The 57,671-nt window shown below is 61.6% G+C and carries 51 protein-coding genes (1 of these 51 running past the window's edge); 34 read left to right on the top strand and 17 right to left on the bottom strand.

What is annotated here, in order from left to right:
• Together EQG66_RS08585 and lgt are read right to left on the bottom strand one after the other, a co-directional pair.
• Positions 1 to 750, bottom strand: partial view of a class I SAM-dependent methyltransferase gene (locus tag EQG66_RS08585; protein ID WP_245987970.1) — the 5' portion only. Its footprint begins 342 nt before the window's first position; only the first 750 of its 1,092 coding nucleotides appear in the window; its start codon is at positions 748 to 750; its stop codon lies off the left edge, out of view.
• Positions 743 to 1,612: a prolipoprotein diacylglyceryl transferase gene (gene lgt / locus EQG66_RS08580; protein WP_129404184.1), complete on the bottom strand. Its 870-nt coding sequence runs from the start codon at positions 1,610 to 1,612 to the stop codon at positions 743 to 745. Before lgt ends, EQG66_RS08585 begins: the two co-directional genes overlap by 8 nt.
• Between lgt and EQG66_RS08575 the strand changes: the two genes are divergently transcribed.
• The 14 genes from EQG66_RS08575 to EQG66_RS08510 all read left to right on the top strand — a co-directional run bounded on the left by EQG66_RS08575 (position 1,611) and on the right by EQG66_RS08510 (position 15,831).
• Complete coding sequence (locus EQG66_RS08575) at positions 1,611 to 2,195, top strand: MarR family winged helix-turn-helix transcriptional regulator (protein WP_245987968.1); 585 nt, start codon at positions 1,611 to 1,613, stop codon at positions 2,193 to 2,195. The two genes, lgt and EQG66_RS08575, sit on opposite strands and share 2 nt — an antisense overlap.
• Positions 2,196 to 2,232: 37 nt before the next feature.
• On the top strand, positions 2,233 to 3,279 hold the full coding sequence (locus EQG66_RS08570; RefSeq protein WP_245987967.1) for an HlyD family secretion protein: 1,047 nt from the start codon (positions 2,233 to 2,235) through the stop codon (positions 3,277 to 3,279).
• Positions 3,266 to 4,855, top strand: coding sequence for a DHA2 family efflux MFS transporter permease subunit (locus EQG66_RS08565; RefSeq protein ID WP_129404182.1), 1,590 nt, complete (start codon positions 3,266 to 3,268; stop codon positions 4,853 to 4,855). Before EQG66_RS08570 ends, EQG66_RS08565 begins: the two co-directional genes overlap by 14 nt.
• 134 nt (positions 4,856 to 4,989) lie before the next feature.
• Positions 4,990 to 6,798, top strand: a complete 1,809-nt coding sequence (locus tag EQG66_RS15570; RefSeq protein WP_129404181.1) for a methyl-accepting chemotaxis protein — start codon at positions 4,990 to 4,992, stop codon at positions 6,796 to 6,798.
• A gap of 168 nt (positions 6,799 to 6,966) precedes the next feature.
• A complete protein-coding gene (locus EQG66_RS08555; RefSeq protein ID WP_129404180.1) occupies positions 6,967 to 8,376 on the top strand; it encodes a methyl-accepting chemotaxis protein in 1,410 nt (469 codons plus the stop codon).
• Between the two features lie 31 nt (positions 8,377 to 8,407).
• Positions 8,408 to 8,689, top strand: a complete 282-nt coding sequence (locus EQG66_RS08550) for an STAS domain-containing protein (protein WP_164975635.1) — start codon at positions 8,408 to 8,410, stop codon at positions 8,687 to 8,689.
• Complete coding sequence (locus EQG66_RS08545) at positions 8,679 to 11,054, top strand: chemotaxis protein CheA (protein WP_129404178.1); 2,376 nt, start codon at positions 8,679 to 8,681, stop codon at positions 11,052 to 11,054. Before EQG66_RS08550 ends, EQG66_RS08545 begins: the two co-directional genes overlap by 11 nt.
• Positions 11,051 to 11,923 (top strand): CheR family methyltransferase, encoded by an 873-nt coding sequence (locus tag EQG66_RS08540; RefSeq protein ID WP_129404177.1) that lies wholly within the window; start codon positions 11,051 to 11,053, stop codon positions 11,921 to 11,923. Before EQG66_RS08545 ends, EQG66_RS08540 begins: the two co-directional genes overlap by 4 nt.
• On the top strand, positions 11,920 to 12,975 hold the full coding sequence (locus EQG66_RS08535; RefSeq protein WP_129404176.1) for a protein-glutamate methylesterase/protein-glutamine glutaminase: 1,056 nt from the start codon (positions 11,920 to 11,922) through the stop codon (positions 12,973 to 12,975). The genes EQG66_RS08540 and EQG66_RS08535 overlap by 4 nt, the downstream gene beginning before the upstream one ends.
• Positions 12,976 to 12,978: 3 nt before the next feature.
• On the top strand, positions 12,979 to 13,530 hold the full coding sequence (locus tag EQG66_RS08530) for a chemotaxis protein CheD (protein ID WP_245987965.1): 552 nt from the start codon (positions 12,979 to 12,981) through the stop codon (positions 13,528 to 13,530).
• A gap of 19 nt (positions 13,531 to 13,549) precedes the next feature.
• A complete protein-coding gene (locus EQG66_RS08525; RefSeq protein WP_129404175.1) occupies positions 13,550 to 13,927 on the top strand; it encodes a response regulator in 378 nt (125 codons plus the stop codon).
• A gap of 29 nt (positions 13,928 to 13,956) precedes the next feature.
• The gene (locus tag EQG66_RS08520; protein WP_129404174.1) at positions 13,957 to 14,397 is read left to right on the top strand and encodes a chemotaxis protein CheW; all 441 of its coding nucleotides are present in this window, start codon (positions 13,957 to 13,959) and stop codon (positions 14,395 to 14,397) included.
• 65 nt (positions 14,398 to 14,462) lie between these two features.
• Positions 14,463 to 15,542: a chemotaxis-specific protein-glutamate methyltransferase CheB gene (cheB, locus tag EQG66_RS08515; protein WP_129404173.1), complete on the top strand. Its 1,080-nt coding sequence runs from the start codon at positions 14,463 to 14,465 to the stop codon at positions 15,540 to 15,542.
• A complete protein-coding gene (locus EQG66_RS08510; RefSeq protein WP_129404172.1) occupies positions 15,532 to 15,831 on the top strand; it encodes a hypothetical protein in 300 nt (99 codons plus the stop codon). Before cheB ends, EQG66_RS08510 begins: the two co-directional genes overlap by 11 nt.
• 58 nt (positions 15,832 to 15,889) lie before the next feature.
• Here EQG66_RS08510 and map read toward each other — a convergent pair whose 3' ends face one another.
• A complete protein-coding gene (gene map, locus EQG66_RS08505; protein ID WP_129404171.1) occupies positions 15,890 to 16,717 on the bottom strand; it encodes a type I methionyl aminopeptidase in 828 nt (275 codons plus the stop codon).
• 93 nt (positions 16,718 to 16,810) lie between these two features.
• Between map and EQG66_RS08500 the strand changes: the two genes are divergently transcribed.
• Positions 16,811 to 17,299 (top strand): GFA family protein, encoded by a 489-nt coding sequence (locus EQG66_RS08500; RefSeq protein ID WP_245987964.1) that lies wholly within the window; start codon positions 16,811 to 16,813, stop codon positions 17,297 to 17,299.
• Complete coding sequence (locus EQG66_RS08495) at positions 17,296 to 18,051, top strand: competence/damage-inducible protein A (protein WP_129404170.1); 756 nt, start codon at positions 17,296 to 17,298, stop codon at positions 18,049 to 18,051. Before EQG66_RS08500 ends, EQG66_RS08495 begins: the two co-directional genes overlap by 4 nt.
• A 44-nt stretch (positions 18,052 to 18,095) precedes the next feature.
• Here EQG66_RS08495 and EQG66_RS08490 read toward each other — a convergent pair whose 3' ends face one another.
• The 6 genes from EQG66_RS08490 to EQG66_RS08465 all read right to left on the bottom strand — a co-directional run bounded on the left by EQG66_RS08490 (position 18,096) and on the right by EQG66_RS08465 (position 23,599).
• A complete protein-coding gene (locus EQG66_RS08490) occupies positions 18,096 to 19,238 on the bottom strand; it encodes an XRE family transcriptional regulator (RefSeq protein ID WP_129404169.1) in 1,143 nt (380 codons plus the stop codon).
• Positions 19,239 to 19,435: 197 nt separating this feature from the next.
• The gene (locus tag EQG66_RS08485) at positions 19,436 to 20,425 is read right to left on the bottom strand and encodes a sigma-70 family RNA polymerase sigma factor (RefSeq protein ID WP_181951794.1); all 990 of its coding nucleotides are present in this window, start codon (positions 20,423 to 20,425) and stop codon (positions 19,436 to 19,438) included.
• Between the two features lie 104 nt (positions 20,426 to 20,529).
• Positions 20,530 to 21,405 carry a peptidoglycan-binding protein gene (locus EQG66_RS08480; protein ID WP_129404168.1) on the bottom strand — a complete coding sequence of 292 codons (876 nt, stop codon included), beginning with the start codon at positions 21,403 to 21,405 and terminating at the stop codon, positions 20,530 to 20,532.
• Positions 21,395 to 21,862 (bottom strand): hypothetical protein, encoded by a 468-nt coding sequence (locus EQG66_RS08475; RefSeq protein ID WP_129404167.1) that lies wholly within the window; start codon positions 21,860 to 21,862, stop codon positions 21,395 to 21,397. Before EQG66_RS08475 ends, EQG66_RS08480 begins: the two co-directional genes overlap by 11 nt.
• Positions 21,846 to 23,195 (bottom strand): flagellar protein export ATPase FliI, encoded by a 1,350-nt coding sequence (fliI, locus tag EQG66_RS08470; RefSeq protein ID WP_129404166.1) that lies wholly within the window; start codon positions 23,193 to 23,195, stop codon positions 21,846 to 21,848. Before fliI ends, EQG66_RS08475 begins: the two co-directional genes overlap by 17 nt.
• A complete protein-coding gene (locus EQG66_RS08465) occupies positions 23,195 to 23,599 on the bottom strand; it encodes a flagellar biosynthesis repressor FlbT (RefSeq protein ID WP_129404165.1) in 405 nt (134 codons plus the stop codon). The genes fliI and EQG66_RS08465 overlap by 1 nt, the downstream gene beginning before the upstream one ends.
• A gap of 172 nt (positions 23,600 to 23,771) precedes the next feature.
• Between EQG66_RS08465 and EQG66_RS08460 the strand changes: the two genes are divergently transcribed.
• The 3 genes from EQG66_RS08460 to EQG66_RS08450 are packed head-to-tail and all read left to right on the top strand — an operon-like array spanning position 23,772 to position 28,088.
• Positions 23,772 to 25,073 (top strand): flagellar hook protein FlgE, encoded by a 1,302-nt coding sequence (locus EQG66_RS08460; protein WP_129404164.1) that lies wholly within the window; start codon positions 23,772 to 23,774, stop codon positions 25,071 to 25,073.
• Positions 25,074 to 25,086: 13 nt separating this feature from the next.
• The gene (locus EQG66_RS08455) at positions 25,087 to 27,186 is read left to right on the top strand and encodes a flagellar hook-associated protein FlgK (RefSeq protein WP_129404163.1); all 2,100 of its coding nucleotides are present in this window, start codon (positions 25,087 to 25,089) and stop codon (positions 27,184 to 27,186) included.
• Positions 27,183 to 28,088, top strand: coding sequence for a flagellin N-terminal helical domain-containing protein (locus EQG66_RS08450; protein ID WP_129404162.1), 906 nt, complete (start codon positions 27,183 to 27,185; stop codon positions 28,086 to 28,088). Before EQG66_RS08455 ends, EQG66_RS08450 begins: the two co-directional genes overlap by 4 nt.
• Here EQG66_RS08450 and EQG66_RS08445 read toward each other — a convergent pair.
• On the bottom strand, positions 28,079 to 29,899 hold the full coding sequence (locus tag EQG66_RS08445) for a hypothetical protein (RefSeq protein ID WP_129404161.1): 1,821 nt from the start codon (positions 29,897 to 29,899) through the stop codon (positions 28,079 to 28,081). The two genes, EQG66_RS08450 and EQG66_RS08445, sit on opposite strands and share 10 nt — an antisense overlap.
• Positions 29,896 to 30,159 carry a hypothetical protein gene (locus EQG66_RS08440; protein ID WP_129404160.1) on the bottom strand — a complete coding sequence of 88 codons (264 nt, stop codon included), beginning with the start codon at positions 30,157 to 30,159 and terminating at the stop codon, positions 29,896 to 29,898. Before EQG66_RS08440 ends, EQG66_RS08445 begins: the two co-directional genes overlap by 4 nt.
• A gap of 54 nt (positions 30,160 to 30,213) precedes the next feature.
• Here EQG66_RS08440 and EQG66_RS08435 point away from each other — a divergent pair, with 54 nt between their 5' ends.
• The 4 genes from EQG66_RS08435 to EQG66_RS08420 all read left to right on the top strand — a co-directional run bounded on the left by EQG66_RS08435 (position 30,214) and on the right by EQG66_RS08420 (position 40,304).
• On the top strand, positions 30,214 to 30,654 hold the full coding sequence (locus EQG66_RS08435) for a hypothetical protein (RefSeq protein ID WP_245987962.1): 441 nt from the start codon (positions 30,214 to 30,216) through the stop codon (positions 30,652 to 30,654).
• Positions 30,655 to 30,940: 286 nt separating this feature from the next.
• Entirely contained in the window at positions 30,941 to 35,098 is a 4,158-nt protein-coding gene (rpoB, locus tag EQG66_RS08430; protein ID WP_129404159.1) for a DNA-directed RNA polymerase subunit beta, read from the top strand.
• Positions 35,099 to 35,175: 77 nt separating this feature from the next.
• On the top strand, positions 35,176 to 39,426 hold the full coding sequence (gene rpoC, locus EQG66_RS08425; RefSeq protein WP_129404158.1) for a DNA-directed RNA polymerase subunit beta': 4,251 nt from the start codon (positions 35,176 to 35,178) through the stop codon (positions 39,424 to 39,426).
• Positions 39,427 to 39,503: 77 nt separating this feature from the next.
• Positions 39,504 to 40,304, top strand: coding sequence for an MOSC domain-containing protein (locus EQG66_RS08420; RefSeq protein WP_129404157.1), 801 nt, complete (start codon positions 39,504 to 39,506; stop codon positions 40,302 to 40,304).
• On the opposite strand, the gene aroC is transcribed toward EQG66_RS08420, so the two are convergent.
• Genes aroC through EQG66_RS08400 form a run of 4 tightly spaced genes read right to left on the bottom strand, consistent with a single transcriptional unit; the run spans position 40,305 to position 44,063 of the window.
• Positions 40,305 to 41,375, bottom strand: a complete 1,071-nt coding sequence (gene aroC / locus EQG66_RS08415; protein ID WP_129404156.1) for a chorismate synthase — start codon at positions 41,373 to 41,375, stop codon at positions 40,305 to 40,307.
• Positions 41,372 to 42,178: an enoyl-ACP reductase FabI gene (gene fabI / locus EQG66_RS08410; protein WP_129404155.1), complete on the bottom strand. Its 807-nt coding sequence runs from the start codon at positions 42,176 to 42,178 to the stop codon at positions 41,372 to 41,374. The genes aroC and fabI overlap by 4 nt, the downstream gene beginning before the upstream one ends.
• A complete protein-coding gene (locus tag EQG66_RS08405; RefSeq protein WP_129404154.1) occupies positions 42,175 to 43,065 on the bottom strand; it encodes a YihY/virulence factor BrkB family protein in 891 nt (296 codons plus the stop codon). Before EQG66_RS08405 ends, fabI begins: the two co-directional genes overlap by 4 nt.
• A gap of 17 nt (positions 43,066 to 43,082) precedes the next feature.
• Positions 43,083 to 44,063, bottom strand: a complete 981-nt coding sequence (locus EQG66_RS08400; RefSeq protein ID WP_129404153.1) for a DnaJ C-terminal domain-containing protein — start codon at positions 44,061 to 44,063, stop codon at positions 43,083 to 43,085.
• A gap of 135 nt (positions 44,064 to 44,198) precedes the next feature.
• On the opposite strand from EQG66_RS08400, the gene pdxH reads away from it, so the two are divergent.
• Together pdxH and EQG66_RS08390 are read left to right on the top strand one after the other, a co-directional pair.
• Positions 44,199 to 44,780 carry a pyridoxamine 5'-phosphate oxidase gene (gene pdxH / locus EQG66_RS08395; RefSeq protein ID WP_425470232.1) on the top strand — a complete coding sequence of 194 codons (582 nt, stop codon included), beginning with the start codon at positions 44,199 to 44,201 and terminating at the stop codon, positions 44,778 to 44,780.
• Positions 44,777 to 45,757: a cation diffusion facilitator family transporter gene (locus EQG66_RS08390; protein ID WP_245987960.1), complete on the top strand. Its 981-nt coding sequence runs from the start codon at positions 44,777 to 44,779 to the stop codon at positions 45,755 to 45,757. The genes pdxH and EQG66_RS08390 overlap by 4 nt, the downstream gene beginning before the upstream one ends.
• 14 nt (positions 45,758 to 45,771) lie before the next feature.
• Here the strand turns inward: EQG66_RS08390 and EQG66_RS08385 are convergent, their stop codons facing one another.
• The gene (locus EQG66_RS08385; protein WP_129404152.1) at positions 45,772 to 46,911 is read right to left on the bottom strand and encodes a serine hydrolase domain-containing protein; all 1,140 of its coding nucleotides are present in this window, start codon (positions 46,909 to 46,911) and stop codon (positions 45,772 to 45,774) included.
• Between the two features lie 50 nt (positions 46,912 to 46,961).
• Between EQG66_RS08385 and EQG66_RS08380 the strand changes: the two genes are divergently transcribed.
• On the top strand, positions 46,962 to 47,291 hold the full coding sequence (locus EQG66_RS08380) for a hypothetical protein (protein ID WP_129404151.1): 330 nt from the start codon (positions 46,962 to 46,964) through the stop codon (positions 47,289 to 47,291).
• Here EQG66_RS08380 and mnmA read toward each other — a convergent pair.
• On the bottom strand, positions 47,254 to 48,399 hold the full coding sequence (mnmA, locus tag EQG66_RS08375) for a tRNA 2-thiouridine(34) synthase MnmA (protein ID WP_129404150.1): 1,146 nt from the start codon (positions 48,397 to 48,399) through the stop codon (positions 47,254 to 47,256). The genes EQG66_RS08380 and mnmA overlap by 38 nt on opposite strands.
• 137 nt (positions 48,400 to 48,536) lie before the next feature.
• On the opposite strand from mnmA, the gene EQG66_RS08370 reads away from it, so the two are divergent.
• The 8 genes from EQG66_RS08370 to EQG66_RS08335 all read left to right on the top strand — a co-directional run bounded on the left by EQG66_RS08370 (position 48,537) and on the right by EQG66_RS08335 (position 57,583).
• Positions 48,537 to 48,818: a hypothetical protein gene (locus EQG66_RS08370; protein WP_129404149.1), complete on the top strand. Its 282-nt coding sequence runs from the start codon at positions 48,537 to 48,539 to the stop codon at positions 48,816 to 48,818.
• A 103-nt stretch (positions 48,819 to 48,921) separates the two neighbouring features.
• Complete coding sequence (sciP, locus tag EQG66_RS08365) at positions 48,922 to 49,221, top strand: CtrA inhibitor SciP (RefSeq protein ID WP_129404148.1); 300 nt, start codon at positions 48,922 to 48,924, stop codon at positions 49,219 to 49,221.
• A gap of 220 nt (positions 49,222 to 49,441) precedes the next feature.
• On the top strand, positions 49,442 to 49,696 hold the full coding sequence (locus tag EQG66_RS08360) for a GlsB/YeaQ/YmgE family stress response membrane protein (RefSeq protein WP_129404147.1): 255 nt from the start codon (positions 49,442 to 49,444) through the stop codon (positions 49,694 to 49,696).
• Between the two features lie 264 nt (positions 49,697 to 49,960).
• A complete protein-coding gene (locus EQG66_RS08355; RefSeq protein WP_129404146.1) occupies positions 49,961 to 51,151 on the top strand; it encodes an efflux RND transporter periplasmic adaptor subunit in 1,191 nt (396 codons plus the stop codon).
• Positions 51,148 to 54,243, top strand: coding sequence for an efflux RND transporter permease subunit (locus EQG66_RS08350; protein ID WP_129404145.1), 3,096 nt, complete (start codon positions 51,148 to 51,150; stop codon positions 54,241 to 54,243). Before EQG66_RS08355 ends, EQG66_RS08350 begins: the two co-directional genes overlap by 4 nt.
• Position 54,244: 1 nt before the next feature.
• Positions 54,245 to 55,501, top strand: a complete 1,257-nt coding sequence (locus tag EQG66_RS08345) for a DUF445 domain-containing protein (RefSeq protein ID WP_245987958.1) — start codon at positions 54,245 to 54,247, stop codon at positions 55,499 to 55,501.
• A gap of 42 nt (positions 55,502 to 55,543) precedes the next feature.
• On the top strand, positions 55,544 to 56,686 hold the full coding sequence (locus EQG66_RS08340; RefSeq protein ID WP_129404144.1) for an ATP phosphoribosyltransferase regulatory subunit: 1,143 nt from the start codon (positions 55,544 to 55,546) through the stop codon (positions 56,684 to 56,686).
• Positions 56,687 to 57,055: 369 nt separating this feature from the next.
• A complete protein-coding gene (locus EQG66_RS08335) occupies positions 57,056 to 57,583 on the top strand; it encodes an FAD-dependent monooxygenase (RefSeq protein ID WP_129404143.1) in 528 nt (175 codons plus the stop codon).
• Positions 57,584 to 57,671: the final 88 nt, after the last annotated feature.

Raw genomic sequence — 57,671 nt, 5'->3', positions numbered from 1 at the left:
CGGGCCTTCATAGCCATAGTCTATCACGATCATCGCCCCGCCCTGCCTAGCGATCCTCCGGGCGAGCGTAAGCATGATCGTCGCGCCGACAGGGCAGATCTCGTGAACCGCGCCTTCAGCCGCATCACGCAGCGCTTCGGGCACGCGCGCATCGACCCGTCGCTCGCCGATCACGGGGGCCAGCGCCCTGCCCTCTACGCCCAGCCCGACCATCAGCTCGCGCCAGCTTCCGTCCGCCGCCTTCACCGCCTGCGCGATAGGCAGCGCATCGAAAAACTCGTTGGCGACAATGAGCAGCGGCGCATCACCCGGCAGACTCTCAACATCGTCATGAAATTTGGCATGCGCCACAGCCACACTCTGGTGGGCGCGCAACACAGGGCTGGTCTCGACCAGATGCGCCCTGGGGGCGACGCGCGCCTGCTCCATCGCGCGTAAAGCATCCTTGGCGAGCGTGCCGCGCCCCGGCCCCAGCTCGACATAATACGGCGCGCCGACCCGGCCGATGCGGTGCCAGATGTCCGCAAGACACAGGCCGATCAGCTCGCCGAACATCTGGCTGATCTCCGGCGCTGTGATGAAATCCCCGTCCGCGCCCAGCGGGTTACGTGTAGCGTAATAATGGCTGTTGGCCTGCGCCATATAGTTCGCCAGCGAGATCGGACCGCCAGCATGGATGCTCCGCACCAGCCGCTCGGCAAAGCCCAGCTCCTTGCGACCGAAGGACTTGGTTGTGGTAAGTTCAGGCAATGCTGGCCGTGCCCGCCGTCGCCTCCACGCGCATGCGCCGCTGCTTGGCCGTGGCGATCAGATAGACCCCGCCTACAATCATCGGCAGGGTGAGGATCTGGCCCATGTGAATATGGGTATAGAGGAAGCTACCCTCGAATTGCGCATCCGCTTCACGCAAATATTCCACGCCAAAACGGAACACGCCATAGCCGAGCAGAAACAGCCCCACGAGCTTGCCCGGCTCATAGCGCGCCTTGGTTTTCCAGAAGGCGAACCAGAGGATGATGAACAGCACAACGCCTTCCAGTGCCGCCTCGTAAAGCTGGCTGGGATGGCGCGGAATGTCGCCGCCAGTGGGAAAGATGATGGCCCACGGTACATCGGTGGTCTTGCCCCAAAGCTCTCCGTTCACGAAATTGGCGAGGCGGCCGAACAACAGGCCGAAGGGCACGCAACAGGCGACATAGTCATGCACCCGCAGCCAGTTCAACCCTTCCTTGCGCGCCATCAAGATGATCGCGACAGTCACGCCGATCATGCCCCCATGGAATGACATGCCGCCATTCCAGAGCTTCAGCACATCCAGCGGATTGGCCCAAATTTCGGGGTCGTAGAATATCACATAAGCGAGCCGCCCGCCCAGAATAATGCCCAGCGTCGCATAGAAGATCATGTCGTCCGCATGGCGGCGGGCCATCGGCGCGCCGGGCTGAACCAGCAGCTTCAGCAGATACCAGTAGCCGATGAGAATGCCGGACAGATAGGCAAGGCTGTACCATTTCAGCGTGAAAAAACCGAGGTCGAGCGCTATCGGGCTAAGGCCCAGATCCTCGAAACGAAGGGGCATATTTGCGGCGAGCGCGAGGGCTTGGATCGTCATGGCCCTCCCTTATCGCACTGCCGCCGCCATGGAAAGGCCGATACGCCGTCCCTGTTCCGTGCTAAATTTTCCGCCGCGCCGCAAATTAACGTTTGATTATAATAAGTATAGTTATTATATGCGCTGCATGGAATCGAATATTGCCTTCCTCTGCTCGGATATCGGGCGCCTGTTTCGCAAGCGTTTTGGCGAACTTGCGCGCCAGAGCGGACCCACTGGCGCGCAATGGCGCGCGCTGTTGGTTGTGCAACGCTACCCCGGCATTAATCAGGGCATGCTGGCGGAGCATCTTGATGTAGAGCCAATCACCGCTTGCCGCATGGTTGACCGGCTGGAGCAGGCCAAGCTGATCGAGCGGCGACGCGACCCAAATGATAGGCGGGCATGGGCGCTGTTTCTGACAGAAGCTGCCGTACCTACGGTATCGGAGCTAAAAGCTACTGGCGCCAGACTACTTGACTGGGTCACTTCCGATTTAACGGAACAGGAAGTGGAAACACTCAGTCGCTGCCTCTCAAAAATTCGCGACAAGATCGTCACGGCCGAGGAAAACGGCTCGCAGCAGGAGTCTCACAATGGCTGAGGCCAATCCCGTCGTTAAACAGCAGAGGAGAGCGCTCATGGCGCACACGCCTACCGCTGCGGCCGATAAGTCGGCAGTGGCAATCGGCAACAAAAGCATGATCCGCCTTTTGCTGATGATTTCTGTGCCATTCATTCTTATCGTCTTCGGACTAGGCTATTGGCTGATGACGCGCGGCACTATCAGCACGGACAACGCCTATGTGCATCAGGATATCGTTTCGGTGAGCGCGGATGTGTCGGGCCGCATTGTCGCAGTGGCTGTGCACGAGAACCAGCAGGTCAAGGCAGGCGACCTGTTGTTCCGGGTTGACCCGGAACCATATCGCGTTGCGTTAGCGCAGGCAGATGCCCAGATCGCGGCGGCGCAGGTCAATGTCGGCGAGCTTTCCACCATATATCAAGGCACAGGAGTCGATATCGCCAAAGCCGAAGCGGATATCAGCTTTGCACAGAAAGATTATGATCGTCAGCGCGAACTGGCTGCCAGCGGGTTCACCACAAAAGCTCGGCTAGATGCAGCCCGCCATGCGCTGGATATGGCCGAGGCAAGCCTGCGCACCGCGCGCGCTGACGCTGCCGAAGCGCGCAGCGCACTCGCGACCGGCAGGCAGGTTCCCGGTGTCAACCCACGGCTCGCCGAGGCGCGCGCACAACGCGCCAAGGCGCTATTAGACCTTCAGCGCACAGAAGTCCGCGCCCCGGCTTCCGGAAAGATAAGCAATGTTGATCGTCTTCAGGTGGGCCAGATGCTCGTCACGGGCCTGCCGGCGGTGAGCATTGTCGCCAATGACCGCAGTTGGGTGGAAGCGAACTTCAAGGAAACGCAGCTGGACAAGCTGAAGCCCGGCCAGAAAGCGCAGATCACATTCGATGCTTATAGCAACGTCAAGCTGAAAGGCCATGTCGCCAGTATCGGCGGCGGCACCGGTTCAGAGTTTTCTGTGCTTCCTGCCCAGAATGCCAATGGCAATTGGGTGAAAGTGACCCAGCGCATACCCGTACGCATAGCGATAGACGAACCCTCGCCCCGCCCACTCATCACTGGACTGACCAGCGAAGTTACAGTCTATGTCGACGACTGACGGCGCAGTAGCGGCGGGCCCGGCAAGCAACGGCCCGCCACCTGCCGCGCTGCCCGGCACTGGCATCGCCATGCGCCACTCCGGCTGGCTCAAGGCCGCTGCAATGCTGGCAACACTGGTTCAGGTGCTGGACATGACCATCGCCAATGTCGCCCTGCCACATATGCAGGCTGCGTTGGGCGCCAATCAGGACAGCGTGAGCTGGGTATTGACCAGCTATATTGTCGCCTCCGCGATTGCTATTCCCGCCACGGGTTGGCTGTCAGACCGTTTGGGTCGTCGCATGCTTTATTTGATATCGATTGCAGGCTTTACCCTGACATCAGCTTTGTGCGGCCTTGCAGCCAACCTCGATTCCCTAGTTCTCTTCCGTGTATTGCAGGGGTTATCAGGCGCGTTTCTCTCACCGCTGGGCCAGACGGTGATGCTGGACAGTAGCCCACCCGAAAAGCGCGGGCAAGCGATGGCGATTTACGGCATGGGAGTAATGATCGGGCCAATATTGGGGCCGGTTCTTGGTGGCTTTCTTACGGAACACATGAACTGGCGCTGGGTGTTCTTCGTAAACATTCCGCTCGGTTTTTTCGCATTTTTGGGTCTTTTCCTCTTTTTACCAGATGTAAAGCGCCCCCCTCGCCCGCTTGATGTTCTGGGTTTGGTACTGCTCAGTACAGGTCTGGCCTCACTGCAACTGATCCTCGACCGCGGACAGCATGTCGACTGGTTCAACAGTGCCGAAATCTGGCTGGAAACCGGGATAGCCATTTCGGCTCTATGGATGTTCGTGGTCCACACCCTTACCGGTCGCAACCCTCTTTACCCGCTCGCTATGCTGCGCGATCGCAACCTTCTGATCGGCGCTTTGCTGATGGCCATGGTCGGGCTTGTGCTGACAGCGGCCATGTCTCTGCTGCCTATGATGCTGCAAGGACTTATGAATTATCCTGTGCTGGACGCAGGCATCATGATGGCGGTGCGCGGTATCGGGGTATTCATCACGATGGCGGTCATTGGCCGGTTGATAACCATTGTGAATATCAAGATATGCATCCTCACCGGCTTCGCAATCATTTGCTTGACGTTCTGGATGACCACTGGCTGGAGTCTGGAGGTCGGCAGGACTGACATGGCACTGAATGGCCTGATCCAGGGGCTGGGTATCGGCATGCTATTCGTGCCCATTTCCCTGGTGACGTTTTCCAGTCTTCCGCCCGAATTCAGGACGGACGCTGCGGGCATACTCAACCTCGCCAGATCGGTCGGCTCATCGGCTGGCATCTCGCTTGTGATCACAATGCTGGCACGCAATAGCGCTACCAGCCATGAGGATATTGTGGCCCATCTTACGCCCTACAGCCTTTACGTTGACCCTAGTATGTTCTCACTCCCCGGAGATGCGATCACTACAGCGCTGACTGTTCTGAACGCAGAGGTGACTCGACAGGCCCTCATGGTGTCCTTTCTCGACGACTTTTATCTGATGATGATACTGACCATCCTCGTCATGCCGCTTGTCCTGCTCATCAGGCCATCCCGCAACAAACCACCCTCACAGGAAGCAATATTGATGGAGTGAGTGCCCAATCAGAGCCTCCGGCATTTCCTACGTAAAATCTCAACGAACATATTTTACACGGCATTTACCAGTTATTGACCTCGCTCCGCTAATAACCTCAGCGTTGAAAATATAATGCTGTGGGGCAAATACAAATGACCATAAGGCAATATGCACGCCGCGGAACGAGCGTGCTGATCGGGCTAGTTGCGCTCGCGATCTTCATTTCAGGCATAGCGATCCGTGAAATCGGATTTGGCGGCCCGCTCTTCCGGGCCAATCAGCTCCAGAGCGATCTGGTGGCGGACATCTTGCCACCGCCGCAATATATCATCGAACCCTTCATGGAAACCACGATCATTATCGAGGATCAAACGCTTGATGGCCATGCAGATACGCTCGTCAACCTGCGCAAAGCCTATGAAGAGCGTAAGGCCTTCTGGCGGACAGCCGCGATCTCAGATACGCTGAAAGCACAACTGGAAGTCACGCACAAAAGCGCTGATGCTTTCTGGGTGGATGTCGATAGCCTGGTGGCGGCTGCGCAGGCCGGGGATTGGGCTGGCGCCAAGCAGATTCATGACACTCGTCTTACCCCCGATTTTCTGGCCCATCGCTCAGAAATAAACAAGCTCGTTACTATGACAGCCGCCGAAAAGCAGGCGATGGACAAACATAGCGCGCTATTGGTCTACCTTTCTGCAGGCGGGCTGCTGATTGCTGCGGGAATGATCGTCGGCTCACTGATGTTTGCCGCACGGCAAATCAACCGCCGGGTCATAGATCCAGTCAACAATACCGCAGAAGAGATGCGTGCAATGGCTGCGGGCAATTATGATATCGCCATATCCGGCGAGGGCCGTACCGATGAAATCGGCGATATGGCTCAGGCGATGCAGGTGTTCCGTACAGCTGGTATCGCCAAGGCCGAAGCGGAGGAAAAACAGCGCCACGTCGTTGCCGAAGTGGGCGCAGGCCTGGAGCAGCTTGCCGCTGGCAACATGACCCACCGCATCGAACAGCCCTTCGCGCCCGAATATGAGGCGCTGAGGCAGAGCTTCAACCGCACGATTGCAGATCTGGGCGGTATATTGTCTCAGGTCACCACGTCGGCCACCAATGTCGACACAGGCGCGACCCAAATTCGCGCGGCAGCGGATGACCTTTCACAACGCACGGAGCATCAGGCCGCCTCGCTGGAGGAAACGGCAGCGGCGATGAACACCGTCACTGCGATGACACTGGAATCTGCCAAGGCCCGTACAGGGGTCCGCGATGCAATCGACGAGGCACATCGCGAGGCGCAAAGTGGCGGCGATGTGGTCCATAATGCCGTCAAGGCAATGGGAGAGATTGAAAGCTCCGCTCACCAGATCAGCCATATCATCACTGTAATCGATGGCATCGCATTCCAGACTAATCTTCTGGCGCTCAATGCTGGTGTGGAAGCAGCACGGGCAGGAGACGCAGGAAAGGGCTTTGCCGTTGTTGCCAACGAAGTCCGCGCACTCGCGCAGCGCTCCGCCGAGGCCGCGCGCGACATCAAGAATCTGATCACCACCAGCACTCAGCAGGTGGAACAAGGCGTCAGTCTGGTCGGCCAGACCGGGGAGATGCTGGGTCGTATTGTCGGCAAGGTCAGCGAGGTCAGCGACCTTATCACCACCATGGCGAATTCCACCGACACACAGGCGCAGAATATGACGCAAGTGAACAGCACGGTGAACGAAATGGACCAGATGACGCAGCAGAACGCCGCGATGGTGGAAGAAACCACCGCCGCCGCGCGCAGCCTCGCCACCGAGGCGCAAGGGCTGCGTCAGCTCGTTTCACGCTTTCAACTGGATGGTCGACAGGCACCCTCTGGCGATGCCTTCGCACCAGCACGCGCCGCTCCCGCGCCGCGCGCCGTCGCAGGCAATCTCGCCCTGTCGGTAGACACCGACGACTGGAGTCAGTTCTGACGAGGGCAGGCATTGCCATCCCTTGTTTGCCGCAGCACCACTTTATCTGATGGCCGCCGCGCGCCGGATACGCTCCGTTAACCAATTTCTTATAGCAGTATCAGTGTGATTACAGGGGCCGATGACGCAAGGGGTTTGCGTCGTAGAGAGTCCGGGGAGAATGAAAACATGTTCGACTGGTTTAAAAGACAAGCGCCGATCCGGGTCAAATTCAAGGCGCTCCTGATCATCCACACCCTTTGGGGCATCTGCGGCGTGGGGGCCACGGTTCTTGCCGGCATGGGAATGACAAGCGCGGGCTATGCGCTCGCAGCAGTCGCTCTTTCAGGTGCGATCGCCAGTGTTATCATATCGGGCAAGCTTATCTGCGACCCCTATGTCGATACCGTGGTGCGGATGGAAGGCCTCGCCGCTGGCGATCTGGAAAGCCATATCGCTTACTCCGATCACGCCGATTGCGTGGGCCGCATGGTAGCCGCTATGGGCACATTCCGTGACAATGCGCGTGTAGTTGCCCAGAGTTCTGCGCAGTCAGCTGAAGTCGTCGAAATACTCGGCAATGGCCTTTCGCGGTTGGCCGATGGCGATCTTGCCTATCGCATCACCACGCACGTGCCCAAGGAATATGAGCGCCTGCGCAAGGACTTTAACCGTGCGATGGAAAGCATGGGCGAAGCCATGTCCTCAGTAACGCAAACATCGCGTGCCATTGAAGCGGGCGCAAACGAGATCCGCTCCGCCACCAACGATCTTTCCCAGCGCACCGAACAGCAGGCTGCATCGCTCGCCGAGTCGGCAACGGCGATGAACGAAATCACCGGCATGGTGAAGGAAACCGCGCACAGCGCCTCTCAGGTAACATCCGCGATCAGCGATGCCCACCGCGAAGCCAGCGAAGGCGGCAAGGTTGTAGACAAGGCAGTGACAGCCATGGGCGCGATCGAGAAAAGCTCTCAGGAAATCAGCCAGATCATCACTGTGATCGACGGCATCGCCTTTCAGACCAACCTGCTCGCTCTCAATGCAGGCGTGGAAGCAGCACGGGCCGGCGATGCAGGCAAGGGTTTCGCCGTTGTCGCCAACGAAGTCCGCGCGCTGGCGCAGCGCTCTGCCGAGGCCGCGCGCGACATCAAGGATCTCATCACCACCAGCGCTCAGCAGGTTGGCGAAGGCGTCAACCTTGTCGGCGAGGCAGGCACCATGCTGGGCCGCATCGTTACGCGGGTTGGAGAGATCAGCGCGCTTATCTCCTCGATCTCTGAATCGACCGAAACCCAGGCAGCGGGCCTCCAGCAGGTCAACTCCTCGGTCAACGATATGGATAAGATGACCCAACAGAACGCCGCGATGGTGGAGGAATCGACCGCCGCTGCGCGCAGCCTCGCCACCGAGGCGGAAGACCTCAACCAGCTCATTGCCCGCTTCAAGCTGGCCGGTGGAGCTGGGTCTTCAATGGGTGCTTCGTCATCTGTCAACAGACCGCGTTCGTCAGGCAACACTTCCGCCCCGCGCCCTGTTGCGCGTGTCAGCGGTAATCTCGCCCTCTCGGCGGATGCGGACGATTGGTCGGAATTCTGATCCGACGCAACAGGGATAGATGAGCACGAGCATGATTATACTTCCTGCAGTGATAGATCGCACCACGGCCAGCGCACTGATCTCGCATCTCGATCAGGCGTTAAAACCTGGCAGCGAGGCAATTATAGTGGAAGGTCGGGATGTAACCCGCATTGGCCAATCCGGCCTGCAACTCATGCTCAGCGCACAACAGACAGCCGTGGCGCGCGGCATTTCCATGACGGTCCATGCCTCGCCGGCTATGTTCGGCGCAGCTCAGATCGCAGGGCTGACCAGCGCATTCAACTGGATGGGACACAGCGATGACCAATGACGAAATCCAGAATATCTTCTTCCTCGAATGCGAGGAAGCGCTGGGTCAGGCCGAAGAAGGCCTGCTCGCCTGCCGCTCCGGCACGGCAGATGCCGACACCGTAAATGGCATTTTCCGCGCGGTTCACTCGATCAAGGGCGGCGCGGGCGCGTTCAGCTTCACGTTGCTTCAGGCGTTCACCCACAAGTTCGAGACGGTTCTGTCCTATGTCCGCGATGGCGAGCTGGGACTGAGCGAAGGGCTAAACACCCTGATGCTGCGCGCCTTCGACATATTGGCCGATCATGTCGCCGCCGTGCGTGGCGAAGGTAACTTCCCGGACGATGCCGCAATCAGCGCAGAGCTGGAAGTCGTTGCGACCAAGGCCGCCGCAGGCGGGCCAGTTTTCGACGAACCTGCACCTGCACCCGTTGCCGCCGAAGCGCCGGTTGCCGCCAGCGTTGAAGAACCCTCCATAGCCGAGCCGGAAGCTGACGCATCCGCGCCCACAGACGATCTCGACCTCGATTTCGATCTGGATGGCCTGATGGGCGATCTTGCCGTCGATGATGCACAAGCCGCCGCGATGGAAGCCGCTGCCGCCGAAGTAGAACGGTCCATGGAAGCAGAAGAGACGGCCCGTGCCGCCAAGGCCGAAGCGCGCGATGCCATGCCTTCAGCCCCCGCCAATGGTGGGCATCATGGCTGGCAGGTATTTGTGCGCTTTATGGATGGCGCGCTCGCCAATGGCAGCGAGCCGCTACTTATGCTGCGCGAGCTGGAGGAAATGGGCGCTATCTGCATCGCGACAGATGCCAGTGCTATACCCGCACTCGATGCGCTCGATGTCGAAAAAGCATACCTCTCGTGGACTTTCTTTGCCCCCGCACATGTCAGCAAGGATGCGATAGAGGAAGTCTTTGATTTTATTGGCGATGAGTGCGAGCTGACAGTGGATTCGCTCTCCGCACCCATTGCTCGTGACGGCGTGGAAATAGCCATGCCCAAGATCGCGCCTGTCAAAATCAAGGAAGAGCCAAAGGCTGTCGAACAGCCCAAGTCAGAGCCGGCCGCCACCGCTGAGGCACCTAAATCCGCGCCAGCACCCTCCTCAACTCCCGCAGTCGCGGCCGCAACCGCGCCTGTCGTCATGGATACACCTGTAGCCCCCGCCACCCCGGCGGCCGCGCGCACGGCAGGATCGGTAGGCCAGACGGTCCGCGTTGACCTCGCCAAGCTCGACAAGCTGATCGACACCGTGGGCGAACTGGTGATCGCGCAGGCGATGATGGCCCAGCGCCTCGCCAGTCACGGCCTTAACTCGATCGACGAGATGGGCATGCTCGACCTTTTGACGCGTGACATCCAGGAAAGCACGATGTCGATCCGCGCCCAGCCGATCGGTTCGGTTTTCTCTCGCGTGCCGCGCATCGTGCGCGAGCTGGAGGCAGACACCGGCAAGCGTGTGCAGCTCACCATGAGCGGCGAAGCGACCGAGCTGGACAAGACCGTGGTGGAGCGCCTCGGCGAGCCGCTGACCCACCTCATCCGCAACGCGGTCGATCATGGCATTGAAAAGCCTGAGGTCCGCCTCGTCAACGGCAAGCCCGCCGAGGGCAAGCTGCACCTCTCCGCCGAGCAGCGCTCCGGCCGCATCGTCATCTCGCTGTCAGACGACGGAGCGGGCATCAACCGCGAAGTGGTGTTGAAGAAGGCGATAGATAAGGGTCTCGTCGCTCCCGGCACACAGCTTTCGAACGAGGAAATCGACCATCTCATCTTTGCGCCCGGCTTTTCGACCGCAGCAACGGTGTCCAATATCTCCGGCCGCGGCGTCGGCATGGATGTGGTCCGCCAGAATGTGAAAGATCTGGGTGGACGCATCACCATCGAATCTCACCCCGGCAAGGGCTGCACCTTCACCCTCGCCCTTCCGCTTACGCTTGCCATCGCCGATGGCATGATCGTGACTGTGGGCGATCAGACCGTCGTGATCCCGCTGACGCATGTGCTGGAAAGCCTGCGACCGGAGCAGGCCGATGTGCAGCATATCGGAAAGGATCTGATGGTGCTGAACAACCGCGGAAAGTTCCTGCCCATCGTGCGGCTCGACCATGCGGTTGGTGCGCTCGGTGCGGCGGAAACTGCTCAGGATGCCGTGCTGATCGTCGTCGACACTGAAAGCCATGGCCAAGCCGTGCTGATGGTCGACAGCATCGTCGATCAGCGCCAGTTCGTCATCAAGAGCCTAGAGGCGCATTATCAGCCTGTGACAGGCGTCGCTGGCGCCACTATCCTCGGCGATGGCAAGGTGGCTCTGATCCTTGACGTAGACTCGCTAGTGGCGGATAATTTTGCCAATCATGGTGCGGCTCTCGCGGCATGAACCAGCTCGCTCAGGATAGTTTTACGCCTTTTCCGGGGATTAGCGCGCAGGTCTATTCGCGCGCTGACTTCGAGGCAGTGCGCGATATTGTTTATGACATTGCGGGTATCGTTTTGCCTGCGGGCAAGGCCACTCTGGTGTATTCCCGGCTCGCGCCACTGGTGCGTGACAGCGGGCAGCAGACGTTTTCCCGCTTCATAGAGTTTATCAAGAAGGACGATACCGCGCGGCGCAAGACAATCAACGCGCTGACGACCAACCACACCTTTTTCTACCGCGAGAGCCATCATTTCGAGCATCTTGCAAGCCACGTGCGGCCATTGCTGCTCGACAAGATCCGCTCGCGCCAGCCGGTGCGCATCTGGTCTGCCGGCTGCTCGACCGGCGAAGAGCTATACTCGCTGACAATGACACTATTCGGGCCAGACAAGGCGGCCGCGCGCCCCTTTCTGGATGGCAATCTCGCGATATTGGCGACCGATCTTGCTGATCATGCGGTGGCGGGCGCGAAAGCGGCGACCTATCCGTTCGAGGCGCTGAAAGATGTGCCCCCTGCTCTCACCAACACATGGGTAAAGCGTGAAGGCGATCTGGCGAAGATTGCGCCGGAGCTGTGCGCAAAGATTCACGTCAAGCGCCTGAACCTGCTCGGCGAATGGCCAATGAACAAGCAGTTTGACGTTATCTTCTGCCGCAATGTGATGATTTATTTCGATCAACCCACCAAGGACAGGCTCGTCGCGCGCTTTGCCGATCAGCTCCTTCCCGGTGGGCATCTTTACATCGGCCACAGCGAGAGGGTGGCCGGCCCTGCACAAGTTGTTCTGACCCTGGTGGGCAGCACGATCTATCGAAAGGACAGAATGTGAACACACGGGTTCTGATAGTTGACGATTCGGCGACAATGCGCGCGATCCTGTCTCGCCTGCTGGGCAGCGAGCCGGATATCGAAGTGATCGGCGCCGCCAAGGACGCGATGGAAGCGCGCGGCATGATCCGCGAGTTAAACCCAGACGTCGTGACGCTGGACATCGAAATGCCCGGCATGAACGGGCTCGATTTTCTCGAAAAGATCATGCAACTGCGCCCGATGCCCGTCGTTGTGGTTTCTGGCATCACCCGCAAGGGCGCCGACACCACGATCCGCGCACTGGAGCTGGGTGCAGTCGATTGCTACGCCAAGCCCGATGGCTCGGTGAACGCGCTGCTGGAGAATGACGGCGGCACGCTCGCCGAAATGGTCCGCGAGGCTGCGCGTGTGCGCTTTGTCCGGGTGGCAAGCAAACCGTCCGCGCCGGTCAGCCCGGTGGCTCAACAGACAATCGTCGCATCGCGCTCTGCTAGCGCCATCACCAAGCTCATTGCCATCGGCGCATCAACCGGTGGCGTGGAAGCGCTACACCACCTGTTGCCCGCCTTCCCGAAGAGCTGCCCCCCCACTATCATCGTCCAGCACATCAGCGCCGCGTTTGCACCTGCGATGGCAGAGCGCCTCGATAAGCAGTGCAACGCAACGGTGAAGCTGATAGAGTCGGGGGAAGTTCTTAAACCCGGTCATATCTACATCGCGCCTGGCAACGATAAGCACGCCGTCATCGGCGGTGGGACAGACACGATCATCGTTAAGATGATAGAAGGCGACAAGGTCTCCGGACACCGCCCAAGCATCGACGCGATGTTTGAATCTGTTGCACAGAAGCTTGGCCCGGCGGCGATCGGCATATTGCTGACCGGCATGGGTCAGGATGGCGCGCGGGGCCTGCTCGCCATGCGCCGCGCAGGTGGACGCACCATTGCGCAGGATGAAGCGACCAGCACCGTCTATGGCATGCCGCGTGCCGCGGCAGACCTAGGCGCTGCAGAAAATATCTTGCCGCTGCCCCGCATTGCGGAGCGCGCCCTATCGGCAGCAGGATTGTAATCCGTGCAGCACAACCCGGAACTGTCCATCGGCAGCCCGGCCCGCATCACCGTGATGCAAGGGCAAGTCTATGTCGGCAGCGGTGCGCCAGAGATACTGACAACCGTGCTGGGAAGCTGCATCGCCTGCTGTTTATACGACCCTATCGCGCGGGTAGGCGGGATGAACCATTTCCTGCTGGCAGAACCAACGCCGGGCAGCGGGACCGTCGCCGATCAGAACTACGGAATTTTTCTGATGGAGCTTCTTATTAACCAGATGATGACACGTGGCGGTGTAAAGTCCCGAATGAAGGCTCATATTTATGGCGGAGGCAACATGCACGCGGGGATGACCCGAATAGGAGATGCGAACGCGCGTTTTGCGCTGAGCTTCCTTGCGGATGAAGGCATTCCCGTTGCGCGTCAGGATGTTGGCGGCGATTCGGCCCGGCGGGTCGATTTCGATCCAATCCTGGGGCGAACCCGCTGCCGCCATGTTGAGAAATATACGGCACCGGCGCCGAAACCGATTACGCAGCCGACTATGAGCGGCGGCGAGCTAGAACTGTTTTAGGTAAGAAGAGGCCTATTCTATGTCTGATACAATTCGTGTTCTGACCGTGGACGACAGCGCAAGTATGCGCGCCCTGTTACGTTCCGCACTTTCCTCGCGCGGCTATCAAGTCTCGCAGGCGGAAGACGGTGTCGCGGCGCTCGAATGGCTGGCCGACAACGGCAGCGATATCGACGTGATCGTGACAGACATCAACATGCCGCGCATGGACGGCTTTGGCCTGATCGAGGCGCTGCGCGGGCAATCGCGCTTTCGCGACTGCCCGATCCTTGTGCTGTCCACCGAAAGCTCTGACGAAAAGAAATCCCGCGCCCGTTCTGCCGGTGCGACCGGATGGATCGTCAAGCCGTTCGATGCGGACAAGCTGGATACGGCGCTACGCCGGGTTACGCACTGATAGTGGGATCAGGGGGACTGGAGGAAAATATGGCACGTCAGCTCATCACATTTCACCTAGGCACACAGAGCTTTGGCCTGGACATCATGGCTATCCGCGAGATCCGCGCATGGTCGCCCACAACGCGCCTGCCGCATGTTCCGCATTATGTTGCGGGCGTCGTCAACCTGCGTGGCACAGTCCTGCCAGTCATCGATCTGGCGGCGCGACTGGGCTGGGAACCGACTTCGCCGACCGACCGCCACGTCATCATCGTGGCGCAGATCGGCGGGCAGCTGCGTGGCCTCATCGTCGATGCGGTCAGCGACATCGTGACGGCGCAGGATGAAGACATCCAGCCGGCCCCGGCCACCAGCACCGATGCCGTAGTCCCCTATCTCGAAGGGTTGGTGGCGCTGGAAGACCGCATGGTAATGGTACTCGATCTGCCTGGACTGACGACCGATGTCGATCTGCCCGAAGCGGCCTGAGCGGTGCACATCCCATAAAAACTGAATTGTATCTAAGGAATATAAAGTGGGGAAGGTAAGGGCAAATGGCTGCAATTAAGGTTCTGGTCGTCGATGACTCGATCACGATGCGCGCCCTGTTTTCGAACGCGCTGGAGCGCTCGGACGACCTCGTTGTTGTCGGTGCTGCCGCCAACGCCGATGAGGCGCGCGACATGATTGAGGCCATGAGGCCCGACGTAGTCACACTCGACATCGAAATGCCCGGCATGAACGGCATTGATTTCCTGCATGAGATCATGACGACAAAGCCGATGCCCATCGTCATGCTTTCGACGCTGACACAAAAGGGCGCGGAAGTCACCTTGAAGGCACTGGAGCTAGGCGCGGTGGATTGCTTCCCTAAGCCCACCAAAGCAACGCCAGACGAGTTTGCCAAGATTTCCGGCAAGCTTTGTAAGCTGGTGGCAACCGCCGCCAAGAGCAAGGTCAAGAAATACGACCCCGAAGCGGCGGCCGCTGCAGCTGCCAAGGCGGCAGAAGAGCAAACCATGCTCAATGCCACAAAGCCATATAAGTGGAATGGATCGATAGTTGCGCTGTGTGCCTCAACCGGCGGCGGCCCAGCAGTGATCGAGCTGCTATCCGGATGGCCTGTTAACTGCCCTCCAACGATTGTGCTGCAGCAGCTTGAGGAAGGCTTGGCCACCCCCTTTGCCGCCCGTCTCAACGAATCGATCGCACCGGAAGTGAAGCTGGCCGAGGACGGCATGATGCTCCAGCCGGGGCATGTCTATGTGCTGTCCGCGCCGGACAAGCACGGCCTTGTCGACCGCTGGCCCGGCGGCGCGATCCGCCTCGTCGCGCGCGATCCTGTGAACGGCATGCGTCCCTCGGCAGACCTTCTGCTCACCACGGTGGCCAAGGCCGCACGGGACAAGGCGGTAGGCGTCATCCTGTCGGGTGCGGGAACGGACGGCGCCGCTGGCATGGGCGCTGTCAAGCAGCTTGGTGGCCTGACCCTGTGTCAGGACAAGGATAGCGCAATGGTTTTCGAGGCATCCGCTGCGGCTATCGCCAAGGGCGTGGTTGAGGCGCAACTCTCGATCCCTGATCTGGCCAAGGTCATTCTCGCCCGGTGTGAGGAGCGGGAACTTGCAGCCTGAGATATCTTCCCCTTCCACCCCCAGCATCGCCGTCCCTATCATCGCCCCTCATAGCCTGAGAGGCAAGATAGCGGACGAGCTGGACCAGCTCCGCGAGGATCTGGAGGAAATCGGCGTGCAGCTATGCCTCGATGAAGAGGTGATGTTGCGTTGTATGTCGTACCTTCAGCGCCTTGATGAAATGGGCCAGCGCAGCAACTGGCTGGCCGCCATCGTGCGCGCGGAGGACCCCACAGAGGTGATCCCTGACATCACACTTCAGGCACTGGCCGATCGGCTTAGAACCTGAGCTGAGCAGAGCAGAACTGAGTAAGAAGGCGGGGTATAAAGCTCCGCCTTTTTTATGCCTAGCCATAAGGCGGGCAGTGTAGCCCCTTGGGACTAGCCGTGAATATCTCGCAGCCCGTCTCAGTGATGCCGATGCTGTGTTCAAACTGGGCGGAGAGCGTACGGTCCCGCGTGACCGCCGTCCAGCCATCCTCCATCATGCGGACGCCAGGCTTACCGATGTTGATCATCGGCTCGATCGTGAAGAACATGCCGGGCTTGAGCTCCGGCCCGCTCCCCGGCGTGCCGACATGCACCACTTCCGGGCTGTCGTGAAACACCCGTCCCAGCCCATGCCCACAGAAATCGCGCACCACGCCATAGCGGTGCTTTTCGGCGTGTTTTTGGATCGCATGACCGATATCGCCCAGATGATTGCCCGGCTTCGCCTGCTCTATGCCCAGCATCAGGCACTCATAGGTCACTTCCACCAGCCGCCTGGCTTTGATCGGTGCTTCACCGGCAATATACATGCGGCTGCTGTCGCCATGCCAGCCATCGACCAGCGGCGTCACGTCGATATTGACGATATCGCCTTCCAGCAACTTACGGTCGCCGGGTATGCCGTGGCAGATCACATTGTTGATCGAAGTGCAGCAGCTATGCTGATAGCCGCGATAACCCATCGTCGCGGGTACGCCGCCGCCATCAATCGACATGCGGCGAACGACGTCGTCCAGCTCTCCTGTCGTCACGCCGGGGACGACATGAGGCACCAGCGCGTCGAGTATCTCTGCCGCCAGCCGCCCCGCCCTGCGCATGCCGGCAAAGCCACTTTCGTCGTAAAGCTTGATCGCGGTTGAGCGGGTGGGCGGGCTATCCGCCGTCATTGTCATATAATCCATCATGATTTCCATATAGACAGTTTACATCGCAAAGACGAGAGGGCTTGATCGGCCCGGCTGTTCGGCGCAAGGTCTTGGAGCTACAGGAGCCACTTTATGACCGAAATGATCAGGGAAGGCGGATGCGCTTGTGGCCTGACGCGCTTTCGTGTGTCGGGCGACCCGATCTTCGTCAACCATTGCCACTGCAAACAATGCCAGCGGCAAACGGGTAGCACATCAGCCGTGAACATGTTTTACGAGACCGAGCGACTGTCGCTGCGCTCTGGCGAGACAAGCCGCCATGTGGTAAAAGCAGGGAGCGGGGGCGATCATGTGATCGTGCGCTGCGCGGAGTGCGGCACGGCGCTATGGAGCCATTACCCGCGCCTCGGCGAACTTGGCGCGGGCGTGAGAGTCGGCACGCTGGATGATCCCTCCGGTATCAGGCCAGACGCAGTAGTGTTCGCCTCGGAACGGATGGCGTGGGTCGGCCTGCCCGACGACGTTCCCGCTTTCGAGGCTTACTACAACCCAGCCGACCTGCTGCCGCCCGAACGGTTTGTCCGGCTGAAGGCGCTGGCGGAAAAGGCCCGCCCGGCATGAAGTCACGCATCTGGACCGCCGCACTTCTGGTCATCGGCGATGAAATCCTATCCGGCCGCACACAGGACAAAAATGTCTCACAGGTTGCAAGCTGGCTCAATGTGCAAGGCATCCGCCTGCGCGAGGTACGGGTAGTGGCGGATGTAGAGGACGACATTATCGCCGCTGCAAACGCATTGCGCGAACGGTATGATTATCTGTTCACAACAGGCGGCATCGGCCCGACTCATGACGACATCACGGTCGATGCGCTGGCGAAGGCGCTGGGCGTGTCCGTCGTCATCCACCCGGAGGCGCGCGCCAAACTCGAACACTATTACGAGACGCGCGGCGGCATGAACGAAGGACGGCTGCGCATGGCCCGCGTACCGGAGGGAGCAAGCCTCATTCCCAACCATTATTCGGGTGCGCCGGGCATTCGTGTCGGCAATGTCTTCATCATGGCCGGTGTGCCGCATATAACCGCAGGGATGCTCGATGCGCTGACCGGTACGCTGGAAGGTGGCGATCCAGTGCTTTCCACTCAAGTCGGCTGCTGGGTTGCGGAGAGCGAGATCGCCACTCTGCTGCTCACCACAGAGCGGGCGCATGAAGGTAGCCAGATCGGCAGCTATCCTTTCTTCCGCGAAGGCCGCATTGGGTGCAACTTCGTGATCCGTTCCACCAGCCAGAGCGTGCTCGACGCATGCGCGGCAGAGCTGGCGGCAGGGCTGAATGCAGGCGGCTGGCCCGCTATCATGGGCGGGATATAGGGTCTGTAGGGATTCAGCCGATATGGTCTGAATCCCTACAGACCCTAGGAGAACAACACCGCCGTGACGGTGGCAAGCTCAACGGTCGGCACGGTATCAAGCGGTATCTCCTTGGCAGGATTACTGCTGTGTCCGATCAGCCTGCCTTGCTTGTCACTCGAAAGAGCGAGCACCCTGAGCCCCTCGCCCTCGCGCAGCACAGCCAACCCGCCCGTCATAGGCACACGTGCCGGGTCGACAATCAGCACAGCATTACCCGGTATCGCCGCACCGAGGGATGCGCGGCACATCCGCAGCGCATAGGCGTCCTTCCCGGACCCCAGAGGGGCTGCGACATATTGCGGATTGGGAAACAGCTCGATCAGGCCATCGCCCAGCGGCACTCCCATCACCTGAAGCAGCTCACCAGACGAACCTGCTCCCTCGCGCCGAACGGAAGAAGAAAGAGGCGTCTGCCCCCCTATTGGCCGTGCATCTTTCTTTATTCGTGCCATCTCGACGCGCAGGGCGACAATCCGTTCACGGGTCCGCGCCTCGCGCTCTGCCGCGCCGGGGATGCGCTCCAGCCATTCCGCCAGTGCCCCCATAGCAAACTCGCCCCACAGCAGCGCGATCAGCCCTGCCCGATCCGGCACCCCGAACAGCACGCATAAGCCGCTGATCGTTTCTGTATTCCACCGATGAAAAGGCTTCACCGCATTCTCGATCCGCGACACGATGACAGAGGGCAGCCGATACTCCTCCTGCAGCCGCGCAAGCGTGAGCGCGGGTTGCCCGGCGCGCAGCCGCCGCAACGCCGCCCCCAGCAGCATTGCCAGTTCTTCTGCCTCGCGCGCCATTACGCGGTCATCCCCCCGCGCACCTGCCCACGCTGTCATCGAAAAGCCCGGAGCCTCCACATCGACCAGCAGATCTGCCGGATCATTGAGGCCCAGCACCTCGGCAACACACAGCATCTCTTCGGCGCGGGCAAACACCTCTCCCCGCTCGATCTTCGACAGGCGGATGTATGGCAACCGGGGCACGAGGGCTGAGAGAGCAAGTTGGGAAGAAATGCCCGCCTCCAGCCTCCGTTCGCGCACCGCATTAGGGAATATAATGGTCCGATACGGGTCTATGGCAATGCTGCTTCTGTCTGGCGCCTCTGCCCGGCCTTGCGCCGATGAACTGCGTATCGCCTGTTTCATACTCGTTCCGCTGGACATGCCTTCTTATTTTCCTGACCCGGTAACTGATGCAGGGCGCGCCCCGCAATCATGCCCCTATCATGTCCGCTTTGTAAGAAATATAATGGGCCAAGAAATTGCATCCTAAATGGAGCAAAAAAAGCGTCCCTCCAGGCAAGGAGGGACGCCGAGGCTGTTGGGGGTGCAGAAAAGAGGCGTTAGTGGCGGACAGCGCTTGCAAGAGCTAGCGCCGGGACAGGCGGAGAATCCAGCGGCTCCAGCTCAGGCTCAGTAACGCGAACTGGCGCTGAGTGGCCCAGTTCATGGCTGGCGCGCGGCAGCATAGTCGGCGTCTCCTCCTCACCATGCATCGCGAAGCGGGTGTTCCCGGCGGCAAGCTCGCTCATCAGGCGCGCGGCGCGGCGGGTGATCTGGCGGATTCGCTCGCGCGTCAGGCCCAGCTCTGTGTCCTCCCTGATATCCTCACCTTGACCGAACAAGTGGCGGCGCACGATGTCACAATCCCGCGCGATACGCTCGTCCAGCTTGCGCAGTTCCTCCGGGTCGATCCTTGCGGTGCGGCTCTGGACATAGACCGGCAGCGCGCTTGATCGTTCGCGCCGGGTGGCGAGTGGGCGGGCTGCCGCAGTCTTGCGCTTTAACTGCGCGATGCCGACACTGCGCAGGTGGCGCACATATTCGTCCATCAGCGCGGCGCAGGTCTGTTCCGCCAGATGATCGGCCGCGGCCGCCTCGGTGCGTTCCTCGGCATATTCATCCTCGATCATGCTCTCCAGCGGCATGTCCTCGCCGTCCGCCCCGCGCTCCATCGCATGCAGCGAGATGGTGGTGGCCTCCACCTTCTTTGCGGAGGGGCGCTGGTCATCCATCAGGCGAAAGCGCAGCCCTTGCAGCTCGCCACGCAGCTGCCAGTTCACAAAGGTGGTGAACATCGCCTTGTCGGGATCATAGGCCTCGATGGCGCGGTGAACACCGATGGCACACACCTGCTCGGCATCGTCCCAATGGGCGGTAAGGCCATATTGCTTGATAAAGTGGCGGATGCGCGGCGCGATGATACGCAGCACAGTGGCAAACGCGCGGTCGGCCATGATTCGCTGGCGCGCGGTCTGGCGCTCGCCCTCGGCCGGGCGGTTTGCGATCACTTCGGCGACGGCGGCCTCAAGAAGTTCGGTAGCTTTCGACATTGGTTATCCCCTGAGCAATGCGACGCAGCACTGACTTGCTGCCTGGGGACACAATGGGACACAGGGCTTCTACTTATCCTGAAATGTCCTATAAGTAGGATTACCTATCCTATATGTTTTTCGACATAGCCAAGCAGCCAGCCGCGATGCGCACGGGCGGCGTCTCCCGCCTGAGCAACGCGATGCGCCGCCTTTTCCGTGCCGATCTGGGCCGCAAGCAGCGCATGAGCGCGCACAGACGACAACTCTCCCTTATAGAAGCGAAGAGCGTCTCCCGGCCCCAGATGATGGCCGATATAGGCGGCGCGGGCGACATCTGCCGCTCCCTCTCCCACCGCCACGCCCGCCCGGCGCAACTGGGAGACGTTGGCGCGGGCATAATCCGCCACGCTCTCGATCGCAGCCTGCGGTGTGTAACGCAGAGCCAGTAGCGCGCTCTTCGCGCCCGGCGCGATATGTCCCGCCGCATCGATCAGCCCATGGCCCCGCGCATAGCGGTTAAGCCAGGTCCCGTCCTGCCGCGCCAGCCCCAGCCATGTGCCAGAGAGGAACTGCCCCAGCCCGGCCGCGCTGGATCGGGGATTGCGGGAATGCGGGTTCCAGGCGCCGTCTGGCCCTCGCCCCGCCTCCGCACCGATGATGGCGGAGAGCGTTGCGGCAGGGATGCCGGTGCGTGCGGATGCAGCGTCGAGCATCCCGCCATAGCGCGCGTTGGCAGGGGCAAGCGCTGCCGGGATGGCTATGGTGGGAGCCGATGTCGCAATCGTGGTATCGTGCCGCACTGGCCGTGCGCCCACAGCCTGCTGCAACAGCGCCTCCAGCCCATCTGAGCGGGGTGCATATGCCAAAGAAGATGCTCCAGCCCCTTCCGCCTCGCCCAGCGCCGCGCGCCACAGCCTGCCATCCAGCTCCGTCCGGGCAACAGAGAGCAGCGCTCGCGCCCGTTCTCCTGGCGAGAGCGCCGCAAGCTCAGGCCGCATCCGCCTGCTCTTGAGCTCCTATGGAGCGGGTCAACCGCTCCCGGCGTTTCGACTTCAGCAGACGCCGCGCTGTGTCGTAGTCGTCGGCCTCCGCTTGCGCCTTGCGTTCCGCTTCAGCTCGCGCCTTATCGAGATAGGCGCTGGCCGTCTTCTCCGCCGCGCGCAACTTGCCATAGGCGGTCAGCGCCTGCTCGCGCAGCTGGTTCAACCCCGTCTCGGCATCAACCCGCTGCTGGGCAATCTGCTCTGCCTGTGCCTTTCTCGCGCGCACCCAGCCATCGGTGCGCAATGTGGCATCCAGCTCGGCCAGCCGGCACTCTTCCCGCACGTGCTGCGCCAGCTTTGCGGCCTCGTGTACCAGTCCAGATACCCGCACCATCTCCTGCCGCAGCGCGTCGCGCAGCCTTTCGACGTCGCGCTTGCCGATGCGTACCACGGGGTCATAAGGCGTTTTCATGCGCTTCTCCTTGCGGTTCCAGTATCTCCGCCAGTTTGGCGAAAGCGGCTTGAGCATCGCCCGGCTCATCCTTGCCTTGCCGCAGCATCTCCTCGATGCGCGGGCCGAGCGCGATGGCGCGATCGACTTGCGGATTGCTGCCCGCCTGATAGGCGCCCAGCCGCACGATCTCCTCCATGTCGCCATGCAGTGAGAGCAGCGCCCGCGCCTGCGTGCGCAAGGCATTTTGCGCCGGAGAGAGGCAGTGCGGCAGCGTGCGCGACACCGATTTCAGCAAATCCACCGCCGGATAGCGCCCCTGCTCGGCGATATGGCGAGAGAGGATGACATGCCCGTCCAATATGCCGCGCACCGCATCGGCCACCGGCTCGTCATGGTCTCCGCCGTCTACCAGCACCGTAAACAGCCCGGTGATCGAGCCTTCCCCCTCCCGCCCCGGCCCGGCGCGCTCCAGCAGGCGGGGCAGCTCGGCAAAGACCGAGGGCGTATATCCGCGCGAGGCCGGCGGTTCGCCATTTGCCAACCCGATCTCCCGCTGCGCCATCGCAAAGCGCGTCACCGAATCCATCAGGCACAGCACATGCAGCCCGGCATCGCGGAAATATTCCGCCACCGCGAGCGTGGTCCACGCCGCCTGCCGCCGCATCAGCGCGGGGGCATCCGAAGTCGCCACCACCAGCACCGATCGGGCGAGGCCTTCCGGCCCCAGATCATCCTCGATAAACTCCTGCACCTCGCGACCGCGTTCGCCGACGAGGCCGATCACCGCGACATCGCATGCAGTCCAGCGCGCCAGCATCGAGAGCAACACCGATTTACCGACGCCCGACCCGGCGAAGAGGCCGAGCCTCTGCCCCACACACAAGGGCGCGAACAGATCGAGCGCGCGAACGCCGGTTTCGACCCTCGCCCCGACCCGCGCCCTTGCGGCGGCGGGCGGAGGCTCGGCCCGCATCGGCCTTGCCGCGCCGCCCATCGGCAGCGGCCCCTTGCCGTCCACCGGCCGACCCAGCCCATCGACCATACGCCCCAGCCACGCGCGCGACGGGCGGATCGTCTCCTGCCCCGCGCATAAATGCGCCCGCGCACCTACCGCCAGCCCGCGTGGCTCGCAAAAGGGCAGACAATGGGCGACATCGCGGTCCAGCCCCGTAATTTCGGCATCGAGCAGATCACCGTCCGCCTCGATGCGGATATGCGCGCCGATGCTGGCATGACGCAGCAGCCCTTCGACCTCGATCAGCGAACCATGCGCTGCCGCCACCCGGCCATAGACGCTCGTCGGAGGCAGCTGCGCGATGATGCGCGCGGCATCGGCCAGCGAGGCGCGCATCAGTGCTTCACGCTGTCCGCCGCCAGTCCCAGCAGTGCGGCTTCATGCTCGATCAATGTGCGACAGTGCGCCAGCGCGCGGTAATACTGCCCGTTCGCGGCGTCGCAGGCCAAAGCCGCGCACGCAGCCTTGGCGTGCGGGCTTTCGAGTGCGCACAGCAGGTCATCGAGCAGGGCAACAAGGTCGTGCTGATGGTGCTGCCTGCGTGCAGGATCGAGATAGGCCATCATGCAGGAGAAATAGAGGCGGCGGGCGGGAGTATCGGCCTCCTCCGGCCGCATGACCTCCCGCCCGCGCAATATCGCCGCGTCATTTTCAAGCCAGAGCGTGGTCGGCGCGCCGGCGCGCAGCACCGCGCCGTTCACCACCATCTTCTCTCCCTGACGCAGGCGTATCTTCAGCATGTCCATCCCCGAACGGTGCCTGCAGCCATTATAGGAAGGCGCGCGGCAAAAATTTCCGGGTGTCGCGAAAAACGCGGCAAGACTTGCCGGATTTGGGGGGATGGTGCGCGGCTTCCTATAATGGGGAAGCGGGAGTGTGTGGTGCGCTCGCCGCCTTTGAGGAGGGTGTAAGGTGAGCCTATATTCCGCGCTCTATGCAGGCGTATCCGGCCTATCCGCGCAATCGAGCGCGATGGCGACGGTGGCCGACAACATCACCAACATCAACACGGTGGGCTATAAGGGCGTGGAGGCACAGTTCCGCAGTCTTGTGACCGACGGCACGATCGTCACCTCCTATTCTGCGGGCGGTGTGGCCGCCGCACCGCATGCGATGATCTCCAAGCAGGGCCTGCTGCAGGCTTCCTCCAGCACCACCGATCTCGGCATAGATGGCGCGGGCTTTTTCGTAACGCGCAGCGGCATCAACCCGACAGACCAGATCGCATTCACGCGCGCAGGCTCGTTCCGGCCCGATGAGGAGGGCTTTTTGCGCAACAGCGCGGGCTATTATCTTCAGGGCTGGGCGCTCGACAACAACGGCAACTATGTCAACACCGGCAATCTGTCTGCGCTTAGCCCCGTTAGAGTGGGCGAGCTGACCGGCACCGCTACGGCGACGACCCGCCTTCAGATGCGCGCCAACCTGCAATCGACGACAACCGCGTTCACCGGCGCCTATGCTGCGGGCAACATGGCGACGGGTGCGGTGACGCCCGCCTTCTCCCGCTCGCTCGATGTGTTTGATGCACAGGGCGGCCCGCACCGCCTCAACCTCTCCTTCCTCAAGACGGCGCCGAACGTCTGGCAGGCGGAAATATACGCTACTCCCGCGAGCGACGTCACCGCCGCCAACGGCCTGCTGGTAAGCGGCACGATCACCTTCAACCCGGACGGCAGCCTCGATGTAGCGAACAGCAGCCCTGCCCTGTTCGGCACGATCACACCGGTATGGACCAACAGCGCGGCGGCAGACCCGATCCAGCTCGAACTCGGCACACAGAACGGCCTCGATGGCCTCACCCAGTTCGGCAGCACCAGCGCGATGATCAGCTCGATCGTCAACGGTGGCCTGCTCGGCAACATCGCCTCGGTCGAGGTAGACAAGCAGGGCCGCCTCTCCGCAATCTTTGAAGACGGCACCGCGCGCGAGCTGTATCAGCTTCCGCTCGCCACCTTCCCCAACCCCGATGGCCTCACGCGCCTGCCGGGCAATGGCTTTTCGATGTCGGACGGCTCCGGCGCGCCTGCGCTGAACGAGCCGACCGTGCTGGGCGCGGGCGCGATCTCGTCCGGCACGCTGGAGGGGTCTACCGTCGATCTGGCGGAGGAATTCACCAATATGATACGCTTTCAGCGCGCATATAGCGCCGCTTCGCGCATTATTACGACGGTGGACGACATGCTTCAGGAAGTGAGTAACCTCAAGCGATGAGGAAATCCTCGCCATGTCGCTGACGGATATATTCAGCTCCGCCCGATCCGGCCTTTCCGCCGCACAGGCTGCTCTCAAAACCGTATCCACCAATATCGCCAATGTCGGCACGCCCGGCTATGCGCGCGAGGCAGTGAGCCTTACTACCGCCGTGGTGCAGGGCCGCGTGACCGGCGTCAATGTCGGCGAGCCAAGCCGCATCGCCGACCAGTTCCTCGAAGACCTGGTCTATGGCCGCGCAGGCGAAGCCGGGCGGGCGGAGGTGGAGGCAGGCTATCTCGACCGGCTGCAATCGCTGCTCGGCCAACCTGGAGCGGAGGGCGGTATCCCTGCGCGCATAGACGCGCTTTCCGCCGCCGCCACGGCGATGACCGGCCTGCCAAACTCGCCGCAGACAGTCGGCAATTTCGTGGCGCAAGTGCGCGACGCTATCGCCTCGCTCCAGCAACTTGGGCAGGACGCCAACCAAGTGCAAGCCGATGTCGAGGCCGAGATCGGCTATGATGTCGAGCGCGCCAACAGCCTGCTGCTGCGCATCCATCAGCTGAACGGCGAGGTCGCGCGGCTGGATGGGCTGGGGCGCAGTTCCTCCGGCGCGGCAGACAGGCGGATGCAAAGCATCGAGGAGCTGTCCGGCCTCATTTCCGTCACCGTGCGCCACCAGACCGACGGGCGTATCACGATTGACAGCGCGGACGGCAAGGTGCTGCTTGATCGGCAGCTGCGCCAGCTGGATTACGCGATCCCCGGCGGCGGGGTGGCGCAGGGTAAATATCCACCCATCGCCATCCGCTTTGCCGATGACGCGGGCACTCCCGGCGCATCGACCGGCGACCAGCTCTCCGGCGCGGCAAGCGGCGGCGCGATTGGCGGCTTGGTCAATCTGCGGGACAGCGTGGTTCCCGGCTTCACCGACCAGCTCGGCCTGCTGTTCGGCGGGCTGGCCGAAGCGGTGAACAGCGCCTCCAACGCCGCCACCGCCATGCCGCCGCCCAACGCACTCGGCGGACGAGCCACCGGGCTGCTGGGCATGGACCGGCTCGGCTTTTCCGGGCAGGCGCAGTTCGCGGTGACGGACGCGCAGGGCACACTCGTGGCCACCACGACGATAGATTTCAGCGCATTGGGTGCGGGCGCAACCGTCAACACTGCTGTTGCCGCGATCAACGCTGGGTTGGGTGGCGCAGCGACCGCGAGCATAGACGCGCAAGGCGTGCTCAGCATCATAGCCACCGCGCCCGGCAACGGCCTTTCCATCGGCCAAGGAACCCCGCCGTCCGACCGCGCGGGCGTAGGCTTCTCGCAGTTCTTCGGGCTAAACGACGTGATCCAGAGCGCAGACAGCGCGCTCACCCCAACCGGCTTCGCCGCCACCGATCCGCATGGCTTCATCACCGGCCAGACGGTGGAGCTGATGCTGCGCGACGCGACCGGGCGCGAACTCGCCAGCGCATCGCTCAGCCCGCAGACGGGCGGCACCTTCGGCGCGCTCGTCACCAGCCTCAACGCCAGCGCGCTCTCCGCCTATGGCAGCGTCAGCATGGACGCGAAGGGCCGCTTCGTCTTCACGCCCCAGCCCGGCTATGCGGGCGCGCGCCTCTCCATCCCCTCGGACTCGACCGATCGGGCAGGCACCGGGCGCACTTTCACCGCTCTTTCGGGCCTCACCGGCGCATGGGCGGGCATAGAGAGCGGCGCGGTGCGCAAGGAGCTGGTCGGCAACCCCAGCCGCCTGCCGCTCGCTACGCTCCAGTCCGGCATCGCCATCGGCAGCCGGGCGCTGGGCAGTGGCGACGTCAGCGGCGCCCTCTCCATGGTTAATGCGCTCAACGCGGTGCGTGATTTCTCCGGCCATGGCATGGCGAGCCTGCAACGCTACACCAGCGATCTGGTCGGCGGCATCGGCTCCGCCGCCGCGCTGGCGCAGGACCGCATGACCGACGCCACCGCGCGTAAAGCAGACGCGGTCAACCGGCGCGACAGCTTCTCCGGCGTGAACCTCGATGAGGAACTCTCGCAGATGGTGGTACTGCAAAACAGCTATGGCGCGTCCGCCCGCGTGATAACCGCTGCCAGCCAGATGTATGACACGCTGATCGAGATGATGCGATGACCCGCGTCGCCTCCATACCGCTGCAGAACACAATGGCGAGCGCGATCCAGCGCGCACAGGCCGATCTCGCCGTCACGCAACAGCGCATATCCACCGGCAAGAAGGCGCTCGATTATGCCGACCTTGGCAGCGTGGCGCCGCGCATCCTCTCCGCCCATGCGATGCTCGCCCGCGCCGATGCCCACGCCGCCACCGGCGATCAGGTCTCGACCACACTCTCGATCTACGACGCCAGCATGTCGACGATCGACACCGCAACCGGGTCACTGCGTCAGACGCTGATGCAGGCAATCGGCACCGGGCAGACCACCGGCCTTCAGGCGGCGATCGAGGGCGCGTTCCACAGCTATCGCACCAGCCTTAACGCCAGCGAGCGCGGGGTGGCGCTGTTCGGCGGCGGACAGACGTTGGATACACCCTTTAAGGTGGACCAGCTCGCCAACCTCATCGGCACCACGCCCGCCACTGTCTTCACCAACGATCAGGTGAAGGCGACCGCCGAAGTCGCCGAGGGGCAACAAATCCAGTATGGCCTGCTGGCGAGCGATGTGGGCAACGATCTCTTTCTCGCCTTTCGCTCGCTCGCCGAAGCCGGCACCTTCGGCACCACGCCGACCGCGGCCCAGAGCGCCAAGATGAACGAGGCGCTGACCTATCTCGACAGCGGCCTCACCCAGCTCCGCACCGCCCAGGCCGATAATGGCCTGCGCCTGCAGCAGATAGACACCCTCACCCAGCGCGCGCAGGACCGCAGCCTGCTGTGGCAGGATATCGTCTCGAAAAACGAGGACGCCGATCTCGCGCAGGTGGCGATAGACCTCACGCGCCAGCAGATGGTGCTGGAGGCGAGCTATTCGATCTTCGCCAAGCTCTCGAAACTAAGCCTCAACGATTATTTATGAGGGGGTGGCGCGGGCGTGGGAGGCAAAGCGTCAAGCAGCGCGTCATCCTCCCCAGCCACCGACACAACCGGAATCGCCGCCATAGCGCGGGTTATACCATCGCTCGTCATCGCGCTCGCCGGGCCGGTCAGCAGCGCGAAGGCGGGGCCGGAAGGCAGGCGCGCGAACGCCGCCCCGTGGCGCCCCCGTAACGCAGCCACGCCCCGCTCGTCCCCCAGCATCGCGAGGGCCACCGCGCGGCGCAGGATCAGCGCCTGATCGACAGCTGAGAGCGCCCCTTTGGCAGGAACCGCGCCCTCTGCCGCCGCCAGTGCGCGCCAGTCCCGCCGCCGCCACAGCATCTCTGCGCGAAGGCCTGCCATCTCCGGCTGGTCCTCGGTCAGGGCCAGCGCCTCACCGACCCGCCCCAACTGATAGAGCGCCACCGCCTGCGCATGCCGCCGCGCGGCAAGGATCGCTGGGGGATAGGCCGGCTGCTCGCTCTCCCGCAAGGCGAGGATCGCCTTGCCCGGCAGCCCTCCGAGCAGATAGAGCCGCGCCACCTGCGCAGAGACGGGGCCTTTCTCTACATCCTTGGCGCGGGCGCGCATCTGATAGCTCAGCAAGTCCGCCGCGCGCTCATAAAGCCCCGCCCCGGCCAGTCGCCCGGCCAGCAGGTCCAGCATCCGGTCGCCCCGCGGCCCCGTGGGTGCAAGGTCACGATTGTCCCAGAACAGCCCCGCCGCGTCCTCCAGCTTCAGCTTGCTCGCAGGGTCGAGAATGGTGAACATCCGCTGCTGGCACGCCGCCAATATCTCCCCCGCCCGCGCACCCGGCGCGCCATAACGCAGCAGCATGCCGCCAAAGCGCAATGCGGCTACGGCATCCCGCTTTTGCTCGGCCAGATCATAGCCGAGCGTGAACGCTCTCTGTTCCACATCTCCGCCGCGCCACAGGAACAAGATGCGCTCCGTGCGCTTGAGTGCCTCTGGAACCGGCATTTGATGACGGGCGACGAGCGCCTCCACCAGCGCCAACTCCGCCTCGATCCGGTGCTCCGGCCCGCCGCCCTGCCGCACCCGGTCCAGCCGCAACCGCCCTTCCGGCAAATTCCCCAGCGCGATCAGCGCCTCACCGCGCAGGATGTTGGCCGCGCCGTCATTATCCGGCAGTTGCGCCAGCCAATCAAGCGCGGAACCGGCATTGTTGGTGCGGATCGCCGCCCAGGCCGCAGCGCGAATAAAGGTGCCCGCGCTCTCCAGCCGCCGCGCGTTCACCGCCGGGATTGCGCATTTCAGCTCCGCCATTGCCGGCCCTGCCCTCTGTGCCTGCACCTGCGCCAGCAAGCGCCACAGGCACGCCTCCGGGTTGCGCGCCAGCATCGGGTCGGTCAGCATCGTCAGCGCCTCGGCCGGGCGGGTAAGCATGGCGAGCGCGACACCCCGCGCCAGTCGATAGCCCGGCACTAGCGCCATGTCGGCGTCGTCGGCCAGCATCGTATCGAGAGCGCCGAGCGCTTCTGACGCGCGCCGCGCGCCGATCTGGCCCAGCGCATAGTCCCACCGCGCAGCCTGCCTTTCAGAGTTATGAGCCACGGCCAGCTGCTCCAGCGCACTTTCGGGTGACGGCCCCGCCCACAACTCCGGCCCGCGCGGCAGCGGACGGTTGGCGAGTTCCGCCGCAAAGCCGGGCAGGCGCGCGCTGCTGAGCGGTATCACAGGCGCCGGGCTCGCAAAGACCACAGGAGCGGCAGGCACTGGGCGCACCGCCTCCGGCGCTGTCGTTCCCAATATCAACGGCAGCGTGGCGGCCAGCAAGCCTGCCCGCTTCACTGCTTGTTTCCATAGAGCAACGCGGCAAGTTCCGGCATGTGGTGCGGCAATGCGGTGAGCGCCGCGCCGCCAAGCGCGCAGCCGATCAGGAACAGCAGTGCCGGAAAAAGCGGCAAAGCAGCCTTAGCCGGGGCGTGTGCTTCCGGTAGGTGCTCCTCTTCGGCACCTTGCGGCGCGCTGGCATGATCGGCAGGTGCGCCACCGCCGCCTCCAACTATCGCCACCGCCTTGACGGCCTTGGGTTTCTGATCCCGGCTCATGAATGCGCGGCCTTTCACGTCTGCGGTTGAGGGTTTCCTTCCTATTATAGGAAAATGCCCGCTCTCCGCCGCCGCCTCACACTGCCCCGCCGCCCGCTTTTCATTGGCATGATGGCCGCGCTTTCGGGCGCCGGGTTGCTGGCCGGTCCGGCTGAAGCATCCGAAAGCGGGGGCAAGGGTGGCAGCGCGACGCTTGTGCCGATGGACGAGATCGCGGTGCCGATCATTGACGGTGCGCGTATGGAAGGCATTTTGCGTTTCACGCTGGTGCTGCGCGCGCATGATCCGGCGGCTGCGGCGCGGCTAGGCACATCGATCGCGAAGCTGCGGTCAGTGGCGATGGTGGCCGGGATGGACTTTGCCCGCCTGCGCGTCTCCCCTTTCAGTGCGGTTGACGTCAACCACCTCGTCAGCGCGCTAGACAAGGCCCTTAAGGCGGCTGATCCTGGCATCAGCCAGGCGCTGATAATCCGGGTGGGTGCAGCAGCGCAGTAAATTATCCCTTCCCAATTTCCTACAGCCACCCTATATGGTGTTGGAACGCGGAGCCTTCGGGCACTGCGCCTCTCCTTGTCCGGGCCACGGTCTGAATGGCGATCAGACCGCGACGAATGGGACAAAATCGAGAGGTTTCCAATCGCTGACAGTGCGGATCGGACAGCCCCGGCCCGCACTTTTTTGCGTTGACGCAGGCCCAGCCTGCGTCCGCGAATCGGCTGAATTTTCGCTGCGATGCGAAAGATTTTTTGATTTGCACCCGTCCAAAAAGGCGAATGAGACTATGGCGACCAAGGCTGCCCCCACCCCGACAGCAAAAAAGCGCATCCGCAAGGTATTCGGCAACATCCATGAAGTGGTGCAGATGCCAAACCTCATTGAGGTGCAGCGTGAGAGCTATGAACAGTTCCTGCGCTCCGACCCCAAGATCGGCTATGTCTCTGGGCTGGAAAAGACGCTGCGCAGCGTGTTCCCGATCCGCGATTTCGCCGGCACAGCCGAGATGGACTTCGTCCACTACGAGCTGGAAGACCCGAAATACGACGTCGAGGAATGTCGCCAGCGGGGCATCACCTTCGCCGCACCGATGCGCGTGACGTTGCGCCTCATCGTGTTTGAAGTCGATCAGGACACAGACACCCGCTCGGTCCTCGATATCAAGGAGCAGGACGTATACATGGGCGACATGCCGCTCATGACCAAGAACGGCACCTTCTTCATCAACGGCACCGAGCGCGTGATCGTCAGCCAGATGCACCGTTCGCCCGGCGTGCTGTTCGATCATGACCGGGGCAAGACCCACTCCAGCGGCAAATATCTGTTCGCTGCGCGCGTAATCCCCTATCGCGGCAGCTGGCTCGATTTCGAATTCGACGCCAAGGACATCGTCAACGTCCGTATCGACCGCAAGCGCAAGCTCCCTGTAACAGCGCTGCTCCACGCGCTTGGCCTCAACAACGAGGAAATCCTCGGCGAGTTTTATAACAAGGTGACGTTCCTGCGCGGCGAAGGTGGCTGGCAGATTCCGTTCACCGTCGAGGCGTGGCGCGGCCAGAAGCCCACGTTCGACATCATCGACGCCAAGACAGGCGAAGTCGTGTTCCCCGCCGGGCAGAAGATCAGCCCCCGCGCTGCCAACAAGGCCGGCAAGGACGGACTTGAGACGCTGCTGATCCCGACCGAGGAGATTTTCGGCCGCTATTCCGCCTATGACCTCATCAACGAGACGACGGGCGAAATCTACATCGAGGCGGGCGACGAGGTTTCTCCTGAAAACCTCGAAAAGCTCGATAAGGCAGGCATCGATCGCATCGAGCTGCTCGACATCGATCATGTCACCACCGGCCCGTGGATCCGCAACACGCTGAAGGCCGACAAGGCCGAAGACCGCGATCATGCACTCGCGGATATCTATCGCGTGATGCGCCCCGGCGAGCCGCCGACCCGCGAAACGGCGGAGGCGCTGTTCGCAGGTCTGTTCTTCGACGCCGAGCGCTATGACCTCTCGGCCGTGGGCCGCGTCAAGCTCAACATGCGACTTGGCCTCGACGCCGAGGACACGATCACCACCCTGCGCCGCGAGGATATTCTCGCCGTCGTCAAGGAGCTGGTGAACCTGAAGGACGGCAAGGGCGAGATCGACGATATCGACAATCTCGGCAACCGCCGCGTCCGCTCGGTGGGTGAGCTGCTGGAGAACCAGTATCGCGTTGGCCTGCTGCGCATGGAGCGCGCCGTGAAGGAGCGCATGTCGAGCGTGGACGTATCCACCGTGATGCCGAACGACCTTATCAACGCCAAGCCCGCAGTGGCGGCGGTGCGCGAGTTCTTCGGATCCAGCCAGCTCTCGCAGTTCATGGACCAGACCAACCCGCTCTCGGAAGTCACCCACAAGCGCCGCGTTTCGGCGCTTGGACCGGGCGGCCTGACTCGCGAACGCGCCGGCTTTGAGGTGCGCGACGTGCACCCGACACATTATGGCCGCATATGCCCGATTGAGACGCCGGAAGGCCCGAACATCGGCCTTATCAACAGCCTCGCCACCTTCAGCCGCGTCAACAAATATGGCTTCATCGAGACGCCGTATCGTAAGGTCATCGACCATAAGGTGACGAATGACGTGGTCTATCTTTCCGCTATGGAAGAAGCCAAGCACACGATTGCGCAGGCAAACGCCGAGCTGGATGCCGAAGGCCGCTTCATCGAGGATCTCGTCTCTGCCCGTCAGGCAGGAGAGTTCCTGATGGCCATCCCCGACACCATCACCCTGATGGACGTGTCTCCCAAGCAGCTCGTTTCGGTTGCGGCATCGCTCATTCCGTTCCTGGAAAACGACGACGCCAACCGCGCGCTGATGGGATCGAATATGCAACGCCAGGCGGTGCCGCTTGTCCGCGCCGAGGCGCCGTTCGTCGGCACCGGCATGGAGGAGACGGTAGCGCATGACTCCGGCGCTGCCATCGCCGCGCGCCGCACCGGCATCGTCGATCAGGTCGACGCGACCCGTATCGTCATCCGCGCGACAGAAGATGTGGAGCCGGGCAAGTCTGGCGTCGACATCTATACGCTGATGAAGTTCCAGCGGTCGAACCAGGATACCTGCATCAACCAGCGCCCGCTGGTGAAGGTGGGCGAGCTGGTCCGCGCGGGAGACGTGATCGCCGATGGCCCGTCGACCGAGCTTGGCGAGCTGGCGCTGGGCCGCAACAGCCTCGTCGCGTTCATGCCCTGGAACGGCTACAACTACGAGGACTCCATCCTCATCTCCGAGCGCATCGTGAAGGACGACGTGTTCACGTCTGTCCATATCGAGGAGTTTGAGGTGATGGCCCGCGACACCAAGCTGGGGCCGGAAGACATCACGCGTGACATCCCCAATGTCGGCGAGGAAGCGCTACGCAACCTCGACGAGGCGGGCATCGTCTATATCGGCGCAGAGGTGGAGCCGGGCGACATTCTCGTCGGCAAGATCACGCCCAAGGGCGAAAGCCCGATGACGCCGGAGGAAAAGCTGCTCCGCGCTATCTTCGGTGAAAAGGCAAGCGACGTGCGCGACACCTCGCTGCGTTTGCCGCCGGGCGTTGCGGGTACGATCGTCGAGGTGCGCGTGTTCAACCGCCACGGCATCGACAAGGACGAGCGCGCGATGGCGATCGAGCGCGAGGAGATCGACCGTCTCGCGAAGGACCGTGAGGACGAGCGCGGCATTTTGAACCGTGCCACCTTCAACCGCTTGCGTGAGATGCTGCTCGGTCAGGTCGCCACCGCAGCGCCCAAGGGTGTGAAGAAAGGCGAGCTGATCACCGAAGATCTGCTCGATGGCGTTGAACGCTATGACTGGTGGAAGTTTGCCGTGGCGGACGACGCCGTGCAATCGAACCTCGAAGCAGTGAAAGCGCAATATGACGAGGCGGTGAAAACCATCGTCGACAAGTTCGAGGATCGTGTGGACAAGCTCCAGCGTGGCGATGAGCTGCCGCCGGGTGTCTTGAAAATGGTCAAGGTGTTCGTCGCGGTGAAGCGCAAGCTGCAGCCGGGTGACAAGATGGCCGGACGCCACGGCAACAAGGGCGTCATCTCGCGCATCCTGCCTGCCGAAGACATGCCGTTCCTGGAGGATGGCACCCCGGTGGATATCGTGCTTAACCCGCTGGGCGTGCCTAGCCGCATGAACGTCGGGCAGATATTCGAGACGCATCTGGGCTGGGCTGCGCGCGGTCTGGGCCAGCAAATCAAGCATGCGCTTGAGGAATGGCGCGAAGCCAACCCCAATCCGGAGGCCGCCGCGCCACCGGAAGCGGTTAAAGAGCGCCTGCTCACGGTCTATGGCGAGAAATATGCCGACGAGATCCGCGGCTATGACGATGACCAGATCGTTGAGCTGGCGTCCAACCTGCTGACCGGCGTGCCGATGGCGACCCCGGTGTTTGACGGCGCGAAGGAAGCGGACGTTGCCGACATGCTGAAGCTCGCTGGCCTGCACGAGAGCGGCCAGTCTGACCTGTATGACGGACGCACGGGCGACAAGTTCGACCGCAAGGTGACGGTGGGCATCATCTACATGCTCAAGCTGCACCACCTTGTCGACGACAAGATCCACGCACGCTCCATCGGTCCCTACAGCCTCGTCACCCAGCAGCCGCTGGGCGGCAAGGCGCAGTTCGGCGGCCAGCGCTTCGGCGAAATGGAGGTCTGGGCGCTCCAGGCTTATGGCGCGGCCTACACCTTGCAGGAAATGCTCACCGTCAAGTCCGATGACGTGGTGGGCCGCACCAAGGTCTACGAGGCGATCGTCAAGGGCGACGACACGTTCGAGGCGGGCATCCCGGAGAGCTTCAACGTGCTCGTCAAGGAAATGCGCTCGCTCGGCCTCAATGTCGAGCTGGCGGCGCTGGACGAGATCGCCGAGGACGGCGACGAGCTGTCGGAAGCCGCGGAATAAGGGGCATGGGGCGCTGCCTCTTGTGGTGCCCCCCCCCATTCGCCCAGGAATTTTCACCTCTGATGAGGGATTAAGACATGAACGAACTGACCAATTTCGCGAACCCGATCCAGAAGCCGGAAACCTTCGACCAGATCCAGATCGGCCTTGCCTCGCCCGAGCGCATCCGCAGCTGGTCCTTCGGTGAGATCAAGAAGCCGGAGACCATCAACTACCGCACCTTCAAGCCCGAGCGTGACGGCCTGTTCTGCGCGCGCATCTTCGGCCCGATCAAGGATTATGAGTGCCTGTGCGGCAAGTACAAGCGCATGAAATACAAGGGCATCGTCTGCGAAAAGTGCGGCGTTGAGGTTACCGTATCGAAGGTCCGGCGTGAGCGCATGGGCCATATCGAGCTAGCCGCCCCGGTCGCGCACATCTGGTTCCTGAAATCGCTGCCCAGCCGCATCGGCCTGCTGCTCGACATGCAGCTCAAGCAGCTGGAGCGCGTGCTCTATTTCGAGTCCTACATCGTTATCGAGCCGGGCCTGACCCCGCTTGATCGCTATCAGCTCCTCAATGAGGATGAGCTGATCGAGGCTCAGGACGAATATGGCGAAGACGCCTTCACCGCCGGCATAGGCGCGGAGGCCGTCAAACAGATGTTGATCGCGCTCGACCTTGAGGGCGAGAAACAGGCACTGCTCGAAGAACTCGCCACCACCAAATCCGAACTGAAGCCCAAGAAGATCATCAAGCGCCTGAAGGTTGTCGAGAGCTTTCTCGAATCCGGCAACCGGCCGGAGTGGATGATCCTCGATGTTGTGCCCGTGATCCCGCCGGAGCTGCGCCCGCTGGTGCCGCTGGATGGCGGCCGCTTCGCGACGTCCGATCTCAACGATCTCTATCGCCGCGTCATCAATCGTAACAACCGTTTGAAGCGCCTGATGGAGCTGCGCGCGCCGGACATCATCGTCCGCAACGAAAAGCGCATGTTGCAGGAGGCAGTCGACGCCTTGTTCGACAACGGCCGCCGCGGCCGCGTCATCACCGGCGCGAACAAGCGCCCGCTGAAGTCGCTGTCCGACATGCTGAAGGGCAAGCAGGGCCGCTTCCGCCAGAACCTGCTCGGCAAGCGCGTAGACTATTCCGGCCGCTCGGTGATCGTGACCGGGCCTGAGCTCAAGCTGCACCAGTGCGGCCTGCCCAAGAAGATGGCGCTGGAGCTGTTCAAGCCCTTCATCTACGCCCGCCTCGATGCCAAGGGTCTATCCATGACCCTGAAGCAGGCGAAGAAGTGGGTCGAGAAGGAGCGCAAGGAAGTCTGGGACATCCTGGACGAGGTGATCCGCGAGCATCCCGTGATGCTCAACCGCGCGCCCACCCTTCACCGCCTCGGCATCCAGGCGTTCGAGCCTGTGCTGATCGAGGGCAAGGCGATCCAGCTGCACCCGCTCGTCTGCTCGGCATTCAACGCCGACTTCGACGGTGACCAGATGGCCGTTCACGTTCCGCTGAGCCTTGAGGCGCAGCTGGAAGCGCGCGTGCTGATGATGTCCACCAACAACATCCTCTCGCCCGCCAACGGCAAGCCGATCATCGTCCCCTCGCAGGACATGGTGCTGGGCATCTATTACCTCTCGATGGAGCGCGAAGGCGAGCCGGGTGAGGGCATGATGTTCTCCGACATGGCCGAGGTGCATCAGGCGCTGTTCACCAAAGCGGTGACGCTGCACAGCAAAATCATCGCGCGTGTGCCGCAGACCGACGAGAACGGCCAGCACTTCATGAAGCGGTTCGAGACCACTCCAGGCCGCATGCTGCTCGGCGAGTGCTTGCCCAAGAGCCACAAGGTGCCGTTCCCGATCGTCAATCGCCTTCTCACCAAGAAGGAAATCGGCGACGTGATCGATCAGGTCTATCGCCACACCGGCCAGAAGGACACGGTGCTGTTTGCCGACGCGATCATGAGCCTCGGCTTCCGCCACGCGTTCCAGGCCGGCATCAGTTTCGGTAAGGACGACATGGTGATCCCCGCCTCCAAGGTCGCGACGGTTGACGAGACCAAAGCGCAGGTTGCTGATTACGAACAGCAATATCAGGACGGCCTCATTACCCAGCAGGAAAAGTACAACAAGGTGATCGACGCCTGGTCCCGCTGCGGCGATCAGGTGGCGAACGCGATGATGGACGAGATCCGCGCCCAGCCCAAGGACGAGAACGGCCGCATGGCGCCGATCAACTCCATCTATATGATGGCGCACTCCGGTGCGCGTGGCTCACAGGCGCAAATGAAGCAACTTGCGGGTATGCGCGGCCTGATGGCCAAGCCGTCTGGCGAGATCATCGAGACGCCGATCATCTCGAACTTCAAGGAAGGCCTCACCGTTCTCGAATATTTCAACTCCACCCACGGCGCGCGCAAGGGCCTCGCGGACACGGCGTTGAAGACTGCGAATTCCGGCTACCTCACCCGCCGTCTGGTGGACGTCTCTCAGGACTGCACCATCGTCGAGGAAGATTGCGGAACCGACCGCGCGCTGGAGATGAAGGCCATCGTGCAGGGCGGCAATGTCATCGCCTCGCTCGGTGAACGCATCCTCGGCCGCACCACGGCTGAGGACATCGTTGACAGCAAGGATGGCAGCATCCTCGTCGCCGAGGGCACGCTGCTCGATGAGGCGCTGATCGCGAAGATCGAGGCCATCGGCATTCAGGCGGTCAAGATCCGCTCGCCGCTCATTTGCGAGAGCAAGATGGGAGTGTGCGGCAAGTGCTACGGGCGTGACCTCGCACGCGGTACGCCTGTCAACATCGGCGAGGCTGTGGGCGTTATCGCAGCACAGTCGATCGGTGAGCCGGGCACGCAGCTGACGATGCGGACCTTCCACATCGGTGGCGCGGCACAGCTCAATGAAACGTCCAACCTCGAAGCGGTTTCGGACGGCACCATCGAGCTGCGCGACATGCCGACGATTGTTGACAGCCGTGGCCGCAGACTCAGCCTCGCCCGCAACGGCGAGCTGGCGATCATCGACGACGAGGGCCGCGAGCGCGCCATGCACCGCCTGCCCTATGGCGCGCAGATCAGCTTTGCCGATGGCGCCAAGGTGAAGAAGGGCGACCGGATCGCGGAGTGGGATCCTTACACCATGCCGGTGATCACCGAAAAGCCGGGTGTGGTGAAGTATCAGGATCTTATTGACGGCAAGACGCTGACCGAGCAGGTCGACGAAGCGACTGGCATCGCCCAGCGCGTCGTCACCGAGCATCGGGCCTCGTCACGCACCAAGGAAGACTTGCGCCCGCGCCTCACCCTGCTTGACGACGAGAGCGGCGAGTCCGCGCGCTACATGCTCGCTATTGGTGCGATGCTCTCGGTCGAGGATGGCCAGGCGGTGCAGGCAGGCGACGTTCTCGCCCGTGTCAGCCGCGAGGCCGCCAAGACCCGCGACATCACCGGCGGTCTGCCGCGCGTGGCCGAGCTGTTCGAGGCGCGCAAGCCCAAGGATAACGCGATCATCGCCAAGGTCTCAGGCCGCGTCCAGTTCCTCAAGGACTATAAGGCGAAGCGCAAGATCGCTATCCAGCCCGAGGACGGTGGCGAGCCGATCGAATATCTGATCCCCAAGTCCAAGGTGATCGACGTTCAGGAAGGCGACTATGTGAAGCGCGGCGATAACCTGATCGGTGGTTCGCCCGACCCGCATGACATTCTGGAAGTGCTCGGCATCGAGCCGCTGGCCGAATATCTGGTCAGCGAAATCCAGGAAGTCTATCGTTTGCAGGGCGTGAAGATCAACGACAAGCACATCGAGGTGATCGTTCGCCAGATGCTGCAAAAGGTTGAGATCACCAACGGCGGCGACACCACTCTGTTGCCGGGCGAGCAGCTCGACGCCGAGGAGATGCACGAGATCAACGCCAAGCTCGAAGCGGGTCAGCAGCCTGCAGAGGGTAAGCCGGTTCTTCTGGGCATCACCAAGGCCTCGCTCCAGACGCGCAGCTTCATCTCCGCCGCTTCGTTCCAGGAGACGACGCGGGTGCTGACCGAAGCTGCCGTTCAGGGCAAGAAGGACACGCTCGTCGGCCTCAAGGAGAATGTCATCGTCGGCCGCCTGATCCCGGCGGGCACCGGTGCGGGCATGAACCGCCTGCGCGTCACGGCGAACAGCCGCGATGCCGCGCTCCGCGCCTCGCTGCGCAGCATCGAAGCGCACCTCATCGCGCCGCAATCCGCGGCCGAAGAGCATGCATATGAGCTGATGCAGGGCCCGGAAGCCGCGATCGGCGACGACCCGCTGGCCAAGGTGCAGGGCGACGATTTCACGACGGAAGACGTGGAGTAAGTTCACCGCTCGCTTGAGCAGAAATAACAGCCCGCCCGGAGGTTCGCTTCCGGGCGGGCTTTTGTTATGGGGTGATCATGCACATAAGCGCGCTTGCCATCTATCCCGTGAAGAGCCTCGGCCCGGTCATGCTTCAAGAGGCCGAGGTCACACCGCGCGGGCTTGCGGGGGATCGGCGCTGGATGATTATCGACGCTCAGGGCCGCTTCGTCACCCGGAGGGAGGTGCCGGCGCTGGCGCGAATCGCGGTGAGCCTCGACGAAGACGGCTTCCTCCTGCGCGCGTCCGAAGGAGAGGCCCTTCTGCCTGCAACCTTATCGGATGGCGCGCTGACACCCGTTACCGTCTGGCGCGACACGGTGGGCGCCTATGTGGTAAAGAATGAGGCATGCCGCTTGGTTTCGGATGTGGCCGACCAGCCACTGCGCCTCGTTTATATGCCGGAAACAACGCACAGGGCCGTGAACCGGGCCTATTCCAATGCAAGAGATGTAGTTAGCTTTGCCGACGGCTTCCCGATTCTGGTGACAAGCGAGGACTCACTTGCTGCGCTCAATGCGGTGCTGGATACACCAGTGGAGATGGAGCGCTTTCGTCCAAACATTGTGCTGTCCGGCGTGGAGAATGCATGGGCGGAACGCGGCTGGAGAGTATTGGAGGTAGGCGGCATCCTCCTGCGTCTGCCTAAGCCCTGCTCGCGCTGCATCGTAGTCACGCAACAGCCGGAAACAGGCGCACGGCAAGAGGGCAATGCCGTGCCAATGGCGCTACGGCGGCTGGGTCAGTTCAATAGTGAAGGCGCACTGTTCGGTATGAATGCGGTGCCGGAGGGGGTAGGGCGTGTAGCAGTGGGGGATTTGGCGTCGCTTAGCGGATGATTACCCGCATTGCGCCCTGTGAAGCAGTTTCTGGTCCGCCAACACCAGCGCCATCATCGCTTCGACCACCGGCACGCCACGAATACCTACGCAGGGGTCATGCCGCCCCTTAGTGATGATCTCGGAGGCCTCGCCCTCGCGCGTGATCGTCTCGACGGGGACCAAAATCGAGCTGGTCGGCTTGAATGCGACACGCACCCGGATCGACTGGCCGGTCGATATGCCTCCCGCGATCCCGCCCGCATGATTGGCGAGGAATTCAGGCGATCCGTTTTCGCCGGGACGCATCGGGTCAGCATTCTCTTCACCGCGCAACGTCGCCGCCGCAAAACCGTCACCGATCTCTACACCCTTCACCGCGTTGATGCTCATGCATGCACTGGCAAGTTCAGCATCGAGCTTGGCATAGAGCGGCGCGCCCCAACCCGCCGGAACTCCTGTCGCGACGCATTCAACCACGGCACCGAGCGAGGAACCATCCTTGCGCGCGCCATCGACGAGTATCTCCCACCGCGCGGCCGCCTGCGCATCCGGGCAGAAGAAGGCATTGTTGCCGATCTCCGCCGCATCGAAGTTTGCGGGGTTGATCGCGTCGCCGCCAATCGCGCTGACATAGCCCAGGATCGATACTTCCGGCACCACGAGCCGCGCCACCGCGCCCGCCGCCACGCGCGATGCGGTTTCCCGCGCGCTGGATCGCCCACCTCCGCGATAATCGCGAAATCCGTATTTGGCGTCATAGGCATAGTCGGCATGTCCGGGCCGATAGGCCTTGGCAACGTCGCCATAATCCTTGGACCGCTGATCGACATTCTCGATCATCAGGCTGATCGGGGTGCCGGTAGTGCGCCCCTCAAACACGCCTGAAAGAATACGGACCTGATCCGGCTCCTGCCGCTGTGTGGTGAACTTGGATGTGCCAGGGCGGCGCTTATCGAGAAAAGGCTGTATGTCCGCCTCGCTCAAGGCCAATCCCGGTGGGCACCCATCCACCACCGCGCCGATGGCGGGGCCGTGGCTCTCACCCCATGTGGTTAAGCGAAAAACGCGACCGAATGTGTTGAAACTCATTTGTCGAGCGCGATGTCTGGCGCGTCCTCTGCCTTCATGCCGATGACGTTATAGCCTGCATCAACATGGTGGATCTCTCCGGTGACGCCGCTGGCGAGATCACTGAGCAGATACAACCCCGCCCCGCCGACATCCTCGATAGTCACGTTGCGGCGCATCGGCGAGTTCAGCTCGTTCCATTTGAGGATATAACGGAAATCACCAATGCCCGATGCAGCCAGCGTCTTGATCGGCCCGGCGGAAATGGCATTGACCCGGATATTCTCCGGCCCAAGGTCCATCGCGAGATATTTGACGCTCGTTTCCAGCGCGGCCTTGGCAACGCCCATCACGTTATAGTGTGGGATCACCTTCTCCGCGCCGTAATAGCTGAGCGTGAGCAAGCTGCCGCCATTGGGCATCAGCGCCCGCGCGCGCTTGGCCAGCGCAACAAAGCTGTAGGCAGAGATGTTCATCGTCAGCAGGAAATTGTCCAGACTGGTATCGACATAGAGCCCGCGCAGCTCGCTCTTGTCTGAAAAGCCGATAGCGTGGACAACGAAATCGAGGCTGCCCCACTTCGCCGCCACCGCCTCGAATGTCGCGTCCAGCAGGGCCATGTCAGACACATCGCAGGGGATCAGAAAATCCGAGCCAACTTCGGCAGCAAGCGGACGAACGCGCTTTTCCAGCGCCTCGCCCTGATAGGAGAACGCCAGCTCCGCGCCCTGCGCATGCAACGCCTTGGATATGCCCCAAGCGAGAGACTTGTCGTTGGCGAGGCCCATGATCAGCCCCTTCTTCCCTGCCATCAAACCCGTCATGCGTGGTCCACCTCTTGTTTTTCCCTGTCATTGGCCTGATTGCGCGCCACCATTTCCGCCAGCGCCGCGTTCAGTTCAGCGCCAATTACCACGCCAAGCCCCACGACAAAGAAAAAAATGAGGGTAATCATCACGCCAGCTAGGCTGCCGTAGGTCATGTTATATGTCGAAAGATGCGATAGCGCCCACGGCAGGATTAACACGGTCCAATACCACCACAGCGCAGTAAGCACAGCGCCCGGCCATTTTGGATAGTGCGGCGCGCGATATTTGCGGGGTGTCAGCGAATAAAACAGCCCGTAAAGCGCGATACACAGAACGACGAGTGGCACCAGCCGTGTGGCACTGATAAGCGCTGCGGCATTGTCTGCAAACGGCACGACGCGTCGGATAAACTGATCCACACCCTCCATCGCTACCTGCGCTGAAAAGGATATCATCGTGCCGAGGACGCTCAGAAATACAATGCCGAATGACAAAAGGCGATGCCGCCAGAAAGGTTCTGTGCTGTCCGTGCCATAGGCGCGCCGCAATATATCGCGGATTGTCTCGATAAGGCTCGCGCTGGTCCATGCCGCGACTCCAAGGCCGAGCCAGACGATGCCGGAACCAGTGCGCGCGTGGATCACATCATGGATCGGCTGCCGCAATACCGCTTCCACATTAGGAGGCACCGCACGCAGGAAGGCGTTCACCGCCTCCGTGCCATCCTGTGTCTGACCAAAGATGCTGGCGACTGAGGCGGCGAGAAGAAAGAAAGGAAACAAAACTAGCAGCGATAGATAAGCGAGATTGCCCGCGTGAATGAACCCATCATCATAGACACCCACCACCACTCGTTTGAATATCGGCCACAACGGGATGAGGAGGCGTCGGGGGCTTTGCATCGAACGGTTTGCGGAGCCTATCCGGCTAATCCGGCGCGGATGGGGCGCGTGTCGCTCCAGCGCGAGAGGAAATCCCTCAGCTCAGGGTCATTGACGGGCAGATCTATCAACAGCGTAACGAATTGGTCGCCGCGGTTGCCATCTTTCATGGTAAAGCCCTTGCCCTTTAGGCGCAGAGTCTTGCCAGATGTGCTGCCCGGCGGCACCGCCAGCATCACCGGCCCATCGACGGTAGGGACCTTCACCTTGCCGCCGTTCATCGCTTCATCGAGCGTGATCGGCAGGTCAAGCCGCACATCATGCCCATCCTGTCGGAAAAAGGGGTGGGAGCGAATCTCGATCGTGATGATAGCGTCGCCCGCTCCCCCCGGCCCCGGCTCACCCTTGCCGGCGAGCCGCATCTGCGTGCCATGCTCCAGCCCTAGCGGCAGTTTCACATCTATCGTCTTGCCATCCTGAAGCGTGATGCGCTGGGTGGCGCGGGTAGCGGCGTCAGTGAAATCGACCGCTAAGCGATAGTTGATGTTGGCGCCCTTGGATGTACGGCCCGCACCACCACGCCCCCGCCCGGCAAAATCGCCGCCGAAGCCAGATGCGCCGCGCTTGCCACCGCCAAACAGCCCCTCGAAAAGATCACCCAGATCAGGCCCGCCCGCGCCGCCAAAGTCGAAACCTTCCGCGCCCCCCTGCCCGCCGGAGCCATAAGCGGCATAGGCGTTGCTGTTGCCGCCCCGCCCACCAAAGCCGCCACCGCTGTATCCAAATGGTGTGGTGGGATTGCCGTCGCCATCTATTTCACCGCGGTCGAAGCGGGCGCGCTTGTCCTTGTCGGACAGCAGGTCATAGGCATTCGTCGCCTGGGTGAAGCGGTCTGCGGCCTTCGGATTGTCCTTGTTCTTGTCGGGGTGCAGCTCTTTCGCGAGCTTGCGATAGGCGGATTTGATCTCCGCCTCGCTCGCGCCACGTGCAACACCCAATATTGTGTAAGGATCAGCCATTCCGTCCCACATACTCGTTCATAATCACTCTGCTCTGCACCATGTGGCGCACAGCGGGCCATGCTTCAAGACAAAGCTGCTTCGAAAATATCTCTCTTGCTCGACAGCGCGTGAGTCGGGGGCTAGGATCGGGCTATGATCGACGAACCATTTTCCCAATTCAACGAGTGGTATGCGCTGGCCCGCGAGAGCGAGCTCAATGACAGCAACGCGATGGCACTGGCCACGGTGGATGCGGATGGACGGCCTTCGGTGCGTATGGTGCTGCTGAAAGGGCACGGGCCGGACGGGTTTGTCTTCTACACCAACTTCGAGGGACGGAAGGCAGGCGACCTGCTGGTCAACCCCAACGGCGCACTGCTGTTTCACTGGAAATCACTCCGTCGCCAGATCCGCATAGAGGGCGCAGTCGCGCGGGTGGATGACACCACCGCCGACGCCTATTTCGCCACCCGCAGCCGCGACAGCCAGCTCGGCGCCTGGGCATCCGACCAATCCCGGCCGCTAGAAAGCCGAGAGGTCTTCATGGCTCGCTATGCTGACATGAACGCGCGGTTCGAGGGGCAGGAGGTGTCGCGCCCGCCGCATTGGTCTGGCTTTCGTCTAATCCCGCGCCGAATCGAGTTCTGGCAGGACAGGGAGCACCGGCTCCATGAACGCTGGCTCTATAGCGCGGACGGCAAAGGCGGCTGGGCCAAAGGTATGCTCTATCCATGAGTGAGCAGACGGCCCCTACCAGCTTCGCGCAACGCGGCATGCTCACCCGCAGCGCAGCGCTGGCAAGCGTGGCAGTGGCGACTGTCCTTCTCGGACTAAAGGCATGGGCGCTATGGCGCACGGATTCGGTCGCCGTACTTGGCTCGCTGGCGGATACCAGCCTCGATCTTGTTGCCAGCATCGTGACCTTGTTAGGCGTTCACTGGGCAGCCCAGCCCGCCGATGAGCAGCACCGCTTCGGGCATGGCAAGGCGGAGGCGCTCGCCAGCCTGTTTCAGGTGACGCTCATAACGATAGCGGCGTTGGGGCTGGCGTGGGAATCGACGCACAGGCTGTTGTCAGGAGTGCATCAAACAACCGGCGCGGGCGAAGGCATCGGCGTTTCTCTGATCGCCATCGTGCTCAGCCTCACACTGGTGCTTTATCAGAAGCACGTGATCGCCCGGACCGGCAGCCTCGCCATCGGCACAGACAATCTGCACTATCAATCCGACTTCTACCTCAATGCATCCGTTATCGTCGCGCTGGTGCTGGACCAGTATCTTGGCGTTTCCGGCGTCGATCCATTATTTGGTATCGGCATCGCCGCCTGGCTGGCATGGAACGCGCTTCACGCCGCCTCTGATGCAGTGGATCACTTGATGGATAAGGAATGGTCGGTTGAGGAACGCCAGCATTTTCTGGAGGTCGCTGCGCGCCATCCTGAGCTTAAAGGCATTCACGACATGCGCACCCGCACTTCAGGCGCTCATCGATTCGTACAATTTCATGCCTCGGTCGATCCGAATATGTCCGTGAGGCAGGCGCATGACGTAATGGACGAGATAGAGGCTGCGCTGATGAAGGACTTCCCCGGCGTCGACATTTTGATCCATCCAGACCCTGAAGGCCATGTTGAGGGCGGGGGAGATCCGCTGCGCGCTACTGAAGCGGAAACGCTGCTGGCGCAAGAGGAAGGTGCGGCCAAGCCCGCATAAGCTTCTGCTTGACGCTAGCCCTGCGGGAACATCTCAACCAGCCTCACCAGCGCTCGACGGATACCGAGATATTGCTCATCGTTCGATATGCCCATGCGCAGGATCACCAGCCTCCGTGTGGGATCAATGAGCAAATACTGCCCATGATGCCCCACCGCAGCGAAGATGCGGCGAGAGCCTCTGCCTGGGAACAACGGATTACCCTCCCCCTCCCGATTGAGCCAGATATGGCCACCATAAGCTGCATTGAGGGCCGAGGGTGTGGTCATGAACTCAACCCAGCGCGCCGAGAGCACCTGATGTCCATTCACCCGCCCCTTGTTGCGCAGAAATTCTCCAAACCGGGCATAATCGCGCGCGGTCATATGCATCATCGCTCCGCCTATCATCGTACCGTGCGGGTCGAACTCAGGCGTGAGGCTGCTGAGGCCAACCGGCGTCATCAGCCTGCCCCTGACGAACTCCATCATCGCAGTGCGCCTTTGCTCCGCGCCCTCTCTGGCGGTGAGCATGCGTGTCATCATGTCAGATAGGATCATCGAGTCGGCGGTGGAGTAGGTAAAATGGGTGCCAGGTGGATGCGCGACCGGCTTAGCCTCGGCATAGGCGGCCATATCGGACGCGCCATCGGTGAAGATCATGCGCACCGTATCCGCATTATAGCGCGGCGGCCCATCCTCGCTGTGCTCCAGCCCGGAGGCCATCTGCAACAGATTGCGTAGCGTGATTGCGCCGCGCGGATCGCCCGGCTGGTTCCAGGCAGGGACAGGCGCTGGGCTGTCCAGCGCCAGCCGCCCATCCGAAACCATCAGGCCGATCAATGTCGCTGTCACCGTCTTGGCGATGGAGCGAGAGAGCAGCTTCGTCTGCGGGCCGATCCCCTCACCATAGCGTTCGGCGACGATCTTGCCGTCGCGCATCATGATAAACGCCTGAGTTGCGCCCGATGAGTCTTCGTCGAATAGCCCCTCTGCCGCGTCTGCAATCTGCTGCGCGCTGATGCCGCCGCTGCCCACCAGCGTGCGGTAGCGCGCAATGTCTGACGGTGGTAGCGGTGCATTCTGCGTTCCGGAATACCTTTGCCACAACGCGCCTGCCGCCAGTGCCACAAATAGAAGCAGCACACTTGCCGCGATCCACTTTTTGCTGTTCATGAGGCCGTTCATCCGTGGGCGTTTACCACAAGATTTGGAAAAGGGCAGTCATGGTTCGCACCGGCGGCAAAGTGGATTGGGCGCGATGGATTTTGATCGTGTTGCTGGTGGCGTCCGCCCTATATGCTGCATGGAAATGGGGTGAGTGGCAGCGAGCGGGCGCCGCCGGTGCTGCCTACGCGGCGCGCATCACCTGCTCGTGCCGCTATATCGGCGGGCGTGACGCCAAAAGCTGCTCGCGCGATGTTCGCGATGATGCCTGGATGGCATCGATATCCGAGGAGCGTGAGCAAAAGGCGGTGCGAGCCTCGGTGCCGCTGTTGGGGAGCGCGCGGGCCGTGTTCAGGCCGGGCTATGGATGTGTGATGGATCAGGGATAGCGCTAACGGTTTCCGCGATCCAACCGCCGCCAAGCACCCGGTCTCCGTCATACAGGACCGCCGCCTGCCCTGGCGCGACGCCATATTCCGGGTTTTCGAATAATAGGCGGTCGCCCTCCAGCTTTGCCGATACCGGCTTTGCGAGCGAGCGCACCTTGGCCATGCACGCGCCGGCAAAGTCCCCGCCCAGCCAGTTGATATCCGCGAGCAGCGCCGCCCCCACCGCCAATGCGCGCTTCGGCCCAACGATCACGCGGCGGCTGGCCGCATCGAGCTTCACGACATAGAGCGGCTCTGGCAAACCGCCCAGCTCCAGCCCCTTGCGCTGGCCGACGGTGTAATGGATCAGCCCCTTGTGCTGGCCCAGCACACGGCCCTCCACATCGACGATATCGCCGCCCGCGTCGGCGTCTGGCCGCACCTTGCGGACCACACTGGCATAGTCGCCATCCGGCACGAAGCAGATGTCCTGGCTGTCCGGCTTCATCGCCACCGGCAGGCCGATCTGCGCCGCTATTTCGCGCACATGGCCCTTGGGCAGCCCACCCAACGGAAAGCGTAGGTAATCAAGCTGATCCTGCGTAGTTGCGAACAGGAAATAGCTCTGGTCCCGCGCCGGGTCGGCTGCGCGATGTAACTGCGCGCGCCCGTCTGCGCCCACCACGCGGCGCACATAATGGCCCGTCGCGAGGCAATCCGCCCCCAGATCCCGCGCCAGCGCAAACAGATCGGTGAACTTCACCCCCATATTGCACTTCACGCAGGGTATGGGGGTACGCCCCGCCATATATTCGTTGGCAAAGTCGGCAATCACCGACTCGCGAAAGCGCGACTCATAATCGAACACATAATGTGCGATGCCGATTCGCTCCGCAACAGCGCGGGCATCGCGAATGTCCTGCCCGGCGCAACAGCTGCCCGCGCGCTTCACCGCCGCGCCATGATCATAAAGCTGGAGCGTGACCCCAATGACCTCGGCACCAGTACGCGCGGCCAAAGCGGCGACCACGCTGGAATCGACACCACCAGACATGGCAACGACGATTTTCCGGCCACTGAGTGGGCCTTCAAGCTGGAAATCAGCCTCATGATGCGCAGATAAGCTCATAGCCCGCGCGTATAGGAGCCACTCGGCGTTTATGCACCCGATAAATCGGCTTCCTCTCACCAGATCATTAGGGAAACCTAACAGCTTCTCACCACCCGGTTTACCGGCTCTTATCCATTCTTCGCTAGTATCCACCAATGGATTTGAGTTTTGCCCTGAGTCCCGCTGGTGCGGCGCGCTCGTCTTTCGAGGCTGTGTCGCTGGCGGATATAAGGGCGGCGGCCTTGGCCCGGCGCGCATTATGCGGTCGTGCCATCGCCGAGGGTTTCCTGCGGGGGCAGGACGATATGCCCGACACAGTCCATATTCTGGCATGTGCCATCATGCCTGAAGGCAACGGGTTGATCGAGACCGTTGCTCTGGGTGGCAGCTTTAATCCGGCTGTCGCGCATCAATTGATGGTGGGGAAAAGAAGGTGAAGATCGCGTTTACTATCGCGCTTTAGCCGTTGTTGAAGGCTGATCCGCATAATGGCGCTATCGAGAGCACATACAAGGCCCCGTGCCGTTAATTGAGGTTGGAATGATAGAGAACCAGAAAATACGCCCAGCACAGGTAGTCGGCCCCCTCGGCGAACCGTTGACGCTGGCTTCATTGCCTGCCCCCGGAACCACCCGCTGGGTCGTGCGCCGCAAGGCCGAGGTCGTGGCGGCCGTCAATGGCGGCCTACTCAGCGTCGATGAGGCCTGCGAACGCTATTCCCTCACGCTGGAGGAATTCGCCGGTTGGCAACGCGCGGTCGACCGCGCCGGTATGCCCGGCCTGCGCGTCACACGCATCCAACACTATAAATCCCTTTACGAGCGCCACCAGCGCTACTGATTGTGCGCCGGTGCCTGCGGCTCGTCCGCGGGCCGGCCACATCAAATCCCAATTCATTGTGCGACGACTGGCCGTCTGCCCTCATAGGCAGGCGGTTTTTTTGGGTCTTGCCGCGCCCAATATGCGCCAGCTCCAGCCCTGCATGGAACCAACGATGCCCCAGATCGTTCTGTATTTGCGAGGTTAAAACGGCCGTTAGGCGTGGCTGAGAGGAGCGATTATGGGACTGATTATCTGGCTTATCGTGGGCGGTGTCGTTGGATGGCTAGCTAGCCTTCTGATGCGTACTGACGCCCAGCAGGGCATCCTGCTCAACATTGTGGTCGGCATTGTCGGCGCATTCATCGGCGGGCTTATCTTCGGCGCTGGCACCATAAACACCGTTATTTCCCTGCCCAGCTTTCTGGTATCGTTGCTAGGTGCGGTAATATTGCTGGCGCTCGTAAATCTTCTGCGTAGGGGAACTGTGCGCTAACGCAGTATGGCCGGTGATCCCGCCCAGCGGCTTTATCTGAAATTTATCAAGAGTCATATGCGCTAAATGCGCATATGACTCTTTTTTGCATTGCATCATAAAGGCCTTGTTCAGGCTTGATTTACGATCTTTCCGCCACCATCTTGCGCAGGACTGTCGCCAAAATGCCGTGCGGTGTCTGGTGCATATTGGGGCAGCGGTATCATAAGTGACTGGTGACGCATGAGCAGATGCGCTCTGCGCTCTGGTTCGGGAAGGCAGACAATGAATTTCGAGACGGGGTTCGCGGGCGATAGCCTCCAGGCGGGTGAACAACAGCTTGCGCGCCGTAGAAAACTCATTCTTATCGCCGGACTGGTCGTGCTTGCACTCATTGGGCTGGCAGTATGGACGCACAGCGGATCATCGGGCGAAAGTTCGAGCATTGGCGGTGACGGCGTACTGCCCCGCGTTACAGTGGTTAAGCCAGGCAGAAGCGCCGTTTCCACGACCGTAACCGCCACAGGAACATTGGCTGCGCGGCGCGAAATGCCAGTCGGCGTTGTCGGCGAGGGTGGCGCAGTCTCCGCTGTACTGGTAGAACCGGGAGACTGGGTTCGTGCGGGTCAGGTACTGGCCCGTGTAGAGCGGTCCGTGCAGGCACAACAAGGCGCATCGCTCGCCGCGGCTATCCAGGTCGCCCGCGCGGATGCACGGCTGGCACAAAATGACCTTGATCGGGCTAGCGCGCTTGTATCCAATGGATTCGTCAGCAAGGCTGATCTGGATCGAAGGACCGCAGCGCGTGATGCCGCGCTAGCGCGAGTGCGCGTCGCTGAAGCGCAATATAACGAACAGCAGGCCCGCATTGGTCGGCTTGATATTCGCGCACCCGCTGCCGGGCTGGTGTTGACCCGCGCCGTGGAACCGGGGCAGGTTGTCGGCGCGGGCAGCGGAGTTCTCTTCCGGCTGGCCAAGGGTGGCGAGATGGAGCTGATGGCACGGCTGAGCGAGTCCGATCTTGCGTCGCTCTCCGAGGGAGATCAGGCCGACGTAACGCCCGTAGGAGGCAAGCAGGCTTATACAGGCCGTGTCTGGCAGATTGCGCCAGTGATTGACCCGCAGACACGCCTCGGCATGGCAAGAATTGCCATTCCCTACCATAAAGATGTGCGGCCGGGTGGTTTTGCTTCGGCGCGCATAGTTAGCGGCACTGCACAAGCTCCCGTTCTGCCCGAATCTGCGATCCAGAATGACGACAAGGCTAGCTATGTCTACATCGTCAACGCGCAGAACATAGTCGAACGGCGTGATGTCAAGATCGGGCAGGTTTCCGCCAACGGTGTTTCCATCCTTAGCGGCTTGAGCGGCGCTGAACGCGTGATCGCGCTGGCGGGTGGGTTCCTCAGCCCCGGACAGAAAGTTGAACCGAAGGCCGATGCCACTGGCGCGACACGAGCCAGGCCTGCACAATGAGCTTTCGCAACATATCTAGCTGGTGCATTCGCAACCCGGTGCTGCCTTTGGTGCTGTTCGCCGGGCTGATGCTCGCGGGTGTAGTGTCCTTCATGCGCATGGACATCAACAACAATCCAGACATCAGCTTTCCAATGGTTCGAGTCGAAGTCGCGCAACCCAGCGCCGCGCCTTCAGAACTTGAAACGCAGGTGACGCAGCGTGTCGAGGCAGCAGTGCGCGGCATAAACGGCGTCGACGAGATTATCTCTTATGCCCGCGAAGGCAGCAGCACGACGATGGTGCAGTTCGTGATCGGCACGCCAGTCGATCGTGCGCTCAACGACGTGCGCAATGCGGTATCGCAGATACGAAGCGATTTGCCGGATGGTATATTGGAGCCGCAAGTCCTGAGGGTTGATATCGACGGTGGACCGATAGCCTATTGGAGCGTCGAAGCCACCGACATGACGCTGGAACAGCTCTCCTGGTTTGTCGACAATACCGTAGCCAAGCGCTTGCTGGGCGTTGAGGGCATGGCGGCGGTGCGCCGCGGCGGCGGAGTCGACCGCGAGATTAGAGTTATCCTGAAGCCTGATCGCCTTCAGGCTTATGGGATCAGCGCCGCCCAGATCAACCAACAAATGCGCGCGATGAACGTTAATGCCGCAGGGGGCCGTGCCGAGATCGCAGGTGCAGAACAGTCTGTACGCGTGCTCGGCAACGCAAGCACCGCCTTCGCTCTCGGCCAATCACAAATCCAGATCAGCAACGGACGCTCAGTACGCCTCGATGAACTGGCAGACGTAAAGGATATGTACGCCGAGCAGCGCTCGCTCGCCATGATGAACGGCCGACAGGTAACCAGTATCGCAATGGAAAAGGCGAAGGGCTCTTCTGATGTGGCAGTTTATGAGGAGGCCAAGAAGGAACTGGAGGCGATCGCGAAGCAGCACCCTGGCGTCCGCTTCAAGGAGCTGTTCACCAGCGTAAACTATACCAAGGGTCAATATAACAGCGCCATGACCTCTATGGTTGAGGGTGCGATACTGGCGGTGATTATCGTCTTCATCTTCCTGCGAGACTGGCGGGCAACGTTGATTTCAGCTCTGGCTATCCCATTGTCCGCCATCCCAGCCTTCTGGTTCATGGACATGATGGGCTTTACGCTCAACACCTTGTCGCTGCTCGCGCTCAGCCTTGTCGCCGGCGTCTTGGTGGACGACGCAATTGTTGAGATCGAGAATATCGTGCGCCATATGCGTATGGGCAAATCCGCCTATCAGGCATCGATCGATGCGGCGGACGAGATCGGCCTCGCCGTCCTCGCCACCACTATGTCCATTGTGGCCGTGTTTCTGCCGGTTGCGATGATGCCCGGTATATCGGGTCAGTTCTTCATCCAGTTCGGTATGACGGTGGTGGTCGCAGTGCAGCTCAGCCTCGCGGTAGCGCGCATGATCTCACCGATGATCGCCGCCTATTTCCTGGAGGCGCACGGTGAGGCGACACACGGCGAAGGCTGGCTGATGGACAATTACATGCGCATGCTCAAATGGTCGCTGGAGCATCGCTATAAAGTGGTGTTTCTCGGTGGAGGTGGAGCGCTGCTGGCAACGGTGCTGGCGTTCTATACTTTGCCCTTTACCTTTCAACCAACCCTCAATGTCGACTATAGCCATGTGAAGATAGAGCTTGTGCCCGGTACTACGCTGGAGCAGTCGCGCAAGGTGACACAACAGGTCACTGATATTCTGATGAAAGACAAGGACGTAGTCGACGCAGCCTTCAGCGATATCCAGACCACAGCCGCGGACATTTACCTCACACTGCGCAAAGACCGGCCGACGAGCAGTGTGGAGTGGGAGCGCAAGAACGCCCCGATTTTGGCACAGGTCGCTGATGCACGCGTCTATTTTCAGGCCCAGGAGCAGGGCAGCGCGCCATCCAGTGGGCGCGACATCACCATCATGCTGGGCGGAGATGACCCGGTACTGCTGGAGAACACCGCGCATACACTGGTAAAACAGATGGCCAGTATTCCTGAAATTCGCGCCCCACGGCTCAGCGGCGATATGAAGCGGCCAGAGATCATCATCCGCCCGCGCATGGATCTGGCAGCAGACCTTGGCGTGACGACCGTCGCGTTGAGCCAGGCAGTACGCATTGCGACACTAGGCGATATCGATCAGAACAGCGCCAAATTCTCGCTGCTCGACAGGCAAGTGCCAATTCGCGTTTCGATGGAAGAAGACGCGCGCAAGGACATTTCCAGCATCCAGAACCTGCCGGTGCCTACAGAAAGCGGCGGTTCAGTTCCCTTAAAGTTGGTAGCGGACATCAGCTTCGGCGCTGGTCCGACGGAAATACGCCGCTATAATCAGGTGCGCCGCGTCGTGATCGGTGCCGATCTCGCCCCAGGTGTTGTCAGCAGCGAAGCCACGGCCAAGATCGACGCGCTGCCCATTCTCACCAATCTCCCCAATGGTGTGCGCAAGCTCGACGTCGGTAACGCAAAATGGCAGAAGGAACTCATCACCAATTTCGTTATCGCCGTGATCTCTGGCATTTTGCTCGTCTTTGCAGTGTTGGTGCTGCTATACAAGCGGGTCATGCCGCCGTTCGTCAATCTCAGCTCGCTGGCGCTTGCGCCACTGGGCGGGGCGCTAGCGCTACATCTCACCAACACGCCGGTATCGATGCCTGTGCTGATCGGGTTGCTGATGCTGCTTGGCATCGTGGCGAAAAACTCGATCCTGCTCGTCGATTTCGCTCTGGAAGAGATAGGAAAGGGTGTCGCCAAATATGAGGCGATCATGGATGCTGGCCACAAGCGCGCCCAGCCTATCATCATGACCACGGTTGCCATGGTGGCGGGCATGGTACCCACTGCGATCTCCCTTTCAGGCGACAGCGCATGGCGGCAACCGATGGGCATCACAGTGATCGGCGGACTTGTGCTCTCAACGCTATTGACACTGCTCATCGTGCCTTCGGCCTTTAGCCTGGCCATAGGCCTTGAGGCGAAGATCGGACCGAAGCTCAGAAAGGCGCTACTAACCTACGACCCGGACAAGCATGGCGAAAGCGCGGCTACACAGCCTGCGGAATAATATGCAGCAAGAGCAGTCCACCGGCCAGCCCGATGCCGCGCGTCAGGCGATGCAACGTGCGGCAAGCGGGTTGCTCATCGCAATGGCCATTCTCTTTATCGCCGCTAAATCTTATGCGCATGTTCACCCGGCGATAGGCTTTGTTCAAGCCTTTGCTGAGGCGGCAATGGTAGGGGGGTTGGCCGACTGGTTTGCCGTCACTGCACTGTTTCGTCACCCGTTGCGCCTGCCGATCCCGCACACGGCTATTATACCACGCAATAAGGACAGGATCGGCGACGCGCTCGCCGCCTTTCTGCGCGAGAATTTCCTGGTGCCGCATGTGGTGGCGCGGCGCATGGGGCGGCTCGATGTCGCGGGCGTGGTTGGGCGCTTCCTCGCCCGCCCGACCGAGCGCATGGCGGGGCGGCTGAGGCAGGGCGCTTCTCGGCTGGTAGCAGACATATTGGAAGCGATGGATGAGGAACGCCTCGGCAACATGGCAAAAGGCGCGCTGGTCCACCGCCTCGGCGCCCTCAACCTCGCGCCCCTGATCGGGCAGGCGCTTGACGCCGCCATGCGCAAGGGGCGGCACGAGGGCGTGATAGATGCCGGTATCGGCTGGGCCGCGCGCACGCTGGAGAGCCAAGCGGATCTTATCCGCGAGATGGTAAGCCAGCGGGCGGGCGCTTTGATGCGTCTCACCGGGCTGGACGAAAAGCTCGCCAACGCCATTCTCGATGGCCTGATGAAACTTTTCGCCGAGATGGCGGAGGACCGGGAGCATCCAGTGCGCAAACGCGCGCTAGATGGGCTGCAAAACCTTGCCCTTCGCCTCCAGCACGAGCCGGAGATGCAAGCGAAAGTGGCGCGTATCCGTGACGAAATAATCGCTAACCCCGCCCTACAGAAATGGATTGACGGCCTGTGGGAACAGGGTCGCGCTGCACTGCTGCGCGTGGCGAGAGACCCTGAGGCGGTTGCCGCCGGCAAATTCGGTGAAGCGCTGCGCCAAATCGGCGCGAGTATTGAGAGCGACCCGGCGCTGAAGATAGTGATCAATCGCTTTGCCCGCCGCGCTGTCGTCGGACTAACTGCCAGCTATGGCGACAGCATCGTGCGATTGGTGAGCGAGACGGTGCGCGGCTGGGATGCGGGCACCATAACCGAGCGACTGGAAAGTGCTGTGGGGCGTGATCTGCAATATATCCGCATCAACGGCACGCTCGTCGGCGGGCTGGTCGGCGTCGCCATACACGCGGCGGACCTAGTGTTTTGACAGCCCTTGTCGTGTTCCGGTTTGCCGCTTAAAGAGACGCGCATGAGCGCATCCCTGCCCCCGCCCGATATGGGTCTGTTGCCCGAAGGCCTGTCAGACCGCCTCCCGCCACAAGCGGAAGCATCGGCACGGCTGGTGCGGCATGTGCTCGATAGCGTAGCCTCCTTCGGCTATGCGCGCGTGATGCCACCGATGGCAGAGTTTGAAGACAGCCTGCTGGCAAGGCTCCAGTCCGCCAGCGCGCAGGATCTGATGCGCGCGACCGACCCGGCATCGGGCCGGATGCTGGCGCTGCGGCCAGATATTACCGCGCAGGTAAGCCGCATCGCCGCCACGCGGCTGGGTAAGGCGGCACGGCCGCTGCGCCTGTCCTATGCCGGGCAAGTGCTGAAATTGCGCGCGGATCAGCTCCGCCCAGAGCGCGAAGAGACGCAGCTCGGCGCAGAGCTAATCGGCACCGACAGCGACGCCGCCGCGACCGAGATTGTCGGTGTGGCGATCGCCGCGCTCAAGGCGGCAGGTGTCACCGGCATTACGATTGACTTCACCCTGCCCGGCCTGGTGGATACTCTGGCCACAGGGCCAATGCCGCTCTCGCCCGATCTGATCGAGCCGGTGCGGGCGCGGCTCGATGCCAAGGACGCAGGTGGTCTCGTTGCGCTGGGGCCGCAGGCAGCGGCGTACATGCCGCTGATTGAGGCGGCTGGCCCGTTTCACCCGGCGATGGAACGGCTGGAAGCCATCGACGCTGCGACCGGCGGCGTGCTCACAGGACGGATCGCAGCCCTGCGCGCCATCGCCAAACCGATCGGCTGGGACATCACGCTGACGCTTGACCCAACCGAGCGACATGGTTTTGAATATCAGAGCTGGTTTGGCTTCTCGATCTTTGCAGAGGGCTTTGTCGGTGAGCTGGGCCGCGGCGGTGGCTATGCCATCGAGCACAAAGACGGGCACAGCGAACCCGCCATCGGCTTTTCGCTTTATCCCGATCCGCTGATCGATGCAGGGTTCGGAGCGGAGGAAGCGCAGAGCGTCTTCCTGCCACTCGGCCATAATGAATCGCGGGCCGCAGCTCTGAGAGCCGAAGGCTGGCGCACGGTCACCGCCTTATCTGATGCCGATGATGGCCGCGCACTGGGATGTACTCACTGGCTCGACGCGGCGGAAACCATAGCTTACTGAACCGCCCATACCTTCTCTGGTAGTATGCCACGCATAGCCTGCGGCTGCTTTAAGGGTAGTCCATTTGTCTGGATTACTGCTGCATTTAAGCAAGAGAGTATGATCCTGCGACCGAATATGCGGTGAAGGTGAAGGCTCCCAACCACAGCCTTCTGACTGCTCACTTATCTCCCATAAACATCGTCAGCTGAAGCTATGATAGCCGGCTGTATAGGTCACAACTTAAAATTGTGAAATTGATCAATATAAACAGTTTGAAATACTATCTCAAAATCATGTTCTCTGCTGATCAGGCAATGGGGCAGCCTGTTCAGAATCTGGCAGGACGGTCATCTGTGTAGCAAGGCCAGAATTGAGAGGAAGTATATCGTGAACACTTCAGACGAAAATGAGTTTCAGGTTGTAGTGGCCGGGGCCGGTCCTGTGGGCATGGCTGTAGCGATTGAACTTGGATTGCGGGGCATCCGCACATTGGTGTGCGACCCGCGTGGCCCTGTGGAATACAATGTGGCGCGCATCAATTTGACCAACGCCCGTTCTATGGAGCATTTTAGGCGTTGGGGTATAGCAGATAAACTGCGCGAAAACGATCCCATACCTTCGGATGTCGTTCGCGATCTGACTTATGTCACGCGCGCCAATGGCCGCATCATCCTGAATGTTGAAGGTGCCTATGAATGGCGCGAACAACCGTCATTTGCCGCAGAGGTACCAGAGTGGGCGCCACATCACGCCATTGAGAAAACTTTGCGGGAAAAGATTCTGTCCATTCCTGCTGTGACTTTCATGCCATTTACCACAATCAAGGACTTCACTCAGGACAGTGAGGGGGTAACCTTAACTTATGAGGACCAGAGCGGGGACTGTCAGGATTTCCGTGTGTGGGCGGGCGGTTGAACATTACGCCGCCATGGCTCTGATGAAGCGCTCGCCGAAGATCACGGCGAACTGAGCCTTGGCCATGGACCACTCACGCGGTGGCATT

Origin of the sequence: Sphingobium fluviale, assembly GCF_004122115.1 — a bacterium.
Taxonomy (GTDB): Bacteria; Pseudomonadota; Alphaproteobacteria; order Sphingomonadales; family Sphingomonadaceae; genus Sphingobium; species Sphingobium fluviale.
The sequence above is the reverse complement of the archived record's forward strand: the minus strand, read 5'-3'. Positions and strand labels throughout refer to the sequence as shown.

Coding starts and splice junctions, on each gene's coding strand:
- EQG66_RS08440 (WP_129404160.1), bottom strand. CDS start 30,159: ATGAGCCGGGATCAGAAACCCAAGGCCGTCAAGGCGGTGGCGATAGTT.
- EQG66_RS08420 (WP_129404157.1), top strand. CDS start 39,504: ATGCACATAAGCGCGCTTGCCATCTATCCCGTGAAGAGCCTCGGCCCG.
- rpoB (WP_129404159.1), top strand. CDS start 30,941: ATGGCGACCAAGGCTGCCCCCACCCCGACAGCAAAAAAGCGCATCCGC.
- EQG66_RS08500 (WP_245987964.1), top strand. CDS start 16,811: ATGACCGAAATGATCAGGGAAGGCGGATGCGCTTGTGGCCTGACGCGC.
- EQG66_RS08540 (WP_129404177.1), top strand. CDS start 11,051: ATGAACCAGCTCGCTCAGGATAGTTTTACGCCTTTTCCGGGGATTAGC.
- EQG66_RS08545 (WP_129404178.1), top strand. CDS start 8,679: ATGACCAATGACGAAATCCAGAATATCTTCTTCCTCGAATGCGAGGAA.
- EQG66_RS08435 (WP_245987962.1), top strand. CDS start 30,214: ATGCCCGCTCTCCGCCGCCGCCTCACACTGCCCCGCCGCCCGCTTTTC.
- map (WP_129404171.1), bottom strand. CDS start 16,717: ATGATGGATTATATGACAATGACGGCGGATAGCCCGCCCACCCGCTCA.
- EQG66_RS08340 (WP_129404144.1), top strand. CDS start 55,544: ATGAGCGCATCCCTGCCCCCGCCCGATATGGGTCTGTTGCCCGAAGGC.
- EQG66_RS08565 (WP_129404182.1), top strand. CDS start 3,266: ATGTCGACGACTGACGGCGCAGTAGCGGCGGGCCCGGCAAGCAACGGC.
- EQG66_RS08380 (WP_129404151.1), top strand. CDS start 46,962: ATGGTTCGCACCGGCGGCAAAGTGGATTGGGCGCGATGGATTTTGATC.
- sciP (WP_129404148.1), top strand. CDS start 48,922: ATGATAGAGAACCAGAAAATACGCCCAGCACAGGTAGTCGGCCCCCTC.
- cheB (WP_129404173.1), top strand. CDS start 14,463: ATGGCTGCAATTAAGGTTCTGGTCGTCGATGACTCGATCACGATGCGC.
- fabI (WP_129404155.1), bottom strand. CDS start 42,178: ATGACGGGTTTGATGGCAGGGAAGAAGGGGCTGATCATGGGCCTCGCC.
- EQG66_RS08555 (WP_129404180.1), top strand. CDS start 6,967: ATGTTCGACTGGTTTAAAAGACAAGCGCCGATCCGGGTCAAATTCAAG.
- EQG66_RS08480 (WP_129404168.1), bottom strand. CDS start 21,405: ATGCGGCCTGAGCTTGCGGCGCTCTCGCCAGGAGAACGGGCGCGAGCG.
- EQG66_RS08575 (WP_245987968.1), top strand. CDS start 1,611: ATGGCCCTCCCTTATCGCACTGCCGCCGCCATGGAAAGGCCGATACGC.
- fliI (WP_129404166.1), bottom strand. CDS start 23,195: ATGCGCGCCTCGCTGGCCGATGCCGCGCGCATCATCGCGCAGCTGCCT.
- EQG66_RS08455 (WP_129404163.1), top strand. CDS start 25,087: ATGTCGCTGACGGATATATTCAGCTCCGCCCGATCCGGCCTTTCCGCC.
- EQG66_RS08570 (WP_245987967.1), top strand. CDS start 2,233: ATGGCGCACACGCCTACCGCTGCGGCCGATAAGTCGGCAGTGGCAATC.
- EQG66_RS08490 (WP_129404169.1), bottom strand. CDS start 19,238: ATGAAACAGGCGATACGCAGTTCATCGGCGCAAGGCCGGGCAGAGGCG.
- EQG66_RS08465 (WP_129404165.1), bottom strand. CDS start 23,599: ATGCTGAAGATACGCCTGCGTCAGGGAGAGAAGATGGTGGTGAACGGC.
- EQG66_RS08495 (WP_129404170.1), top strand. CDS start 17,296: ATGAAGTCACGCATCTGGACCGCCGCACTTCTGGTCATCGGCGATGAA.
- pdxH (WP_425470232.1), top strand. CDS start 44,199: ATGATCGACGAACCATTTTCCCAATTCAACGAGTGGTATGCGCTGGCC.
- EQG66_RS08400 (WP_129404153.1), bottom strand. CDS start 44,063: ATGGCTGATCCTTACACAATATTGGGTGTTGCACGTGGCGCGAGCGAG.
- aroC (WP_129404156.1), bottom strand. CDS start 41,375: ATGAGTTTCAACACATTCGGTCGCGTTTTTCGCTTAACCACATGGGGT.
- EQG66_RS08360 (WP_129404147.1), top strand. CDS start 49,442: ATGGGACTGATTATCTGGCTTATCGTGGGCGGTGTCGTTGGATGGCTA.
- EQG66_RS08525 (WP_129404175.1), top strand. CDS start 13,550: ATGTCTGATACAATTCGTGTTCTGACCGTGGACGACAGCGCAAGTATG.
- EQG66_RS08350 (WP_129404145.1), top strand. CDS start 51,148: ATGAGCTTTCGCAACATATCTAGCTGGTGCATTCGCAACCCGGTGCTG.
- EQG66_RS08550 (WP_164975635.1), top strand. CDS start 8,408: ATGATTATACTTCCTGCAGTGATAGATCGCACCACGGCCAGCGCACTG.
- EQG66_RS15570 (WP_129404181.1), top strand. CDS start 4,990: ATGACCATAAGGCAATATGCACGCCGCGGAACGAGCGTGCTGATCGGG.
- EQG66_RS08450 (WP_129404162.1), top strand. CDS start 27,183: ATGACCCGCGTCGCCTCCATACCGCTGCAGAACACAATGGCGAGCGCG.
- mnmA (WP_129404150.1), bottom strand. CDS start 48,399: ATGAGCTTATCTGCGCATCATGAGGCTGATTTCCAGCTTGAAGGCCCA.
- EQG66_RS08370 (WP_129404149.1), top strand. CDS start 48,537: ATGGATTTGAGTTTTGCCCTGAGTCCCGCTGGTGCGGCGCGCTCGTCT.
- EQG66_RS08345 (WP_245987958.1), top strand. CDS start 54,245: ATGCAGCAAGAGCAGTCCACCGGCCAGCCCGATGCCGCGCGTCAGGCG.
- rpoC (WP_129404158.1), top strand. CDS start 35,176: ATGAACGAACTGACCAATTTCGCGAACCCGATCCAGAAGCCGGAAACC.
- EQG66_RS08385 (WP_129404152.1), bottom strand. CDS start 46,911: ATGAACAGCAAAAAGTGGATCGCGGCAAGTGTGCTGCTTCTATTTGTG.
- EQG66_RS08475 (WP_129404167.1), bottom strand. CDS start 21,862: ATGAAAACGCCTTATGACCCCGTGGTACGCATCGGCAAGCGCGACGTC.
- EQG66_RS08405 (WP_129404154.1), bottom strand. CDS start 43,065: ATGCAAAGCCCCCGACGCCTCCTCATCCCGTTGTGGCCGATATTCAAA.
- EQG66_RS08390 (WP_245987960.1), top strand. CDS start 44,777: ATGAGTGAGCAGACGGCCCCTACCAGCTTCGCGCAACGCGGCATGCTC.
- EQG66_RS08485 (WP_181951794.1), bottom strand. CDS start 20,425: ATGTCGAAAGCTACCGAACTTCTTGAGGCCGCCGTCGCCGAAGTGATC.
- lgt (WP_129404184.1), bottom strand. CDS start 1,612: ATGACGATCCAAGCCCTCGCGCTCGCCGCAAATATGCCCCTTCGTTTC.
- EQG66_RS08520 (WP_129404174.1), top strand. CDS start 13,957: ATGGCACGTCAGCTCATCACATTTCACCTAGGCACACAGAGCTTTGGC.
- EQG66_RS08355 (WP_129404146.1), top strand. CDS start 49,961: ATGAATTTCGAGACGGGGTTCGCGGGCGATAGCCTCCAGGCGGGTGAA.